The organism is Embleya sp. NPDC020886, assembly GCF_044333915.1.
Taxonomy (GTDB): Bacteria; Actinomycetota; Actinomycetes; order Streptomycetales; family Streptomycetaceae; genus Embleya.
Genome location: NZ_JBIRRX010000014.1, coordinates 55,448 through 108,611, shown reverse-complemented (window position 1 = coordinate 108,611; position 53,164 = coordinate 55,448). Strand labels below are relative to the sequence as shown.

Genomic DNA, 53,164 nt, shown 5'->3' with positions numbered 1-53,164 from the left:
TGCGGTGGGCGGCGGGCGGGACACGCCCCCGCCCTGCGGGGCGTGGGGGGCGCGCGGGGGGTGGGGGGGGGCGGGGCGGCGGGGGGGGGGGCGGGGGGGGGGGGCGCCCCCCCCCCGCCGGGTCTCCGAGGTCAGGGGACGATGCGCTCGACCGCGGCCGGGCCCAGTTCGGCCAGTCGGCGGCGGGCCTCCTCGATGTTCTTCTCGGTCAGATCCTTGCCCTCCGCGAGTACCAGGTCCTCGGGGTCGACGGGCGTTTCGGCGCCACTGCGCAGGTCCATCCGCGGCCGGTCGCCATCGGGGATCTCGTTCACGGGAATGCGCTCGTCACTCATCTCGCCGTCCTTGGCTCGGGGGTGGGATCGATGCCGGGCGTTCGGCCCTGCGGCACCGCTCCCGACTACCCGTTGCACCACGAGTGGGAACCCGGGAACCCCGCGCCAAACTTTTTATACATCCGTCCTAGACATGTGTCTTATACGCTCGTACAGTTCCTGTCATGACCTCCACCACAGCCAAGGCCGGCCGCAAGGAATGGATCGCACTGACGGTCCTGCTCCTCCCGCTCCTGCTCGTGTCGATGGACATGGGCGTGCTGTACTTCGCGCTTCCGTTCATCAGCGAGGATCTGGAGCCCAGCGCCCCGCAGCAGCTCTGGATGATGGACATCTACGGTTTCCTGCTCGCGGGCCTGCTGATCACGATGGGCGCGCTCGGCGACCGGATCGGTCGGCGCCGGTTGTTGCTGATCGGCGCGGCGGCCTTCGGGGCCGGCTCGGTGGCCGCGGCCTTCGCGAACAGCGCCGAGACGCTGATCGCCGCCCGGGCGCTGCTCGGGGTGGCCGGTGCCACGCTGATGCCCTCGACCCTGGCGCTGATCCGCAACATGTTCCACGACCCGGCCCAGCGGCGGACCGCGATCGGAGTGTGGACCGCCGCGCTGACTGCGGGCGCCACGCTGGGCCCGGTGGCCGGCGGTCTGCTGCTGGACCACTTCTGGTGGGGTTCGGCGTTCCTGCTCAACGTGCCCGCGATGGTGCTGCTGCTCGCGGTCGGTCCGTCTCTGCTCCCGGAGTTCAAGGACGCCGCCGCCGGTCGGCTGGACCTGATCAGCGCCGGGCTCTCGCTGGTCGCGGTGCTCGGCGTGATCTACGGGATCAAGGAGATCGCGGCCGAGGGCTTCGCGCCGCGCTACCTGGTCGTCATCGTGGTCGGCCTGGTCATGGGTCACCTCTTCGTCCGCCGCCAGCGCACCATCGCCGACCCGCTGCTCGACCTCGAACTGTTCCGCGATCGGGCCTACAGCGCCTCGATCGCGGTCAACGTGATCGCGAGCATCGCGATGCTGGGCTCCGCGCTGTTCAACACGCAGTACATGCAACTCGTGCTCGGCATGCGGCCGTTGGAGGCGGCGCTGTGGTCGCTGACGGTGATGCCCGGGATCATGGTCGCGCTCACCGTGTCCGGCATCCTGGCCAAGCGGGTGCGGCCCGGCTTCCTGATCGGCGCGGGGCTGCTGCTCGCGGTGGCCGGCTTCCTGGTGATGAGTTCGGCCCGACCGGACTCGCCGCTGGTGCTGGTGCTGGTCGGCGCGGGTCTGGTCGCCGCCGGGGTGCTGATCGCCACCACGCTGACCGCCGAGATGATCCTGACCGCCGCGCCGCCGGAGCGGGCCGGGGCGGCGGGGGCCACTTCGGAGACCGGCAGCGAACTGGGCGGGGCGCTGGGCATCGCGATCCTGGGCAGCATCGCGGACGCGGTGTACGGGCGGGACATGCGGAACGCGACCCTCGACGGGGTGCCGGCCGACGCGGCGGACGCCGCGAACGACACGCTGGCGGCGGCGAGCGCGACCGCCGGGCGCATCTCGGGTCGGGCCGGCGACCAACTCCTGGACACCGCGCGGGACGCCTTCACGCACGGCATGCAGTACGCCACCCTGGGCGGCGCGGTCCTGCTCGCGCTGGCCGCGATCGTGGCCACCGCGCTGCTGCGCGGGGTGCCGGTCGCCGCCGAGACGCAGGCGCAGGCGAAGGTGGAGTCGGAGTCGCACGCGCCGGCCGGGACGGTCGCGTCGGTCGCGTCGGTCGTGGGTGGGCCGGTGCCCACCCACTGATCACCCGTCCATCCACACCGCCCGTGGTGGAGGCGGGCGACACCGAACACCCGAAGGCGACCCCGTGTGGGGTCGCCTTTGTGGTGAATACGGGAAATACCGAACGGTCACGGCATATGGCGTGTGGTCAAAGGGGTAAACGCGCCCGATCAGGTCGAATCGGCATTGATTCTCACCATTTCGAGCAGCGAGCCACACCGAAAGCAGTTGCCCACAGGTTTTCCACAGGATGTGGATCTTCCTTGTGGAAGATCAGCGCGCTGCCCGGCTCCGGCTGTGGATAAACGTCTCCAGTTCGAGGTTTTCGGTGTCCGAAAAGACCCGGTCGGGAATGGTCATCGCCTGGGTGGGGCCGAACTCGAAGATCCACTGGGTATCCACCCGGCGCACTTTGCGGAAGGTGTCCCACGGGGTCGCGCTGCGGCTGCCGCCGAGCGTGGTCACGAACTCCTCGTCGGTGAGCGTGACCTCGCACGGCACGCCGTGCATGTGCCTGTTCTGCCGGGCGGCCTGGATCGGCGCCCAGAACCGCAGCGCGAGCATGGCCAGGCCGAAACCGACGAACGCGAGCGGCCACAACACGGTCGTACCGGTCAGCAGTGCCTTCGTCACCAGGACGACGCCCAGCACCGAGAGCACCGCCCCGGCCCCGAACAGACCCCGGAAGAGGCCGCGTCGAAAGGCGAGCACGCCCTCCGCGATATCGGCCTCGGTCGGGACGTAGGTGGTCGAGATATGCACCCGGCCATGGTCGCACGCGGGTCGGGCCGGGCCGGCTACGGCTACGACTCGCGGGGTTCCGTGGGCGCCGCCTCGGGCGGCGGTGGTTGCGGGGTGTCGCCGGGGCGGGCGTACCACGCGGGTGGGCCCAGGGGCCCGGCCTGCGCGGGCGGCTCGCTCCACGGGCCGCCGGCCGTGTGCCCGGGCGGCTGCCACGGCACGGGCGCGCCGTACGCCGGCACGGGCCCCCACGCGGGGTGCGCGGCCGGATGTCGAGCCGGCGGCAGCCACCCGGGCGGCGGGGCGAACGGGCCGGTGCCCGGCGGTGGCCCCCAGCCGGTCGGCGCCCCGTACGGCGCGGCCCCGTACGGCGCCGCGCCCGGCGGGCCGAACGGCGGCATGCCCGGCGCCCACCCGGGCGGCGGCTTGATGTAGCGCCACCTCGGCGACGGCATCGTGTGGTCGATCACCCGTCCCAGGATCGGCTTCGCCGCCCACACCCGATCCAGCAGCTCGCGCTCCTGTTCCGGGTACTCCGGGGCCGGTCCCTTGCGCGAGCGGCCGGCGCGCCGGCGCAGCTCGGCGAGCAGTGTGGCGTCCGCCTGATACGCGCGCAGTCGCGCCGCCCCGGTCGGGCCGAGCATGGCCTTCGCGGTGCGCAGCGCCCGCGAGCGGTCGGCCATCGAGGACAGCAGCAGCGGCTCGTGCGGGCGGAACCAACCCGCCGCGACATAGCCCGGCAACTCGTCCTCGACCGCGCGCAACTGGTCGCGTCGCACGATCACCACGTACCAGACCAGCCCGCCCAGGATCGGCATCATGACCAGGAAGTACACCCCGAGGAAGGCCAGTCCCTGGGTGGCCGAGCCGTTCCAGGCCGCGTGCAGGCCGACCGCGCACACGTAGCCGCCGAGCGGAAGCAGGATCCGCGCCGGTCGGGAGCGGGCCGCCAGCGAGAGGCCGAAGCCCAGCCCGATCATCGAGGTGAACAGCGGATGGGCGAACGGCGACATGATGCCGCGCGCGATGAAGGTGCCCCACGTGGTGCCCAGACCGTCGCCGCTGTCCTCGCTCGCGGCGAACTCCCGGCCGAAGTACAGGATGTTCTCGGTGAACGCGAAGCCGGCGGCGCTGATCGCCGCCGGAATCAGGCCGTCCAGGACGCCGCGGAGCCGGCGCCGGATGGTCAGGAACAGGAGCAGGACCGCGAGTCCCTTGACGCACTCCTCCACCACGGGCGCCACGATGGTCAGCCCGAGCAGCTCGGCGTCCTCTTCACCCTTGAGGTCCATCAGCTTGTCGAAGGACCAACTGTTCGCGAGCAGCGCCACCAGCGCACCGGCACACGAACCCCACGCGAACGCGAAGAGCAGGCTCTTCCACGGCAACGGCCGGACCCGGCCCAGCCACACGATCGCGCTCACCACCAGCGGCGCGGGCACCAGCGCCATCAACGCCCCGACGAGCAGCCCCTGGACGCCGATGGTGTCGCCGAGCATGACCGCGACGGTGACCGCGCAGGCGAGCAGCGCGGTGCCCAGTACGGTTATTCGCGCGGTCTGGTTCGCCGCGAGGGTGCGCAGCCGCGACTTCTCGACCGGCCCGGGCCGGTACAGGGCGAACTCGTACGCGGCCCGGTCCGGAGGGACGGGACCGGCCGGCGAGTCGGGTCCTTGCGATGCGTCCATTGGGGTGACGATAACGCCGCGCGGTGGCGCGGTGCCCCTTCCTCGGGTCGGCTGCCCGGCTCAGCGGCGCCGGAAGAGCAGATCCGCCACCTCGTGGCCCTTGTCCAGTCCCTGCTGTTCGAAGCGGGTGACCGGCCGCCAACTCGGGCGGGGCGCGTAGCCGTCCGCGGTGTTGACCAGTTCGGGCTCGGCGCGGAGCACTTCGAGCATCCATTCCGCGTAGTGCGCCCAGTCGGTCGCGCAGTGCAGGATTCCGCCCGGCGCCAGGCGGGACGCGGCCAGCGCGGCGAAGGCGGGCTGAATCAGCCGGCGCTTGTGGTGTCGGGTCTTGGGCCACGGGTCGGAGAAGAAGACCCGGATGCCCGCGAGGCAGGCCGGCGGCAACATGTCCCGAAGCAATTCGATCGCGTCGCCGTTGGCCACCCGTATGTTCGTCAGCCCGCGGCGCTCGGCGTCGTGCAGCAGGCTGCCCTGCCCCGGGGTGTGCACGTCGATGGCGAGCACGTTGGTGCCCGGATCGGCCTCGGCCATCGCCGCCGTCGCCTCGCCCATGCCGAAGCCGATCTCCAGCACCACCGGGCGGTCGTCCCCGAACAACTCGCCGAGGTCGAGCCGTCGGTCCGCGACGTCGAAGCCCCACCGCTCCCACAGCCGATCCAGCGCGTCGCGTTGGGCCAGGGTGACCCGGCCCCGGCGCGGGGTGAAGCTGCGCACGGTCGCGAGATGGGTGATCGGGCGATCGGTGATCGGGACGCCGGTGGCGGTCGAGGCGCCGGGAAGAGGGGACATAAGACAAGGATTTTACGGCGAATCCCGGGGGCGGCCGATCGTCGGGGGAACCCCTGGCATCGGCGGCGGCGGGCCCGGGGCCGCGGGCGGCGTCGATCCGACCGGTACCGGCGGTGCTCCGGGCGGGGCCGGCGCCGTACCCGGACGCAGTCGGAACACCGCCCAGAACAGCACCGACGCGACCAGGAACGCGCCGAACAACCACGCCGCGCGCAGCAACATCCCCCGGGTGGCGCCGGTGGTCACCCCGGTCGGGTCGAGCAGCGTGAGCAGGAACAGGAACACCGCGACCGCGTACACCGCCGCCCAGCCCCACCTGCTCCACCGCCACAGCAGGTGACCGTCCAGGAAGCGGATCGGCAACAGGCCGAAGACCAGGCCGATCACTGCGGCGACATAGGTCTGGGTGAGGACGTTCTCGGCCAGCACCCAGCCGAAGGCCGGCGTGTCGTCGCCGGCCAGCACGTGTTCGACCGGGATCCGCCACACCCAGGCGCTCGCGCCCAACCCGGCCAGCGCCCACGCGCCCAGCGCGGTGGCCCGCCCCTCCTCGTGCGCGGACATCCGGCGCAGGCCGGCGTGGGTGAAGGCGAGGAACAGTCCGTAGATGTAGCCCGGCACCAGGTGCGCGAGCCGGGACCCGGTGCCCAGCAGCAGCGCGACCACCAGGGCGCCGGGAACCAGGTGCGGGAAGGCGCGGATCCGCGAGACGTGCCGGCGGTACGCCTCGGACACCCCCGCGTAGGCGAGCACGGTGAGCGGGACCGCGATCAGCAGGGACAGCGCGAGCGCGGACGTGCCCGCGTCCAGGGCCACGTTCGGTTCGACCGCGACCGTGCCCAGCGCGGACAGCAGCACGAAGGCGAGCACCTGGAGCCGCGGCGCGCGGGGCAGCGAGCGCGGGCGGGCCGCGCCCGGGCGCAACCGGCGACGGATGCGCAGGCGGTTCTCCTCCACGGTCTTGTTGAACAGTTCGGCGGCGAAGCCCACCAGCGGGAGGGCGAGCACGGCCCCGACGCCGGCGCCGGCCAGTGGCGCGGGGTGGTCGAGCAGGTCGCCGGGGGAGGGCAGGTCGAGCGCGGAGTCGGCGCGGTCGGCGGGTCGGCTCGCCAGGGCGGATGCCGGGTGTCGGGTGGGCAACACGGTGAACGCGAGCCGCACGCTGCCGTCCAGGCGCTCGTCGACACACGCCGCGCTCAGTTCGGCCCGCCCCTCGGGCAGCCCGGCGGGCATGGTCAGCTCGGCGTCGATCCGGCCGTCCGGGCCGACCGGCACCCGGGCCACCTCGCGGTCGCCGCGGCGGATCGCCAGGTCGGCCGGTCCGCCGCCGGTCCGACCGGCGCAGCCGGTGAAGCCGGATCCGGTCGCGCGGATCCGGTCACCGCCGCCGGCCTGTGCGGTGGACAGGGCGAACGTGGCCGGCGGGAGCGTGAGTTCGGCGTCGAGCACGACGTCGGCGTCGACCACGCCGAACTCGGCGTCGTCGGACAGGCAGGACACGGTGAGCCGGTGTGTGCCGCGACTGGGTGTCTGGGGGACGTGTACGCGCAGCGGCTGATACCGGACCAGCGCCTTCGGTCCGTTCGGCTCGGCCGGGGCGTAGAACGAGGTGACGAAGCGGCCGTCCCACAGGAGCGCGCCGTTGTGCGTCGCGGTGGCCGGCCCGCAGCGCAGGTCGGTCCAGACGGTGACCATGGAGTCGGGGGCCGCCGCGGCCGGTTCGAGCACCAGCCGCCGACTCGCCAGGTTCGCCGGCTGCGGCCCGGGGGCCGGGAAGCCGTCCGGGTTGCCCTGCTCGGTCGACGTGTAGTCGAACGTGGTTTCGGCCATCGCCTTCGGGATCGGCTCCCTGCCCCGGTTCGTGCACACCGTGCGGAAACCCTGGACGCCGACGTAGACGGGCGGATCCAGGGTGAAGCGCACGGTGAAGCCCTGCTCTCGCGCGGGATCGATCGGTACGTCCGCCGCGATCAATCGGTCGGCGCCCATCACGTTCGTGCGCAGCCGCGCGTCGTACCCGATCACGTCGACCCGGCCGGTGGGACAGCCGGTGTGACCGGTGCCCCGGAGCGTGACCACGTCGCCGGCACGCAGCGGCCCGCTCGGCGAGACCACCAGCCGGGCGCCCGGGGTGTCGGCGCGTGCGGGCGCGACCGCGCCGAGCAGCGCGCACACCACGAGTACGGCGCCCACGAGCAGGACGCGCGGTACGGCGGATCGCGGTACGGCGGTATTCACGGCCACGTGCAGTCCCCCGATCGGCCGGCCCGCGCCCATGATCGCGCGCCGACTCAGCGGCCGGCCAGGGCCCCCAGTCGTTCGGCGACCCGGGTGGCGATCTCGTCGCCGATCGGCAGGGACGCGGTGGCGGCGGGCGAGGGCGCGTTCAGGACGTGGATCGTGCGTGGGCCGCCGGTGATCAGGAAGTCGTCGACCAGTTCGCCGTTGGGGCGGACCGCCTGCGCGCGCACTCCCGCCGGCGCCCGGACCAGGTCGTTCGCGGTGACCTCGGGAAGCAGCCGCTGCACCTCGCGCACCATCGCGGGCTTGGCCACCGAGCGCAACAACTCGCCCGCGCCGTACCGCCAGTGCCGACGCGCGATGTGCCACATGCCCGGATAGGCCAGGGTCGCGGCCAACTCGCGCGGCGCGATCCGCGACCACGAGTAGCCCTCGCGACGCAGCGCCAGGACCGCGTTCGGGCCCACGTGCACGTCACCGTGGATGCCCCGGGTCAGATGTACGCCCAGGAACGGGAAGGCCGGATCCGGCACCGGGTAGACCAGCCCGTGCACCAGCCCGCGTCGCGAGGGCACCAGCTCGTGGTACTCACCGCGGAAGGGCACGATCCGCACCGGCGGCGGGTCGCCCGCCAGCTCGGCGATCCGGTCGCTGTACAACCCCGCGCAGTTGACCAGCACCCGCCCGCGCAACTCGCCGAGCCGGGTCTGTACGACCACCTCGTCCGCGTGCACGGCGAGGTCGACCACCCCCGCCCCGGTGCGCAACGCGACGCCGCGCTCGTGCAACAGGTCGACCAGGGTCCGGCACACGTCGGTGTAGTCGACGATGCCGGTGGAGGCGACGTGCAGTCCGCCGACGGACAACACGTGCGGCTCGCGCTCGCGAACCTGCTCGGTGGTCAGCTCGGTGACCGGCACGCCGTTCGCCAGCCCCCGCTCGAACAGGGTGCGCAGACGCGGGAGTTCGTGCACGCTGGTGGCGACCACGAGCTTCCCGGGGACGTCGTGCGCGATGTCGTGGCGGGCGCAGAAGTCCGTCATCCGGCGGGCGCCCTCGACGGCGAAGCGGGCCTTGAGGCTGCCCGGCCGGTAGTACAGCCCGGAGTGGATCACCCCCGAGTTGCGGCCGGTCTGGTGCGCGGCCCAGGAGGTCTCCTTCTCGACCACGGCCACGGTGCGTCCGGGGTCGCGCTCGGTGAGCGCGTACGCGGTGGCCAGGCCGACGATGCCACCACCGACCACCACCACGTCGTAGGTCAACGTCATGAGCCCACCTCCACCCTGCCGACCCTAGCGGCGCGGGCACGGGCGGGGGAGTCGGGCGGCCCGATGGTGTGCGCCGTCACCGGCCGCGGCGCCACCGTGCCGGGGACCACCACGCGGTGGACGGGGCCGGGGCGGGCTCCGGGGTCGGGTCCGCAGGGGTCGGTACGGGCTCGGGCAGCGGCGCGGCCGGCTCGGGCACCGGGGCCGGCTCGGGTGTCGGATCGGGCGTCGGCTCGGCGGGTGGGGCCGCCAGGGCGGCCGGGCTCGGCCACGGGGCGCCGCCGTGGATCGGCTTGTCGGGGGTGAAGGCGACCGGCAGGGCGGCGAGGGCGCGGATCCACGGGGAGGCGCGCCAGGTGAGCGCCTCCTGGGGGACGGCCAGATGCAGATCGGGCAGCCGGTCGAGAAGCGTGTCCACGGCGGTCTTGGCGATCAGCCGTGCGTGGTCCTGGGCGGGACACGCGTGCGGGCCGCCACCCCAGGCCAAGTGCGCCCGGTTGCCGGTCAGTTCGGTATCGGGCGTGCGCACCGCGGGGTCGGCGTTGGCAGCCGCGATGCCCAGCAGCAGGAAGTCGCCGCCGCGGATCAGCGTGCCGCCGAGCAGGGTGTCCCGGGTGGCCCAGCGGCCGGCCGCGTTCTGCATCGGCGGGTCCTGCCACAATACCTCGTCGAGTGCCTCGTCGGTGGTGCGCCGGCCGCCGGTGAGGGACGCGTGCAGGGTGTGATCGGTCAGCAGGATGCGCAGCGAGTTGCCGATCCAGTTGGCGGTGGGCTCGGTCGGGGTGATCACGAGCAGGTCCTCGATCACCTCGGCGTCGGTCAGCCCGGAGGGGTGCGCGAGCATCCAGGACGTGACGTCCGCGCCCGGGGTGATGCGCTTGGTCGCGACCAGGTCGGTCATCATCCGGTGCAGGACGGCCTGATGCGCGAGCGCGTCCGGACCGCCGTCGAACATCCCGTTGATCGTCCGGACCAGGTGCGGCCCGTCCGGCGCGGGCATGCCGACGATCCGGCCCATCGCCAACAGCGGCAGCCGCTGTGCGTACTCGGTGAGCAGGTCGGCCTCGCCTCGGGCCACGAACGTGTCGATCAGCGAGTCGGCCATGTGCTCGATCTCGCCGCGCAGGGCCCGCCGATCGACGCGACCCAGGCTGTGCGCGACGGCCGCGCTGCGCCGCCGATGCTCGGGGCCGTCGGCACACAGGATGGACGGGCGGTACTCGACCATCGGCGACAACGGCCAGTCGGCCGGGACCCGGCCCTTGATCCGGTCGAGCCACAACCGCGAGTCGTGCGAGAACCGGTCCGGATCACGGAGTACGGCCAGCAGTTCGGCATAGCCCAGGACCAGCCACGCACGCACGCCGCCGTCCAGGACGACCGGCGCCACCGGGCCGTGCCGTTCGCGCAGCTCGCGGTACAACCCGGCCGGGTCGGACTCGAAGCGTGGGCCGGACAGGGCCACGAACGGGCAGCCGGATCTCTCGGTCATCTCAGGACACATCCCGCTCTGCCGCTGCCACGGCTGCCGCCGGCGCATATCGGCCCGCCCCCGGTGGGCGACCCGCCCCTACTACGGCCCGGAACCATATCGTGCTCGCGGCCGGCTGCCACCGGTTCGAATCGGACACGAACGGCCTTTTGCCATACGGGAATCGATCTTCGACCCGCGGCTGCGGGGTTCGGTGCCCGCAGCCGGTCGGGCCGGCCTTCGCGGTAATTGGTCGTGGGTGTGCTCGCGATGGCGTACAGTTGTGTTCACCGACGCGGGGTGGAGCAGCTCGGTAGCTCGCTGGGCTCATAACCCAGAGGTCGCAGGTTCAAATCCTGTCCCCGCTACTTGGATCACAGGCCCGGCATGAAAATGTCGGGCCTGTGGCGTTTCCCGGGATCGTGCGTCGAGCCGAAAAGGGCGGCACTCGCGCCCGCGGGGTGTGCGGGTGTGCGGCTCAGACGGTGATTCCGCCGACCAGCCTGGCGCGTTCGGTGAAGTCCTTGACCGCGCGCACGTCGGCGTACGGCTTGAGGCCGATCATCAGGTCGTTGAGGTAGGCCGCGTTGCGCGACGAGTGCACCCGGTCGGCGATCTCCAGCGCCTGCCGGCCGGTCGCGCAGGCCGCCTCGATCTCGCCCGCGCGCAACTCGGCCTGCGCCCCCACGGCCAGCCGCAGCCCGTGCGAGCGCTGGTACGCCTCGCCGCGCAGGCCCGCGAGCGCCTGCACGGTGAAGTAGCGGGTGCGCTCGGGCACGCCCAGGTCGCGGTAACACTCGGCGCCGTCCGCGCACAGCCGGTCCCACGTGAAGAAGTCGATCCACTCCGGATCGGGATCGCCCGTCCGGGCCCGCTCCAGGTGGGCCTCGGCCGCGTTGAGCGCGCGCCCGCACCCCGGCGCGTCGCCCGCGCGGGCCTGGGCGCGGGCCTCGACCAGGTGCAGGAAGCCGGTCACCCGGGAGGTCGCGATGCCCTTGTTGCGCTCGATGGCGGCCTGGGCCAGGTCGACCGCGATGTCGGGGTTGCCGCGATAGGTGGCCTGCAGGCTCATCGAGGCGAGCACGTAGCCGCCGAGCGGTACGTCCGCCGCCGCGCGGGCCAGCCGCAGGGCCTGGATGTAGTAGCGCTGGGCGACCTCGTGTTGGCCGGTGTCGAAGGCCATCCACCCGGCCAGCCGGGAGAGTTCGGCGGTGGCGCCGAACAGCCTGCGCCCCACGTCGTCGTGGTAGCTGCCGCGCAGCAGCGGAGTCGCGTCGCAGCGCAGACACTCCGGCACCATCGACGCCCGCCAGTCGCCGCCGCCGTACTTGCTGTCCCAGCGTCGGGCCTCCTCGGCCGCCTCGCGCAGCTTGGTCACATCGCTGTGTCCCACGTGCGACCCGGTGCCGCGATGCTCGGCGCGGGCGTCCGCGGGGGTGATCAGCCAGCGGGCCATCGGGGTGCCGTAGGCGGTGACGGCGAACGTCCCGGCGAGCAACTCGCGTCGATTCACGTGGTCGTGCCTCCACAGGTCGGTGGCGGTGCGAACTGCCTCCCCGACATCGCGTGGGAAGGCCAGACCGAGATCGGGATCCACCGGCCGGCTGTCGTCCAGGCCGATCTCCTCCAGCGGCACCGGGCGACCGAGGCGCTCCGCGAGCACGGCCGCGATCAGGTGCGGCACGGGGCCCTGCGGAGTCATCCCCTTGCCCACCCAGCGGGCCACGGAGGTCTTGTCGTAGCGGAGGGAGAGACCGCGCCGGGCGCCCAGGTCGTTGACCCGGCGGGCGAGCCCGGCATTGCTGACCCCGGCGACACCCAGCAACTCGCCGAGCCGGCCGTTGGGTCCGCGCTCGCGCGGGGGCCGGGGGCGGGGGTCGGCGGACTCCTGGTGCGGGAGTTCGGTGGTGGTGTGGAGGGTGTCGAGGCGTTCGGGGGGCGCCTGCTCGGCGCCGGCCGGGGAATCGCCGAAGGAGCCGTCGGACCCGGCGCCGACGCCTCCGCTCACCACCCCCGGATCCGGGACCTCCCGGTCTCCGTCATCGGGACTCGAACGCCCCGACTGATCCTGCTTGGGACTGCCGCGCATAGTTTGCCCCCAAAGGCAACCCTCCGTCCGCCTCAGCGTAACCGGACCGGCCGGCTCGGGTAAGGGAGATATTCGCCAATCCCGGGAGTGAAGCGACGCGAATTTACGGGTTGTTCCCGGGCGCGTCGCCTGCGGGACAACCCTTGGCCAAGCGATCACCAAGGACGGGCCGCAATCATTGACAGAACGTACTTGACGTCGCGTCAGTACCCAGGCACGGTCAAAAGGCACCATGCGCCGGGTGCGTGTCCCCGTGCGCCGTCGGATGCGCTCTACTCAGGCTTGCCTAACCTTGGTTCCATGGAAGTGTCGGATCACGTACGGCCGGTATCCATGGTGGTTTGCGCGGGGCCATAACCCGGAGGGGGTCGAGATGCGCTGGTTCGCAGGGACGTCCGAGAGTCGGAGCGTGACCCGGCCGACCGGGGCCAGGACGTTGTGGGACGGCTCCGATCCGCTGTGGCTGGTGGGGAATTGGCCTGCGGACGAGGTCCGGGTGGTCAGCCGGGGCGGGATGCGGATGGCGGTGCTGGGCGTGTGCGGCGCCACCGACGCCGAGCTGGAGGTCGGGCTCGCCATCGCCCGCGGCGGCGCGTTGCGACACCTGACCGGGTGGGCCGGCAGCTACCACGTGGTGCTGCGTACCGGCGTGCGGACCGTGGTGCTCGGCGATCTCGCGGGTGTGCGCCAGGTGTTCCACGCCGAGCCGGCCGACGGCGTGGTCTACGCCTCGCACGCGCTCCCGCTCGCCGACCTGACCCGGGCCGGCCTGGACACCGAGGCGTTCGCGGCCCGCCTGGCCTGCCCCGACGTGCCCGAACTGGTCGCCGGCCGCTCGATGTTCGCGGGCGTGAGCCGGCTCGAACCCGGACACGCGCTGGACGTGGGGCACGGGACGGCCCGGGTGCGGCTCTACGAACAGCACCGCTCCCCGCTCGACTTCCCCGGCGCGGCCGACGCGCTTGGTCGGGCGCTGTCCGACGCGGTCGGCCGCCGAGTGGCCGGATCCAAGCGCCCCGGCGCGGATCTGTCCGGCGGCCGGGACTCGGCGGTGCTCGCACTGCTGGGCGCCCGTTCGGTGGCGATGGCCAAATCGCGCGACCTGATCGCGGTCACCTGGGCCGAACCCTGCGCCCCCGGCGACCCGGAGTCCGCGGCCGACATCGTGGCCCGCTCGGCGCGCCTGCGCCACCTGATCGTCCCGGGCGACGTCGACCACCTGCCGTACACCGGCCTGGAGGACGTGCTCACCGGTGCGGTGATGCCCGACGAACCGGGCTTCTCACTGATCGGGATGGCCCGAACCACCCGCACGTTCAACGCCATTCGCGACGCCGGCATCGACATGCACATCACCGGCTACGGCGGTGACGCGGTGCTGGGCACCCCGCTCGCCTACCTCGCCGACCTGGCCATGGACCGTCGCCGGATGACCACCGCCCGGCACGCCCGCACCTGGGCGCGCAACCTGGGCCTGCGCGGCCACGACCTGGCGGGCACCGCGAACCGGGTCGCCCGTACCACCTTCCCCCAGGCACTCGACCAGCTCGCGGAGGTCTTCGCGGGTTCCGGTCGGGTGGACGCGGGTCCGGCCGCCGCGATCGCGTGGTGCACCGCGGCCCCCACGGCGGTCTGGACGACGCCGGACATGCGCCGCCGTCTCGCCGTGTCGCTGCGCCGCCTCGCGGGCGAGTCGGTGGTCTCCGCCGGATCCGTTGTCGCCGCGGACCCGGCGGTCCATGGCCGTCCGGGGGACCGCGCCGCATGGGTCGCGGTCCGCCGGGCGGCGGAACGCCAACGCGCCTGCCAGCAACTCGCCGAGCGCATCGGAGTACGGGTCCAGGCGCCCTATCTGGACACCGCCGTGGTGCGCGCCGGGCTGGCCCTGCCGGCCTGGGCCCGCGATCGGGACGACGGGCCCAGGGCGCTGCTCACCGCGGCCGTCCAGGGGCTGATCCCGCGGCACACCCTGGGCACGGTGCACCGGGCCGACTACACCGAGGCCGAGCGACGCGGGCTGCGCTTGAACGCCCGGGTGCTGCGCGACCTGTTCGCCGACCCACTGTTGGCCGAACTGGGCGTGCTGGACCCGGTCGAGGTGCGCCGCACCCTCGACCACGCGATCGGCGGCGCGAACCTGGACAAGGGCGAGCCGGCCACCCCCCGCCCCGACCTGCCGCTGGGCGCGCTGGCCGACATCGTCTCGGCCGAACTGTGGCTGCGCGGCGTCTGGGAGGGCCGAGTGATGCGCTGGGACGCGACGCCGAGTTCGGCCCCGGGCGTACGCATCGCGGCCGTCGCGTAGGCGCCGCACCCGTACCTGCACCCGGACCCGGACCGACAAGCCGATCCGGGCAAGCCCCGCGGCCACGGGGCCTGCCCGGCGCGCCGGTCGATCCCCCTCATACGTGCGCCCACGCCCGGCCGACCGGCCGGCCGTGGGCGCACAAGACTTTGCGGGTGGCCGGGCGGCCGGGCCGCCGGGCCGGATGAGCCCGGTCGCCCGTGCGCCCCGACCCGCATGCCGCCCCGCCGCCGCGTCGCCGGTGCGCCGGGCCGCTCGTCACCCCTGTGCGCCCGGGCCCGCTCCCCGAGTGGCTCCTGCGGGGCCGCCCGCTCCGTGCCTCCGTGCCGGCCGTTCCGTCGTCGTGCCCTTGCTCCGCTTTCGGTGCGCACCTAGCATGCGAGCGTGACACCTACCGACCGGTAGGAATGTCCGATCCGGCATGATCCAGCGTGACACCGCAGGGGGAGTACACACATGAGGGACCGGCACCTCGAACCCGAGCACCTCGCCTTTCGCGAATCCGCGCGCGAGTTCTTCCAGCGTGAGGTGGTCCCGTTCCACGACCAGTGGGAGAAGGACGGCATCGTCGACCGCTCGGTCTGGCTCAAGGCCGGCAAGCAGGGGCTGTTGGGCACCGACGTGGACGAGCGCTACGGCGGCGGCGGGGTGGGCGATTTCCGCTACCTCGCGACGTTGTCCGAGGAACTGATCCGGGTGGCCGCGTCGGGGGTGGGCTTCGGGCTGCACAACGAGGTGGTCGCGCCGTACCTCAACGACCTGGCCACCGACGAGCAGAAGCAGCGTTGGTTGCCCGGCTTCTGCTCCGGCGAGATCATCACCGCGATCGCGATGACCGAACCCGGCGCGGGCAGCGACCTCCAGGGCGTGCGGACCACCGCGATCCGGGAGGGCGACCACTACCTGCTCAACGGCGCGAAGACCTTCATCACCAACGGCATCAACGCCGACCTGGTGATCGTGGTCGCCAAGACCGACCCCGAGGCCAAGGGCAGCAAGGGCATCAGCCTGATCGTGGTCGAGCGGGGCATGCCGGGCTTCGAGCGGGGGCGCAACCTGGACAAGATCGGGATGAAGGCGCAGGACACCGCCGAACTGTTCTTCTCCGACGTCCGGGTGCCGCTGAACAACCTGCTCGGTGAGGAGAATCGCGGCTTCTACCACCTGATGAACAACCTGCCGCAGGAACGCCTGGGCATCGCGAGCGCGGCGGTCGCCGGTGCCGAGACGGTCTTCGCGCACACGCTCGAATACGTCAAGACGCGGACGGCGTTCGGCCGCCCGATCGGCTCGTTCCAGAACACCAGGTTCGAACTGGCGGAGATGGACACCGAGTTGGACATCGCGCGGACCTACGTCGACGACTGCATCATGAAGCACGTCGCCGGCGAGCTGGACGCGGTCGCCGCCTCGAAGGCCAAGTGGTGGACCACCGACCTGCAAAAGCGGGTGGTCGACCGCTGTCTGCAACTGCACGGCGGATACGGCTACATGCTCGAATACCCGGTGGCCAAGGCGTTCGTCGACACCCGGGTGCAATCGATCTACGGGGGGACGAACGAGATCATGAAGGAAATCATCGGCCGTTCCCTCGGCATCTGAAGCGGAGCACGAACATGACGGATGGTCCGATGGCCGAGGCGCTGCGGCCCGAAGCGATCACGGCGTGGCTGGCCGAACGGGCCGCGGTGCGCCCGCCGCTGGGCTTCGACCTCGTGCTCGGCGGGCGGTCGAATCTCACCTACCTGGTCTCGGACGCCGACGCGCGCCGCTGGGTGCTGCGCCGGCCCCCGCTGGGGCACGTGCTCGCGACCGCGCACGACATGGGGCGTGAGCACCGGATCCTGGCCGCGCTGGGCTCCGGGCGGACCGAGGTGCCGGTGCCGGCGGTGGTCGGTCTGTGCAGCGACGAGACGGTCAACGGCGCGCCGTTCTTCGTGATGGACTTCGTCGACGGGCAGGTGATCCGCTCCGCCGAGGACGCCGCCACCCTGCTCACACCGCAGGCCCGGCGGCGGGCCGGGGAGCAACTCGCGGACGTGCTCGCGGCGATCCACGCCGTGGACGTGGACGCGGTGGGGCTGGGCGAACTCGGCCGGCGCGAGGACTACATCGGGCGCCAGTTGCGCCGCTGGCACCGCCAGTGGGAGGCCACCCGGGTGCCCGGGATCGAGGCGATCGACGACGTGCACGACGCGCTCGCGGCATCCGTCCCCGCCCAGCAGGGCGCCACGATCGTGCACGGCGACTTCCGCCTGGACAACGTCATCCTGGGCCCGGACGGCACCGTGCGCGCGGTGCTGGACTGGGAACTGTGCACGCTCGGCGACCCGCTCGCCGACGTGGGCACCACGCTGATGTACTGGGTCGAGGCGGGCGAGGACGGCACACTGCTGCCCGCCGACGGCACCGCGAGCGAGGGCTTCATCGACCGGGCCGCGTTCGCCGCGCGCTACGCGGCGGCCACCGGTCGGGACCTGTCGCACATCCGCTGGTATCAGGCGTTCGCGTGCTGGCGGCTCGCCTGCATCCTGGCCGGCGTGCTCGATCGATACTCCGCCGGCGCGATGGGCGAGCAGGACGCGGCCGGGCCGTTCACCGTCGACGGGCTGCGCGCGTTGGCCACTCGCGCGCAGGAGATCCTCGCGCACGCCTGACCGCCGTCCGGGTGGCGTTCGCGCGCGGAGGTGAGCGCGCGACATTCGGGTGGTATGGGGCCCTCCACATCCGGATTCGGTGACGAGGAGGGCCCATGGCCGACGCTGAGCCGAAGGGCGTCGTGGTCGGCGTGGACGGGTCGGAGCCGGCCCGGCGGGCGTTGGACTGGGCGATGACCGAGGCCGAGCTGCGCGGGTTGCCGCTCTACGTGGTGACCGCGCAGCCCGCGACCCCCGGTTATGTGGTGCTCGCGCCCGGCCCGCACTACCAGGAGGACCTCGAACGGGTGCTCGCCGAATTGCGGATCCGGACCGAGACCACGGTGGCCGAGGTGAACGGCGAACGCGAACGGCCGTTCGGCGGACAGGCCGTGGTCCAGGTGTACTCGGGCACGGCGACCGAGGTGTTGCTCGGGATGTCCGAGCGGCACGAGATGGTCGTGGTGGGTTCGCGTGGCTCGGGCGGTTTCTCCCGCCTGCTGCTCGGCTCGGTCAGCACGGCGGTGGTGCACCACGCGGCCTGTCCGGTGCTCGTGGTGCGTAGTTGATCGGTTTGTCGGATCTCGACCGAGACCTGCTCGACCGATACTGCCTCACTCGGGCCTGCCTCAACCGAGACTGCCTCAACCGAGACTGCCTCAACCGAGACTGCCTCAACTGAGAAAAAGGGTGTCCAACTCGTCCTGCGTGAACGGCTTCCCGGGCAGCGGGGACGAGTGTCCCGCGTGCAGGCCGTCGAGCAGGATTTCCAGATAGCGACCGGCGATGGTCAGTCGTTGTGGGTGTGGAAGCCCCGACGGGGGCAGCAGACACGACATCATCAGCGATATGTCGGCGTCCGAGACGTCCGCTCGGAGCAGCCCGCAGGACTTGGCCTGATCGACCAACATGCCCACCGCGTCGTTGAGTTCGGCGCGCGAGGAACTCATCTCCTCGGTCACCGGGACCCGCCCGCTCAGCGCGGGGAACAGTCGGCCGGCACCCGAGCCGACCGCGCGGCGTAAGTATCTGGCGAGCGCGGACCACGCGTCCGGTTCCTCGTCCAACGCGTTGACCGCCTCGGCGGTCAGTCGGTTGGTCTCGGCGATCATGATGCGTTGGACCAGTGCCTCCTTGCCGGTGAAGCGGCGGTAGATGGTGCCCACCCCCACGCCGGCACGGCGGGCTATCTCCTCCATCGGAGCGTCGTAGCCCAGCTCGCCGAACACCTCGCGGGCCGCCCGGAGCACCTGCTCCAGATTGCGTCGGGCGTCGGTGCGCAACTGCGGCGACGGCTCGGCCGGCCTGCTTCGTTGCGGCTTGCGAGCCGGTGGAATCGTCGTTGTGTGTCGACCTCCGACGCCGTCGCTGCCGGTGTCCTGCGTCTTCGTGGTACGCGTACGCGAAGCGCCGCTCATAGCGTCTCCCCCGGAAGGCAAGTGTGTCGATTCCCCCACCAGACCCCGCTTTGCCCAGGGCGTCGAGACTACCCGAACCGACCCCACCCCAGAAGCGGAATCCGACAGCACGGTTGTGAAGATATCGCTGACCGCTGACCTCTCGTCACCACCCGTACGGGGCACACAAACCCGACGAACACCTGTCTGTGGCCCTCGGAAAGGGGCAGAGTGGAACGCATGACGACCTCGACTCGGCCCGAGCGCATCCTGATCGTCGGCGGTGGCTACGTCGGCCTGTACACGGCCCTTCGCCTGCAACGGAAACTCAAGGCGGGAGAGGCGACGGTGACCGTCGTCGAACCGCAGTCGTACATGACGTACCAGCCGTTCCTCCCGGAGGCCGCGGCCGGCGCCATCTCGCCGCGCCACGTGGTCGTCCCGCTGCGCTCGGTGCTGCCCAAGTGCCGCATCGTCACCGGCACCGTGGAACACGTGAACCACGCGAAGAAGACCGCGACCATCGAACTGCTCGGCGGCGAGACCTACGACGCCTCCTACGACCTGCTCGTGGTCGCGCCCGGCTCGGTCGCGCGAACCCTGCCGATCCCGGGGCTCGCCGAGTGGGGCATCGGCTTCAAGACCGTCGAGGAGGCCATCGCGCTGCGCAACCACGTGCTCGAACAGATGGACACCGCCTCCTCGACCCGGGACCCCTCGATCCGCGACCACGCGTTGACCTTCGTCTTCGTCGGCGGCGGCTACGCGGGAGTGGAGGCACTCGCCGAGCTGGAGGACATGGCCCGCTACGCGTGCCGGTACTACCACAACATCACCCCGGCGGACATGCGCTGGATCCTGGTCGAGGCATCGCCGCGGATCCTGCCCGAGGTGGGCGAGGACATGGGCCGGTACACGGTCGCCGAGCTGCGTCGACGGGGCATCGACGTACGCCTGAACACTCGGCTGGAGTCGGCCCGCGACCGGCACGTGGTGCTCTCGGACGGCACCGAGGTCGACGCGAGCACGCTGGTGTGGACGGCGGGCGTCAAGCCCAGCCCGATGTTGATCGCCACCGATCTGCCGCTGGACGACAAGGGTCGGCTCAAGGCGCGCGCGACGCTCGAGGTGGAGGGGGTCCCGGGGGTATGGACGGCGGGCGACTGCGCGGCGGTGCCCGATCTGACCAAGCCGGGCGAGGAGTTCACCGGTCCCAGCGCGCAACACGCGGTGCGCCAGGCGCGGGTGCTCGCGGACAACATCATCGCGACGCTGCGCCGGCAACCGCAGCAGCAGTATCGGCACAAGCACGTGGGCTCGGTGGCCTCGCTCGGCCTGCACAAGGGCGTCGCGCAGGTCTACGGGATCAAGACCAAGGGTCTGCCGGCCTGGTTCATGCACCGCACGTATCACCTCAGCCGCGTGCCCACGCTGAACCGCAAGATGCGCATCATGGCGGAATGGACACTGGCCCTGATGTTCCGGCGCGAGATCGTCTCGCTGGGTTCGATCGAACACCCGCGTGCCGAGTTCGAGTACGCCACCCGAGGCGACCGCAAGCCCACCAGGTAGGGACGATCGACCGGCGGGCTCGTAGGCTGAAGCGTCGCCCGAGGGTCGAGCGACTCGCGACCGGGTCCCGTACATTGCCACAGCGCACTCCTGTGGTACCCCGAACGGGGGCCCGGCCTCGGGGTGTGATTCCCTCACGGCCGACTTTCGCTCACACTGGTGATGTCACCTGCGGTAAACCTCCATGCGCTTTGCGTGAACGAACTCTCTAGGAAGCGAGCGGTTGAACATCACTCGGTGGGGCGCCCGGCTGGCCGGTGACCGGCGCCGCTCGGTGCCGGCGGCACGCAGCCAGGAATCGAACGACACCTTCCCGTTGCGCGACGTGCTGGCCCACGCGCCCGCGTTGATCGCGGTCACCCGAGGGTCGAACCACGAGCTGTGTTACGTCAACGACGCCTACCGGGCGGTCTTCGGCGCGCGCAGAGCGGGTGTGCCGGCCCGGGACGCGCTGCCCGAACTCGCCGAGCACGGGCTGCTGACGCTGATGGATCAGGTCTATCGGACCGGGCGCGGGCGGACCGTGCGGGCCCGGCGGGTCGACCATCGCGGCGAGACGTACCCGGGCATGCCGGAGAGCGAGCGCAGGCACGGCTACTACACGTTCGTCTGCACGCCGGTCCGTCCCGAGGCGGCCGGCCGCGGCGGCGACACCCGGGGCGTGCTGGTCTTCGCGGTCGACGTCACCGACCAGGTCCAGGCCACCGACCGACTGCGGGAGAGCGAGCGGCGGCACCGGCAGGCCGCGGTCACCCTGCAACGCAGCCTGCTGCCACAGCGGTTGGAGAACCCCGACGACCTGATCGTGGCCGCCAAGTATCTGCCCGGCGGCACCGACGCGGCGGTCGGCGGCGACTGGTACGACGTGATCACCCTGGGCGCGGGCCGCACCGCGCTGGTGATCGGCGACGTGATGGGCCGGGGGGTGCGCGCCGCCGCGGTGATGGGCCAACTGCGTACGGCGGTGCGGGCGTACGCGCGGCTGGACCTGCCACCACACGAGATCCTGCAACTGCTCGACGAGACCGCGATGGAGATCGACGCGACCCAGATCGCCACCTGCGCCTATGCGGTCTACGACCCGGGCGAGGGCGTGCTGACCTACTCGACGGCGGGCCATCTGCCGCCGTTGGTTCGCGACGGCGAGGACGTGATCCACAAGCTGGACGACGCGAACGGGCCGCCGCTGGGCACCGGTGCGAGCTGGCCGCACACCTCCGGGCGGATCACCCTCGATCCGGGCTCGACCGTGGTGCTGTACACGGACGGCCTGGTCGAGCGCCGCGGCGAGGACCTGGACGAGGGCATCGACACGCTGGGCGCCGCGTTGTTGTCGTCGGTGGGCGAACCCGAGGCGGTCCGCGACCACCTGATCGCGCACATGCAGTTGCCCGAGGAACACGACGACGACATGGCGATGCTGGTGCTGCAACTGCCGCGCCGCGAGGGGGCCCAGGCGCGGCTGTTCCGGACCGCGTCGCTGGACCTGCTGGGCGGCAGCGAGGTGGCCGCGCGCGGGCGGGCGTTCACGTCGGGGGTGCTGGCGAGTTGGCAGGTCGGCGAGGAACTGCGCGAGATGGGCGTGCTCGCGGTGAGCGAGTTCGTGGCGAACGCGCTCACGCATGGGGCGGCGCCGATGCGGTTGCGCCTTCGGCGCACCGATCGGCGGTTGATCGTCGAGGTTTCCGACGCGGACGATCACGTGCCTCGGCGGCGGCGGGCTGCGGCGGACGACGAGAGTGGGCGGGGGGTGGCGATCGTGGCGACGATCGCGAAGTCGTGGGGGAGTCGGCTCACGGATGAAGGCAAGACGGTCTGGTGCGAGTTCCCGTTGGGTTGACCGGGGGTTTTGGCCTCATGCGCCGGCCGGGCTGGTTCGCCTCAAGCGCCGGCGAGGCTGATTTGGCCTCATGCGCCGGCCGGGCTGATTCGCCTCAAACGCCGGCGAGGCTGGGTGGCCTCAAGCTCCGGCCGGGCTGGTTCGCCTCAAGCGCCGGCGGGGCTGAGTGGCCTCAAGCGCCGGCCGGGCTGAGGGGGGTGCCGGCCGGGCCGGGTTGGGTTTATGCGCCGGCTGGGGTGAGGGGCTTGGGGATGGGGTGGGGGGTGGATTCGGCTATGAGGAGGCCGTTTTGGGTGGGGTTGAGGGTGTGGCGCATGCGTAGGGCCAGGAGGGTGATCAGGAGGGAGCAGGCCATCAGGGCGGCCAGGTAGGGGCCGTAGAGGCCGGCGCCGACCATGACGCCGGCGAAGGCCGGGCCCGCGGCCATGGCGAGTTGCTTCACCAGGGACTGGGCCGCGTTGTACTGGCCGAGCAGGTGTGCGGGGGCCAGGTCCGCGACCATCGGGCCCAGGGTCGGTGCGAGCAACGACTCGCCCACGCCGAGGAGCGCGAACGTGGCGATGATGGTGACCGCCGCCGCGACCTTGTCGTCGTGTACCAGGCCGGAGATCGCTGTCACGATCCAGGCGAGCAGCCAGACCAGGCCGGTCGCCGCGATCACCGTGCTGCGCCGGCGGCGCTGGGTGATCCGCAGGACGGTGAGCTGACCCAGCACGATCACCGCGGTGTTGGCCGCGAGGGCGACACCCAGCATGCTCGGCGAGATCCGGCTGACCTCGGTCGCGAACGCGGCCAGGCCCGACTCGAACTGGCCGTAGCAGGTGAAGAAAATGACCGCGCTGACCACACACAGCCGGACCATCGCACGGTTCTTCAGCAGATGCCGAAAGCCCATGCCGCGCACCGTCCCGGCCGGCGCGGCCGGCAGCGCAGGCAGTCGGACCGTGCCGCACACCGCGCCGAGCACCAGGAACATCACGGTCTCGACGGCGAACAGCAGGGTGAAGCTGGCCGGCCGCGACGGGTCGACGATCATGCCGCCGATCAACCCGCCGATGCCCAGGCCCAGGTTGTTGAAGGTGAACTGGAGCGCGAACGCGCGAGCGCGGGTGAGCGACGTCGTACACCGCACGATCATCGTCGCCAGCGCGGGCTGGATCGCGGCCACACCGGCGCCGAGCAGCGCCGCGCCCAGCATGACCAGCGCCTCGCCGCGGGCCAGGCCCAGGGTCAGCGCGCCGAGTGCGGCCACCACCGAACCGATCGCGACCACCGGGCGAGGGCCGCGCCGGTCGATCGCCGGACCGATCATCGGGAGGGCACACAGCGCGGCGATCGCGAGCACGCTGAACATCAGGCCGGCCTGACCGGCCGACAGGTGTCGCACCCGCGTCACGTACACGAACAGGAACGGCACCGTGAATCCGCTGCCGAACGCACTGAGCGCGTTCCCGAGTTGGATCCGACGCAGAGCGCCTTGGGTCGCCATCACACACCTCCCGACTACCGGTCGCGCGGGCCGGCTGCTCCGGCTCGCGGGGGATCGGTCGACAGGCCCGGCTCGGGCATCCGAAGGCGCGCGAAAGCGGCCGACCCGCCCCGGGGCGGCCTCGGGGCATGCCCGAGTCCGGCGAGGGGGTCGCCTGTATCCGCGTCGAGGCGGGCGGGCCGGGGGCGGCCGGGCGCATGCCCGGGCCCACGCCGGCGTCGCTGCCGTGCCTGATCCGATGAGTCCGAGTCCTCAAGCCTGAAGACTTCAGAGCTAAACTATACGGATCTATAGCGTTGCCGTCCAATGCTTATCCGGCGTCGGCGCGCAAGGCGACGATCGAGCGGGTCGGAGATGGGATACTGCCCGGCATGACAGAGGGGGCCGAGCCGCCAACGGCGGACGAAGGCGACATCGAGGAATACCTCGCCGTCTTCCAGCGCGAATTCCCCGAGGTGGATCCGCAGGTCGAGACGATCGTCGCGGCGCTGTCCAAACTCAACCGCCGGATGAGCGTCGCGTACAGCCGCCAACTCACCGCTCTGGGCATCACCAACGCCGAGTGGGAGGTGCTCAAGGCCCTGGTGCTGGTCGGGCGCCCCTACCGGCTCAGCCCCGGTGACCTGGCCCGCCGACTGGGCCTGACGCCCGCCGCGATGACGCACCGGCTGGACCGCATGGTCGCCGAGGACCTGGTCACCCGGACCCGGGACGAGCAGAACCGGGTGCGGGTGATCGTCGAGTTGACCGGCACCGGTCGCGATGTCTGGCTGCGGGTGGTCCGCGAGGCCGCGGTCTTCGAGGCCGCCCTGCTCCAGGACCTGGGTCCGGCCGAGCGGCACGCGCTCGCGGCCGGTCTGCGCGGCATGCTGGCACGGGTCGAGGAATCCCAGCCGGACGCGGGCGGGCGCCTGGACACGGAGTGATCCGGCGGGCCCGAGCGCTGCCACGTTCGGGTGCACGCCACGGCGGGACACCTGAAGAAAAGAGACCGGATACATGCGACTGCGCATTCCGAGGCAACGGACCGACATCGAGCGGCTGGACCGACCGCTGCCCGCGGGCCTGTCCAGGCCGGCTCCGCGCGTCCTGCGCGCGCCGCGACCGAGGTCCCCGCGCCCGGCCGAGGATCCGCTGCTCGAGTACCGCATGGTGGTCACCCGCACGCTGATCCGTCACCGACCGGTCGCCTCCGGCGGGTGCGACTGCGGCGTGCCCGCGCCGTGCCCCGTGCGGGCACACGCGGCCCGCCTGCTGGAATGGGTCTGACCGCTCCGGCCGGGCCCGGGACGTGTCCTCGATCCCCCGCCGGGATCGAAGACACGCCCTAGGGTGTAGCCCATGCACCACGCCTGGTCCATCTGCCCGCCGCCCCGCCACTGAGCGGGGCGTCCCCGGGTCCGATCCGGTAGTCCCGGGTCGCGGCCCCTGCTCGGCCTGGCCCGAACCGGTGCCGCCCCGCTCCGACGTTGCCCTGTAGGCGTCGAAGTCGGAGCATTCCCATGTCTGTTCGTACCTTCCTGCACGCTGCCCGGAATACCCGATCCGGGCTCGATCTGTTCGTCCTCGCCGGAGTCCTGTGGGGGACCGGCGGCATCGCCGGTTCGTTGTTGGCCACCCGAGCCGGGTTGCATCCGGTGGCCGTCGCGGCCTATCGGCTGCTTCTCGGCGGTGTGTTCATCACCGCCTACGCACTCGCCTCGGGGCGGCTGCGGGTACGTCGCCCGAGCCGGGCCGAACTCGGCCGGATCGCGGGCCTCGGCGCGCTGTTCACGGTGTTCCAGGCCGCCTACTTCGCGGCCGTGTTCGCCACGTCGGTGAGCCTGGCCACGCTCACCACCATGGTCGCGGTGCACATCATGGTCACCATCGGCTCCGCCGTGCTGGAGCGCCGCCGACCCGGACGGATCGCGATCGCGAGCCTGACCGCGGCCGCCCTGGGCCTGGCCCTGCTGCTCGGCTCACCCGTCGGCGGCGACCGCGGCGCACTCGTCGGCATCGGATTCGCGCTGGTGGCCGCCGGCGGGTTCGCGGTGTTGACGCTGGACACCCGGCCGGACCTGCCCGGGCTCGACCGGGTCACCGCCACCGGGCTCGGATTCCTGTTCGGCGGCGGCCTGTTGCTGCCGGCGGGGCTGGTGGTCGGGATGGCCGTGCCGATGCGCGCCGACACCCTGGGTGCGGTGCTCTTCCTCGGCGTGGTGCCCACCGCGGGGGCGTACGTCGCCTACTTCACCGCGCTCGGCCGGACGCACGTGGGCGGCGGCATCGTCGCGGTGCTGCTCGAACCGCTGACCGCGACCGTGCTCGCCGCCTTCCTCCAAGGCGAACGACTGGGCCCGGAGCGGCTGTTCGGCGGCGCCCTGGTGCTCGCCGCGATCGCCGTGCAACACCGCGCGGTCGGCCCGACCACGCGCGGCTGAATCCTGCGGCCCCGTCGACCCTTCGGGCGGAAACCGTCCCGAATCACCCGTCCCGTCCCCGATTCTCGGCTAACGTGCGGCGACATGCGGCACACGGCCGGGAGACGAAGGAGTTGCGCATGAGCGTGTCCGAGGGGATCTCCGACGGGGCCGCGTACGCGCCGTTCGACCCGACCGCGTTGCCCGCCACCGGGGGTTACTACAAGAAGCTCCCACCCACGCCGTGCACCTACGACACGGTCCCCTTACCGACCGAGGCGGTCGACGGCCACCCGATCGTCTGCAAGAACCGTGCCTGCAAGTACTACCGCAAATCCGACAAGGTCGAATACAAGTCCGGCCCCCGCGCCTACCGCTGCGAAGAATGCATGACCTGGACGGACTGACCCCGCCCCGCCCACCCCCAAGCAACCCGACGCCGCCCCGCCTCGACCCCACCCGGCACCCGAGGCCACCGACGAACGCAGCCCCGCCTTCGGCCCGTCCGGCACCCGAGGCCACCGTAAGCAACCGAACGCCTACCCGCCTTCGGTCCGCCCGGCATCCGAGACCTCCGCAAGCACCTTCAGCCCGGCCGGCGTTCGAGGCCACCCCACGGAACCGAACGCCCCCGCGAGCCAAATCCCCCACAGGGCCATGCGGCCACGAACATGGTGGGTCGGGCCGATCGCCGGGTCACCGTACGGCCACGCGGCGACCAGGCCCGGCCACGATCAAGGGGCGCCCTCGGCAGAGACACGCATGCGCATCATTCCCCGTCCGGGAGCCGCTGATTCCGTTTCGGGGCAACTGAATTCGCCGATTCCGCGCCGGCCGCCCGCGCCGCGGCCTTCGCGCTCGCCCGGCGCAACCACCACCAGAACACCCGACCCACCGCGACCAGCACGAGCAGCACCACGACGCCGAACGACCACCAGAACGCGGTGGGGGAGGGCAACTGCCCCGGCGGGGTGTCCGGCCACGCGTGCGGCAGATCGTCGGGATCGCCCAGCAGCGAGCGCATCGCCAGCGCCGAGTTCTTGTAACCGACCTCGTCCGGCCAGTCCTTGCCGCTCGCCAGCGCGGCCAGCCCCGTGGACAGCCAGATCACCGCGGTGCCGGCGACCAACAGCAGCAGGCCCGCGATCAGCAGGCCGTCCGGGACGCCCTGCGCGGGCGCCCGACCCGGCGTCGGCTCACGTGGGTGCGGCGGGTGTCCGTAGGACCCCATCTAGGCCGCCGGATCGTCGGCCAACGCCGCCTCGGCACGCACTCGTTCCTCCACCGCGTCCTCGGTCATCGCGCGGTCGGTGTAGACCATCGGCCGTTCGGTGTCGGTGATCAGATGCTTGACCACCTGCACGTTGCCGTTGACGTCCCAGACCGCGATGCCCGGGGTCAGGGTCGGGATGATCTCCACCGCCCACCTGGGCAGACCGAGCACCTTCCCGGTCGCGCGCGCCTCGTCCGCCTTCTGCATGTACACGGTTCTGGTCGAGGCCATCTTCAGGATCGCGGACGCCTCCTTGGCCGCCGCACCGTCCACCACGTCGGAGAGGTGGTGCACCACCGCGACGAAGGACAGACCCAGTCGCCGGCCGAACTTGAGCAGGCGCTGGAACAACTGGGCCACGAACGGGCTGTTGATGATGTGCCACGCCTCTTCGACCAGGAAGATGCGCTTGACCCGGTCCGGCCGGATCCAGGTGTGCTCCAGCCACACGCCGACGATCGCCATCAGGATCGGCATCGCGATCGAGTTCCGGTCGATGTGCGACAGGTCGAAGATGATCAGCGGCGAGTCCAGGTCGATGCCGTCCGTGGTCGGCCCCTCGAACATGCCCTTGAGGTCGCCGTCGGTGAGGCGGTCCAGGACCAGCGCGACGTCCAGACCCCAGACCCGCACGTCCTTGACGTCCAGGCTGAGCAGTTCGCACGACTCCGGGGTCGGATTGCGCAGTGCCTCGACGATGTCCGGAAGGATCGGCTGCCGCCCGTGCACGGTGCGCATCACGTGCGTGTGCGCGGCCTTGAGCGCGTATCCGGCCCGCTCCTGCAACGTGTGGCCCATCGCCACCTCGATGATGGTGCGCAGCAGCGCCAGTTGCCCGGTGACCGCGATCGCCGGGTCGAGCGGGTTGAGCCGCACCGCCTCCCCGGAGAAGTCGTTGGGGTCCAGCCGGACCGGCTTGACCCCCAGCGCCTCGGCGATCAGGTTCCACTCGCCGACGCCGTCCTCGCCCTGTGCGTCCAGGACCACCACCTGGCGGTCGCGAAAGCGCAATTGGCGCAGTACGTACGTCTTCTCCAGCGCCGACTTGCCGTTCCCGGACTCGCCCAGGACCAGCCAGTGCGGCGCGGGCAGTTGCTGACCGTAGAGTTGGAACGGGTCGTAGATGTAGCCCTTGCCGGAGTAGACCTCGCGGCCGATGATCACGCCCGAGTCGCCCAGCCCGGGTGCGGCCGTGGGCAGGTAGACCGCCTGGGCCTGGCCGGTGGACGTGCGCACCGGCAACCGCTGGGTCTCGCCCCGGCCGAAGATGATGCCGGAGAATCCTTGGGTCAACGCGGACATCACACCCGACACGTGATCACCCCATCAGTCCCGTCCGCGGCGACACCGCCGACGCTCACTTTCGAATCCCCGTCGCGAACGGCAGCGTGTTGACGAACGCGCGGTGCTGCTCGCGGTCGCACCACTCCAGTTTGAGGAAACACTTGCCCGCCGACGCGCGGATGGTGCGCTTGTCCCGGGAGAGTTGGTCGGGATTGCGCGAGGACACCGTGATGTAGCCGACGATGTTCACCCCGGCCGCGCCGCCCGCCAGGTCCTCGCCGCGCTGGTCGACCCGGCCGGTGTGGGCCATGTCGCGCGGGTCGACCACCCGGTTCATCTTGGCCGCGCGGGCCGCGTCCGCGTCGTCGTTGGTCTTCTCGGTGAGCATGCGCTCGATCGCGATATCGGTGGGCTCCAGGTCCATGGTGACCGCGACGGTGCGGATCACGTCCGGGGTGTGCACCAGGAGCGGGGCCAGGAAGTTGACGCCGACCGGGGTCAGCGGCCACTCCTTGATCCACGCGGTGGCGTGGCACCACGGCTCGGCCGAGTCCGACTCGCGGGTCTTGGCCTCCAGGTAGTTCGGGTGCGTCGCGTCCAACTCGGCGGGCCACGCGTAACGCGCCTGCATGCCCTCGAACGCGTCGATCTGGTGCTCGGGGTCGTACATCGAGTGGATCAGCGAGGCCAGCCGCGCCTCGTTCAGCGGCTGCCGGACCCGGATGTCCGCCTCGGTCAACCGGGCACACACATCGGTGAGTTCACGCGCCATCACCACGCCGATGCCCTTGTCGCCCTTGCCCATCACATTGGCCTCGGCGGCCAGTTCGCGGGTGTAGTGCATGCACGCGATCAGGTAGGCGCGGTGTTGCTCGGACGACGTGGACACCATCGACTGGAGCTGCTCGTACGAGTCCTGCACCCACATCGGCGCCTGGTGGTCGCCGCGTCGGGCCACGTCCTTGGCGTGCGCGTCCGGGTCGGCCGGCAGCGTGCGGGCCAGCACCTGGAGCCGGGTGACGAAGCCGTCGCCGTTGGCCACGTGCTTGAGCAGCGTGCCGAACCGCTCGACCAGCGCCTCCTGGTCCTCCGAGTCGCGCAGCCCCACGCCGGGGCCCTCGATCTCGATCGCGGCGGTGACCGTACGCCGTTCCAGGTGCATCAGCACGGTCAGATCGTCCGGTCCGAACGGCACGCTCGCCCAGGCCACCCGACCGACCCCGGGCGGTGCGCCGACCGCGACGCCCTGCCCGGTCAGCTTGGTGCCCGCCTCGGTGACGGCCGACCGATACGTGGCGCCGCGCTTGAGGGTGCGCTTGTAGGTGCGGTTGATCTCCCACCAGCGGTAGAACGTGCGCTTCTTGTACGGCATGTACACGGCGGCGAACGCGAGCACCGGGAAGCCGACCAGACCGGCGATGCGCAGTGGCAGGATCGGTACCAACAGGCCCCAGAGCAGCGCGAGTCCACCGGCGGCGATGATCAGGAAGATCTCGCCGGGCTCGCGGTTCTTGCCGATCACCGCCGAGGGTTTGGCCTTGCCGATCAAGAAGGTGCGGCGTCGGGCGACCGGTTGCGTAGTCATTACTCTTTACCGTTCCTCGCGTGAGGCGTTGCCGCGGGATTGGCCGGAGGCGGTGGTGCCGGTGTCGGGGCGCCGCCCGATCCTCCGCCCCTGGTGCCATGGGCCGCAATGCCCGACGATACGGCGTTCGCGGTCACCGGGGCAGATCCGGAACCGGTCGATCCCCGTGAGGCGTGTGCCTGGATGCCCTGCTTCATGTACGTGGCCGGACCGTTGACCATCGAGGCGGGACCGGCCGACTGCATCGCCTTGCGACTGCTGTGCAGCGCGGCCATGTCGTCGCCGATGCTGGGCACGAATCGGTAGATGAGCACGCTGGCGAAGATGGACAGGAACAGGATCGCCAGGCCGGAGAGCACCGAGGAGAACGCGTCGTCCTTGCCGCCGGACGTGACCGCCGTGGCCAGCCCGAGCACGATCACGACCACGGGCTTGGCGAGCAGCACCGCGATCATGATCCCGGCCCAGCGGCGCACGTGGTGCCACATCGCCTTGTCCACCAGCCCCGAGTACACCGCGGTGCCCAGGATCGCGCCGACGTACAACATCGCCGCGCGGACCAGGAGTTCGACCCACAGGACGGCCGCGGCGGCCATCGAGAGCAGCGACACGAAGATCAGCATCACCGGCCCGCCGCCGAGATCGCTCGCGGGATCGAGCGCCTTGGAGAAGCCGCCGAGGAACTTGTTGGTGTCCTGTTGGGTGCCGGTCGCGATGGCCGCGGTGATCGCGTCGGTCATCGAGACTGCCAAGTAGAGGATCAACGGGGTGAACGCGGACGCGATCACCGCGAGCCACAGATAGCCGATCGCCTCGCTGACCGCGGTGCCGATCGGGACCCCGCGCACGGCGCGCTTGGCGACGGCCAGGATCCACAGGATCAGGGTCAGGAAGGTGGACGCGGCGAACACCACGGCGTACTGGCGCAGGAATCCGGGGTTGGTGAAGTCCACCTGGGTGGTGTCGTTGACCGCGCCGGCCAGCTTGTCGATGATCCAGGTCGCGGCGTCGGCGCAGCCCTTGGCGATCGAGCCGAGCGGGTCGGTGACCGTGCCCAGCGTGCCGCCGCCCGGGGCGCCGGGACCGCCGTTGTTGCAGATGTCCTTGGCCGGGCCGGTGAGCAGTTCGCACTCCGGCTTGTTGGCGGGTGCGGTCGCGCCGGGCGTCGCCCCGGGTGTGGCGCCCGGTGTGGCGCCGGGTGTGGGCTCGGCCCAGGCGCGCGTGGCGCCGAGCACGACGACGGCCGCGGTTGCGGTCAGCGTCCCGCCCAGGGTCGGGAATCGGTTGCGAAGGCTGCGGCGTCCCCGGTCAGCGTGCATGGCGCAATTCCCCGAACTCCCCGTCGGCCTTGGCGATGTCTTTGGCGCTGGACGGATCCTGCAATCCGGAGACCGGAGTCGGGCCCTCCTTCTGGCTGAACTCGACCAGCTTCCAGTCGCCGGACACCCACGACATCTTCATCGTGGTGGTGTTCCACGCCTCGGCCACCGGCTTGGTGGAGTCGGGCCCGGCGAGGCCCACCACGCCCACGCTCCAGACCTCCACCGTCGCCGAAGCAGGGGTGAAGACAACGGACTTGGTGCCCATCGGCACGGCCCGACAAACGAAGGTCAGGCCCTTGGGCGGGTTTCCGTCGGGCTGAAGGCCGAATGTCGCGGTCTGCGCGCGGAACACCTGGTCGACGCGCGCGAGCAGACCGTCGCGGATCGCCGGGTCGGTGATCGCGGCGATGATCGCGGCCCGGGGCTGGGCCCGGAACATCCGGTCCGAGCCGTACGCGACGACGAAGTTGGCCGCCGCCGACTGGGCGCCCTCCGCGGTCTGCGGGTAGCCGACCGGCACGCCGGACTCGGTGCGGTCGGGCAACTGCGCGGCGGACAGCGGCGGTCCGCCGGGGTTCGACGAGTCGGCCGGGGAGGTCTGCCCGGTGTCCTTGGCGGTCGAGCCGCCGTCCTGGTCGGAGCGGTTCGCGGCGAACAGCAGGGACACGATGACCACGGCGATCACCACGACGACGCCGATCCCGGACAGTATGGGGTTGCGCCTGGGCTGCGGACTCTCCGGTGAGGAGGTGGGTCTGGGCAGCCGGGTACGCGTGGCGGGTTCCTCGTCGTTCATGGCCTGTCCCCCCTCACCGCGGCAGGCCGGAAGATACGGACGACCTGCGCGCACAACACAGTCCCCGGGGGCGGAGTACCGCCGGGTTCGGTTGCAGCCGGAACGATCTTCCCAGACGGGAACTCATTCCGGTGGCGCCGTACCGATGTGTGAACACAGGCTCGATTGTCCGGTAAAGGGACCCGAATTGCTGCTTTGCCTCGAATGCGGAATGGGGCATTCCGTTTTCGGGGCGCACGGCGCACCGAAGTGCGCCGCGCCCGGGACAAAACACCACGGGATTCGCCACCTTGAGGACGGCAGGGTGCGAATCGGTCTAGATCGCCATCCCGTACACAATCGTGAACAGCGTCCCGAGCGATCCGATGATGAAGACGCCGGTCAGACCGGCGATGATGAGGCCCTTGCCCTGCTCCGCGCTGAACGTGTCGCGCATCGCGGTGGCTCCTATGCGTTGCTTCGCAGCGCCCCAGATCGCAATGGCCAGGCATAGCAGCAGGGCCACGGCCATGATCACCTCGACCATGATCCGGGCTTCGCCGCCCAGCCTTGCGAACGGGCCCCAGTTCGGAGCTATGCCGCCGATGATCGTATTGATGTCGCCGTTGCCGCCGTTGCCTTCGCCAAGAAACACGTTGTTCACCGCCCCCGAGGTCGGGCTTTTGGTTGCCTCCGGTCGCATTCGACCGGAGGAGTGGGTCGTTCGTTTATTGTGCTGTGGGGAAGCCGATCGGGCTACCACCTCGGCAAGTGTGTCTGCTCACTGTGTGTATCACGGGTGATTGCGCTGAGCAATCTCGGCGCGCACAATGTGCTCGGAGTGTCCGTCGCGGCCCGTCCCGGCCGCGGAGAATCGGGGGTGCCTGCGATGCGCAAAGCCTGGGTGGCCGGTGGCATCGCATTCGCGGTCCCCTTCGGTCTCGTCGGTCTTCTCACTGTAGGCGTCGGTGCGATGCAATCCGCGTCCGGCAGCCAGACCGGGGCCGGCGGCTCGATGACGCTCGCGCCCGGCACGGTGCCCGCCGCGTACGCGGCGGCGATCGACAAGTGGGGCCGGCTGTGCCCGGAGATCTCGCCGCCGCTGCTGGCCGCGCAGCTCTACCAGGAGAGCGGCTTCGACCCGAACGCGGTGAGCAACGTGGGGGCCCAGGGCATCGCCCAGTTCATGCCCACCACGTGGCCGGAATGGGCCACCGACGGCAACGGGGACGGCAAGTCCAGTCCGTGGGATCCCGCCGACGCCATCCCGGCCGCCGCGCGCTACGACTGCTCGTTGGCCAAATATGTCGCCTCGGTGCCCGGGGACCGGACCAACAACATGCTCGCCGCGTACAACGCGGGGGCGTACCGGGTGATGCAGTACAAGGGCATCCCGCCGTACACCCAGACCCAGGACTACGTGAAGTCCATCCGCTCGCTGGAGCAGAGCTTCGGCGTGGTGCAGACCCCGCTGCAGCCGATGGCGCTCGCGGCCGGTGCGGTCAACTGGGCGCAGACCAAGCTCGGTACGCCCTACCTGTGGGGCGGCGAGGGCACCGCGGCCGACGGCGGCCGGTTCGACTGCTCGGGGCTGACCCAGGCCGCCTACGACACCGTGGGCATCAAGCTGCCCCGGGTGGCCAACGACCAGTGGAACGCCGGTCGGCATCCCTCCCGCGACCAACTGCTCCCGGGCGACCTGGTGTTCTTCGCCACCGACCTGGGCGACCCGCGCAGCATCCACCACGTCGGGATGTACGTCGGCAACGGCCAGATGATCCACGCGCCCTACACCGGCACGGTGATCAAGTTCGGCCCGATCGACAAGCCGGACTACATCGGCGCCACCCGGGTCACTCCCGAGGGCGCCAAGTCGCTGCCGGACCGCCGCCCCGGTTCGACGAACAACGACTCGGGCGCGGGCAGTCCGGCCGCCGACCCCGGTGGGTCCGGTGGGTCCGGGGCCGCAGGCGGGAAGGTGCCGGCCCGCCTGCCCGCCGCGGCCGAGCCGCGCACCGCGGGGTCGGGCGGCGCACGGGCGCGCTGAGCGCGGGGGCGATCCGGCGCACGGGTCGCGCGGCCACGCCGGCCGTGCGCGGTGCGTCGGATGTGCCGGGTGCGGGTCGCGGTCGCCGACCGGCGATGATGAGGCGGTCCGCCCGCGACGGCACAGCAGAAAGGCCCCGGCCGAGATGGCGATGATCCCCGGCACCGGCAGGTTCACCGCGGTGGTCGGCGTGCTGGCGCTCGGCTTCGCGCTCGCGGTGGTGAAGGTGACCGGGCCCTACGGGTCGCCCCCGTATCACGCGCCGACCTCGCCGATCGGGATCGAGACCCTGGCGCCGCGGTCCGGCCCGACCGGCGCGGTGATGCAGGTGGTCGCGCATCAGGACGACGACCTCTACTTCATGAACCCCGACGTCGATCGGGCGGTGCGCGCCGGCACGGACAGCGTGACGGTCTTTCTCACCGCCGGCGAGGCGGACGGACGCAATGGGCCGGGTGGACGCCCGGATCCGTCGGCGTACGCGGCCGCGCGCAACAACGGCTCGCGCGCCGCGTACGCGTTCATGGCGCTGGGGGATCGTGCGGCGCGCTGGGAGCGGCACAGCGTGCGGCTGCGCGACGGCGCGCACGCCGAACTCGACCACTTGGTGGACGCCCCGAACATCAAGCTGGTGTTCCTCAACACCCGCAAGGAGGAGGGCATCGGCGCGCACGGGCGGCTGCGCACGTTGTGGAACGGCACGGAACGCGAACTCGACACGCTGGCCGCCCGGGACGAACCGGCCGGCGGGCCGTACGCGTACACCCGGGACGGTCTGATCGACTCGCTCGCGGATCTGATGCGGGCCCAGACGCCGACCGTGGTGCGCACGCTCGACCCGGACCCCGATCGACAACGGCACGACCGGGCACACCCGGCGCACGCGGACAACGGCGGCGTCTCGGACCACCAGGACCACACCGCCGCCGCGCGGTTCACCTGGGAGGCGCTGCGCCGGTACAACGACACGCGGCCGGCCGCGAACGCGGCGGCGATCGCCTACCGGGGCTACTACAACGAGCGCTGGCCGCACAATCTCGCGCCCGAGGCCCGCGAGCGCAAGGACGGGATCACCCGGGTGTACGGCTGGACCGACCGGGTGCGGTACTGCCCGGGACGGGTGGACTGCGGCGATCTCAAGGTGCGCGACACCGCCGCGCGCAGCAACTGGCCGCAGAGCACCACGTATCGCTTCCCGGACGCCGGTCCCCGGCCGGTGCTCGGCGCGGACGGCCGGCTGACCGCGTGGGCGGTGCTCGGCGGCCGGATCACCCGCTGGACCCAGGACGGCGTCGGCGCCGCGACCTGGTCCCCGGCGCGGTCGATGCCCGGTCCCGGCGACGGCGAACTCGCCCCGGGGCCGGCTGCGGTGCGCACGGCGGACGGTCGGATCGCGGTGTTCGCGCTGCGGATCGGCGGCGCCCGGCGTGCCGATCGGGACCGGTTCGAGATCGTCACCGCGACCGAGGCGACGCCCGGCGGCACATTGGGCCCATGGCGGGCCCTGGGCAGCCCCGACGACGGCGAACGCGGCCCGGGCGCACCGGTGGTCCAGGCCGACGGCACGGGTGGGCTGCACGTGTTCGTGCGCAATCGGGACAAGGGGATCAGCACCCGTTTCCGGCCGGCCGGCAGCGAGGCGTGGTCCCCCTGGCGGGACCTGGGCGGCGGCGAGATCGTCGAGGGGTTGAGTGCGGTGACCCGCCCGGACGGTGGGGTGAGCGTCTTCGGCACGGCCCGCGAGGGCATCCGCCACTGGGACGTGGTCGGCGACCGGTCGGGCCCGCCCGGCACGATCGCGGCCGAGCGGCCGGTGGGCCCGCCCGCGGCGTCGGTGGGCGCCGACGGTCGGATCGGCGTCGCCTACCGGCGGGCCGGCGCCGCGGAGATCGCGAGTGTGCTCGAAGTCGGGCCCGGCACCTGGTCGCCGGGTGCCTCGCGCGGCGCGGGCGCGGGCTACGAGGCGCTGTACCCGCTGCCCCGGCCGGACGGCACCACGGACCTGGGCACCCGGGACGACCGCGGCCGCCCGGTCCTGGTCGGGCCGGCCGGCGCGGCGCTCGTGCTCGACGAGCCCGCGGTCGCGGTCGGTCCCACCCTCGCGTCGGACGGCGCCGGAGCGCCGGTCGCCCTGTGGCTCGGGCCGGACGGCACGTTGCGCACCGCCCGGCCGTCCTGACCGCGCCCCCGGCATTCGGCCGGGCCGACCGGGTGCCGCCCGTCCCGACACGCGAACGGCGGGCGCTCCCCGAGGGGAACGCCCGCCGTTCGGCGCGGGAGAGCGGTGGATCAGACGTTGACGCCGTGGCTGCGAAGCCACGTCATCGGGTTGACCGCGGAGCCGTAGTTCGGCGTGGTGCGGACCTCGAAGTGCAGGTGCGGGCCGGTCACGTTGCCGGTCGCGCCGGAGAGCGCGATCTTCTGGCCGGTCTGCACCTTCATCCCGGCCTTGACCGAGATCGAGGAAAGGTGCGCGTACTGGGTGTACTTGCCGTCCGCGTGCCGGATGACGACCTCGTTGCCGTACGCGCCGCCCCAACCGGCCGACACGACGGTGCCCGAGGTGACCGCGCGCACCGTGGTGCCGGTCGAGACCGCGAAGTCCTGGCCGGTGTGGCTGCCGCTGGACCAACGCGAGCCACCGGAGCCGAAGCTCGCGGTGAGCGTGGCGCCGGAGACCGGGGAGACGTACGAGCCGGAAGCCTTCTCGGTGCTCGCCGAGGCGGGCTTGGAGTCGGTCTTGGCGGCCTCGGTCTTGACCGAGGTCTTCGGCGTGGCCGGCTTGGCGGTCTCCGTCTTCGGCGTCTCCGTCTTCGGCGTCTCCGCCTTCGGCGTCTCCGCCTTCGGGGTCTCGGCCTTCGGGGCCTGCGGCTTCTGCACCTCGATCTTCGGCGCGGCCTTGCCGTCGACCGCGAGCTTTTGGCCCGGGAAGATCAGGTCGGGGTTGTCGCCCACGACGCTCTTGTTGGCCTCGTACAACTTCGGCCAACCGCCGGGCACATGCGCGGCGCCGGCGATCTTGGAGAGCGTGTCGCCGGCGACCACGACGTAGGACGACGTGGCGGCGGAGTCCGCCTTGGCGACCGGTTCGGTCTTGGGCGTCTCGGTCTTCGGCGTCTCGGTCTTGGGCGCCTCGGTCTTGACCTCGATCTTGGGCGCGGCGACCGTCTTCTTCGGCGTCTCGGCCTTGGGAGACTCGGTCTTGGGCGTCGACTTCGGCGCGGTCTTGCCGGCCGAGGAGCCGGTGTCCACGTCGGGGGTCGCGCCGCCTCGGGTCAGGCCCGCCTTGACCGAGCACACCGGCCAGGCACCGGGGCCCTGGCTCTTGAGCACCTTCTCGGCGATCGCGATCTGCTGGCCCTTGGTCGCCTGGTCGGCCCGCGCGGCGTACTGCGTGCCGCCGAACTCGTTCCAGGTGCTCTGGGTGAACTGCAGGCCGCCGTAGAAGCCGTTGCCGGTGTTGATCTGCCAGTTGCCCGTGCTCTCGCACTGGGCGACCTTGTCCCAGGTGCTCACGGAGGCGGCCTGGGCCGTGCCCGCGCCGATGATCGGCATGGCGACGCCGACTCCGGCGACACCCGCCGCGGCGATCAGACGCGTGGTCCTACTGGTGCTGCGACGGCGATGACGCCCGGTTCCGGACAGCATGGCTGGATCCTCTCCCACGCCTACGAGGTGAGCTGTCGGATTCGGGCCGGAGATCGATAGCCCGGCCACATCCCGAAGGACGTGGCTTCACCCCAAGCCGTTCGCGGCGTCCGATCGTTTCGATCGGGGCCGTTCGCGGCGGTTCACCTGTGGTTCCCCCGCTCCTGTCGTGTGGTGCTCGTCAGCCTCCCGAACGGCCGGCGACAGGATTCGGCGTACCGGCGATCGGGGTCCGTGTGGGATACGGACGGATCGAACGCTAAGCAGGCCCGGACGTAGATCACAAGTCCGTGTCGGATAGACGTCGAATATCCGATTTGCGGTTGAGCGCAATGTAGATGATCCCTTACGGAAAGGACCGTAGTTGGCGTTCCGTGCCGGATCCGATGGAAATGCGTGACAGTGGCCCCGGGTCGCCGTCCATACCGAACGCCCGGAATCGATCACCTACGCCCCGCTCGTCACATCGGCATCGCGGGTAGCGTCGCGCGAACGCGCCTTTGCCCACCGCTGCGAACGCCCGCACCCGCGGCGGGCGTGATTCGCCCCACAGGTCAAATGCCGCATATCCGATTCGTCCCGGGCCACTTCCCGCCCACCGCACGGTCCCGGGCGATCCTCACCGGCGACCGAGGTGCGTCGCGCCGGCGGCCGACGGCCCCGGCGCGACGCCACCCGCCCCGCGGCTCAGCCGCGGGGCGTCCGCCAACCGGCCCACGCGCTGCGCACCATGTCCGACGTGTCGTGCCGGGCCTTCCAGCCCAACTCGGTGGTGATCAGGTCGGCGCTCGCCACCACCCGGGCCGGGTCGCCCGCACGCCGCGGCCGCACCTCCGGAGCCAAGTCGCGCAAACCGGTGACCTCGCCGATGAGTTCCACCATCTCGCGCACCGACGTGCCCTCGCCGCGACCCACGTTCAGCACCAGGCGCGCGTCCGGATCGCCAGCGAGCCGACGGGTGGCGGCCACGTGCGCCTCGGCCAGGTCCACCACGTGGATGAAGTCGCGCACGCAGGTGCCGTCCGGGGTGTCGTAGTCGTCCCCGAAGATCATCGGCGCCTGATCCGCCGTCAACTTCTCCAGCACCATCGGCACCAGGTTGAACACGCCCTTGTCCGCGAGCTCCGGCGCGCCCGCGCCCGCGACGTTGAAGTAGCGCAACGAGGCGTACGAGATCTTGTGCGCGCGCGCCGTGGCCTTGATCATCCACTCGCCGACGAGCTTGCTCTCGCCGTACGGGTTGATCGGCACGCACGGGGTGTCCTCGTCGACGAGGTCGACGTCGGGCATGCCGTAGACGGCGGCGCTGGAGGAGAACACGATCCGGGTGACCTCGGCCTCGACCATGGCCGCCAGCAGGGTGCGCAGACCCTCGACGTTCTCCTCGTAGTAGTAGAGGGGGCGCGCGACCGATTCGGGCACCTGCTTGCGGCCCGCGATGTGCACCACACCGTCCACGGCGTGCGCCCGGAAGACCTCGTCGAGCAGTGCCCGATCCAGCACCGAGCCGACCACCAGTGGCACCTTCTCCGGGACCAACTCGCGGGTGCCCGAGGACAGGTCGTCGACCACGACCACGTCCTCGCCGACCGCGAGCAGCGCCCGCACGACATGTGTCCCGATGTATCCGGCGCCGCCGGTGACAAGCCACTTCATGACTTCAGCGTAACCGCCGAGCCGTTCGCCCCGGCTCAGGCCGGGCCGGGGCGACGCGGGCCGGTCCGCTTCACGACACCGGCGTCGAGTCCGACTCGGTGACGCGGTGCTGCGGTTCGGTTCCGGGGATCATCACCTTGCGCGAGACCACGAACGTCACCGGGATCGCGGCGGCGGCGGCGACGAGCGGCGCGATCCGCTCGTCCATCGACGCCCACGACACCAGCGCGTAGACGCCCACCGTGGTGATCACGAAGTTCGTCACGTTGGTCAGCGGGAACAGCAGGAACTTCTTCCACGTGGGCCGCACCTTGTAGGTGAAGTACGTGTTCATGAAGAACGAGCCGATCATGCTCAGGATGAAGGCGGTGACGTGGGCCGCCAGATACGGCACCACATGACGCAACCCGAGGTAGAGCAGGTAGTAGGTGCCGGTGTTCACCACACCCACGAGCGCGAAGCGAATGGCCTGACGCAGCATCAGCGGCCGACCCCTCGGGGCGCGGCGTTCGCCGAGGTCTCCCGGATGGCGGCGGCCATCTGCGGCGCGGGCACCCGCGTCTCCGTGCTCTCGCGGACCAGGTAGTGCGGGCGGTTCTTGGTCTCGTAGTAGATACGGCCGATGTACTCGCCGATCAGACCGAGCATCGTCATCTGGAGCCCGCCCAGACCGGTCACCGCCGCGATGATGGTGATGTAACCGGGCGTCTGGATGCCCTGGAAGATCGCGATGCCGATCAGAATCATGGTGTACGCGAGCGACAGCGCGGACAACACGAGGCCGAAGTAGATGGCCACCCGCAACGGCCGGTTGTTGAACGAGATCAAACCGTCCAGGCCGTAATTGAGGAGCTTGCCGAAACTCCACTTGGTCTGTCCGAGTTCGCGGGTGACATTCTTGTATTCGAAGAGAACCGAGTCGTATCCGATCCACGAATACAGGCCCTTGGAAAACCTGTTGTATTCGCGCATCGACAGCAGCGCATTCAGTGCCTGCCGCGACAACAATCGGAAGTCGCCGACACCGTCGACGAGTTCGACGTCGACCCACTTGTTGACGAGCTTGTAGTACGAGCTGCTGAGGAAACTGCGGAACCGCTTGTCGCCCTCACGGCTGCGCCGCGCGATCACCTGATCGTGGCCCTTGAGGTGGAGATCCAGCATGCGCGGGATCAACTCCGGCGGATGCTGGAGGTCCGCGTCCATGATCACCACGGCGTCGCCGGTGGCCTGCTCCAGGCCGGCCAACATGGCGGCCTCCTTGCCGAAGTTGCGGCTGAAGGAGGTGTACTTGGCGGCCGGGTCCTTGGCCGCCAGCTCGCGCAGGATCCGCAGCGTTCCGTCGGAGCTGCCGTCGTCGACGTAGCAGATCTCGACGTCGGCCCCGATGTCCTTGAGCTCCGCGCGGATCGTCTCGTGGAAGGTGGACAGTACGGCTTCTTCGTTGAAGCACGGCACCACGAGAGACAAGAGCATCGACTTCACCGGTTTCTCGTCTGAAGACAGGACCAGGCCCAAGGCCACAGCCGCGTTGGCAGGCGTTCTGTCCGACCCGCGTCGCCGAAGAGGTTCCACAGACCTGGTCGAAGACGGTCGGCAGCCCGAGCGCCGATCATTCTTGCACGAAAAGCCTGTCCCGAATCACTGCGCCGACCCGGATCCACAGCCCGAAGAGCGACCGCGCGGGCCTCGGACGGGGCTCCTGGAAGGTTCGTTGGGAGGGACGCGGCCGGCTCCGCAGCGGTTCCACGGCCGGCCCCGGCGCTCGGCATCGTCGACGACGGGTGCGACCGTCGACCCGGTCGCACCCGAGAGCACTCGACGGGTCAGGTCTTGGAGCCGGACCGGCGGCGGAATCGGGCGGTGGCCACGGCCGCCGCACCGCGCGGGCCGTCCGCGACCCGCACCCCAAGCGAGTGGTTGGCCGTGCGGTAGGGCTGCACGAGCAGCAGGGCCCGACGCAGGTCCGGGACCATGTGCCGGGTCAGCCCCGAGCCACCGGCGGCGCGAACTCGCACATGGGTGGCCGACCCGTCCCAAAAGCTCACCTGCGCCCAGATGTCCCACGTCGCGAACGCGCCGAGGCCGCGCAGCGCGCCGCCGTCCAGCACCGCGCGCCCGTGCAGGAACCCGTCCTCGGCGGTGGCGGTCACGGTCGCGGGCCGGGACCGATTGGTGGTGCCGAGTCGATCGCGCAGTTCGATCTCGACGTGCGCGATCCCGGAGGCGCTGATCCGGCCGTACAGATCGGCGATCCGCAGGTCCAGCGCGAGCCGGGCCCCGGTGACCGACACCGACGCCTCGACGTCGATCGGCAGCCCGGCGGTGGGCACCGAGCGGAAACCGCTGAGCGGGACCGCCGGGCGCTCGTCGTCCCAGGTCGGGGTCTCGGGTCCGCCGAAGTACGGCGGCACCAGCCGCGGCGGATCCGCGGCCAGCTCGGCGAGCCGGGCGGCGGCGGTCGGCCGCTCCCGGGTGCGCACCACGTCGGCGGCCCAGCGCGCGGACGGCGTCGCGTCCACGAAGGCCCGCACGCCGAACGTGGACAGATGTTGCCGGGCGATCTCCCACCACTCGTTGCGGTACTCCTCCTCCTGCCGGTGCAGGTCGCGCAGGTAGAGCGAGAGATCGTGCTCCAGGAACTTGCGCTCGGCCGCGTCCACCAGGTGCTCGTCACCGGTGTCGCGCATGATCTCGACGACATCGGCGTGCGCCCGGACCCGGTCCTGCCAGTTGCGGATGCGGTCGCGACGCAGCGAGATGGACGGCTTGGAGGTGCGGCGCCGCACGTTCCAGGTGTAGACGGGCGCGTCGATCACCGCGAAGCGACGGGCCGCCGCGTAGACCTTCGCGGTGAACGGGAAGTCCTCGTAGTGGGCCGCGCCGTCGGGGAACTGGATGTGATTCTCGGTCAGGAACGAGCGGCGGTAGAGCTTGTTCACCGCGAGGGTGTCCCACAACGATTCCGGGCGTTCGGCGATCGAGTACACGCCCGGCTTCGCGAACAGGTGCGGATGCCAGGCCACATCGCGTTCCTCGGGCAACTCGCGGCGCACGCACCGCCCGGCCACGAAGTCCACGTCGTTGTCGACCGCGGCCCGATACATCGCCTCGACCGCGCCGGGCGGGAGCACGTCGTCGCTGTCGAGGTAACAGATCCAGCCGGACTGCGCGAAGGCGGTGCCGTCGTTGCGCGGCTCGCCGCAACCACCGCTGTTGGTGGTACGCCGCACCACCCGGACCCGATCGCGCGGCCAGCGGGACAACACCTGGCCGGTCTCGTCCGTCGACGCGTCGTCCACCACCACGATCTCCGAGACCACATCACCCTGGGCCAGGGCCGACTCGATGGCGGCCGGCAGGTGAGTCGCGTCGTTGTACGTGATGACGACGACGCTCACCCCGTCAGTGCGAGTCATCTCTTCACCCATTCTCGTTGCGGCGGCGCCGACCGGTGCGGCGGCAATCAGCCTATGCTCCGGCACTTCGGCTTCGGGTACCCGATGGCGCCCACGGTGAAAAGCTCCGTCCACCGGCGATTCCACATGGGTGGTTCGCGGGTCGGTCGGTGTCGCGCGCCCGGGCCTTTCCGTGCGCACGACACCGACCGCGCCGCTAGTTGCCGATCGGCAGCCAAGTGCCGAACGGTGCGGCGGCGACGGGGTCCTGCTGCCTGGTGACCAGCATGCGCCCGTCCTGGCCCAGGGCCAGCAACACGGTGCGACCGGTCGAGTCCGTCGCGGCCAGCGGGGTGTACGGAACGTAGCGACCGTCGTCGTTCCAGCGCAGCGGCAGCGCGTCCCGGTCCGGCGCGGCCACCGCGCTGCTCACCCCGCCGCCGTTGTTGCGCACGACCAGGGCCACCTTGCCGTCGGCGCGCGGTGTCACCGCGACCGTCCCGGTGCCGCCCGGCACACCGAGGTCGCGCGGCTCGGCCGCCCACCCGCCCTCGGGCGCGGTCTGGCGCAGCGCGATCACCGCCCCGTCGGGCGACCTGCGGACGTAGACGCCGATCCGGCCGTCGGCCTCGATCACCGCGGTCGGGGCGGAGGAGACCGCCGGACCCCGGAACCTCGGGTCGGCCACGAGCGCCGTGTTGGGCTTGGGCTGGGCCCAGCGCGCCATGCCGGCCCTGGTCGACGCGAAGACCTCGATCCGGCCGGCGCGGGTGGTCACGGTGGCCAGGCCGTCCTGGAGGTCGGCGCCGCCCAGGTTGGCCCACGGGCCCCAGGTGCCGTTGGCCAGTTCGGTGCTGCTGCTCAAACCGCGGCCGCCGTTGCGTACGAACACCGACATGCGACCGTCCTGGTTCACCGCCACGGCGGGCACCCCGACGTTGCGGGCGAGCTGCGGGTCGGCCGCGTCCGGGTTGCCGATCACCGACCACGGGCCGAACTTGCCGCCCGGCTCGGTCTGCGTCGCGGTCACGATCTCGCGCTTCTGGGTCGGCGCGGTGGGGCCGAAGGTGGTCCGCAGACCCACCAGCCGCAGCTTGCCGTCGGGTGTCTTGGCCACGCTCAGCGTGGGCGCCAGCCAGCCGCCGCCGACATAGGCCGGGCTGCCCCAGGTGCCGCTGCCCGCCTTCTTCTCGGTCCACTGGCTGACCTGCCCGTCCAGCACCGCGAACGCGGTCAGCCGGCCGTCCGGCAGGGTGCCCGCCCAGGTCGGCGTGACCGGGTAGCGCGCGTAGGTGGTCTGCGGCCACAGCGACTTCTCGGCGGTCGTGCCCACGTTCCGGTCCCCACACCCGAATTCGAGCGAACAGCGGTCGGGGTTGCCGCCGCCGTAGATGTCCAGGATCGACTTCTTGCGCTTGAACTCGTCGGCGGCCAGGTTGCTCGGCCAGAAGGCGTTGCCGTAGCCGCGGAAGCTGGTGACCACGATGCGGCGCGAGTTGCCCGGGCCCTGATAGTCGGCCAGGGACGCCTGGGCGAAGAGCGCCGCGGCGGTGTGGTCCGGGTGGTCCACGTAACCCTTGCCGGGTTCGGGCGAGTAGACGTGCGGCTCGGGATCCGGGTCCAGGGTGCGGACACTGGTCGGCGCGAACTGGGCGTACAGGTCGGTGAGCGTGCCGACCAGGGCGTCCTTCGTATAGGCGTAGGTGTTCTTGACCGGGCCGCCGGCCGGGATCAGCGTGGGCATGCTCGGGATCGAGCCCTCCCACAGTTGCCGCAGACCGACCTGCTTCTCCTTCGCGACATGCCCGCCGCCGTCGAGCATGTTCAGGAACACCAGGCGCACGCGCGGCTTGGCCACGAGCGTGTCCACCTCGGCGAGGCCGACCCGGGTCTTCAGGGTCGAGCGCTCCCACTTGGCGTTGCGGTTGCCCGCCGCCATCTCCGCGTACGCCTGGCGCAGGCCGTTCTGCCGGGCCGTCGCGTACTGCGAGCGGTCCAACGACTTCTGCTTCGAACCCGACGGCGCCCGCCAGCCGTCGGCCTCGCCGGCGGTCAGATAGATGGTCGTGGACGCGCTGCCGTGGTCTATCGACTTCTCGATCTCCGGGTTGATGAAGTACAGGTCGTCATCGGGATGAGCCACCACCTGCACGTACGCACCCGGGAAGTCCGGCGAGTAGACCTCGGGGAAGGGCGCGGCCGCAGCGTCCTTCGACGGGGTCGACGATCCGGGCGAACGGACCAGGAACACGATGCCGATCAGGACGGCCAGGGCTATCGGGACCAACGTCCATCCGCGGCTCAGACGACGTGGGAGAGACACGTACCGGCGCCTTCCAGTGGGGGTAGAGACCGCAGGCGGATCGGCGTGCGGAGCAGGTATGGAGATCGAGGCATGGTTATATGACCAGATTCGAAATCTGCGTTCGTGGTTCCACAGGGTCCGAAGGTCCAGCGCCTGGCGGCGATGGCTAGTCTGGCACGAGCCGAGCCGTGGCCCGCTTCGCCGCAGCCGGCGCAGCGGCCCCCGTCGAATCGGCCGGGCCCCCGGACCGCCCGTATCCTGGGCCCGCTCTCGATCATCGTAGTTCGCCTCGGAAGGGTCGCTGGTGCGCCGTCTCGGTCTATCCCCGTCGGGAACCCACGTCCCAACCGCCACGTTGATTCGGGCCGGGGCTCTGACGGGGGCGGCGGTCGCCGGGATCCTGTTGTCGGTCGGCGCGTTCCTGGGACTCTTCGTGCGGCCCAGCTCGGACGACTGGTGCGTCCTGTGGAAGGCCCGGGACATGGGCACCTGGGGCCTGATGGACGACTTCTGGAACACCCAGAACGGCCGCGTCTCCAACGCCTTCGTCTCCGGCCTGGTCTACGGCGACGGTCTCGCCGGCGTCAAGGTGCTGCCACTGCTGCTGTTGGTGTTCCTGGCAGCGGGTCTGTTCCTGCTCTACCGCACCCTGTGGGCGCGGCTCGGCTGGGAGGCGCCCGCGTCGGTGTACCTGCTGCTCGCGCTGATCACCACGTGCGCGGTCTTCCTGTCCATGCCGATCCCGTACCAGGCCCTGCTGTGGGCGCCGGCCACCATCTCGCACACCCTGCCGTTCGTGATCGGTGTCTGGAGCCTGTTCTGGTGCCTGACCGCCACGACGCCCAAGCGCCGGCAGGTGGCCGTGATCGGGATCGGGGTCGTCGGTCTGTTCATCGGCATGCTCAGTGAGCCGTTCACCGTCGTCTCGCTGGCCATGTGTGGTGTGGCCGCGCTGGTGGCACTGCCCGCCGCGATCCGCCGCAAGGAACGCTTCGCACTGCTGTGGAACGTGTCCGCCCTGGTCGGTCTCGTGGTCGGGCTGGGTCTGCTCTACACCTCCCCCGGGGCCAAGCTGCGCCGGGCCGCCACCGGCACGGGGGAGTCGGCGCTCGACCCGAAGGTGCTCAAGTCCGGGTATCACGAGTGGCTCAAGGTGCTGGACACGATCACCTCGACGTGGACGTATCTGGCCGTGGTCGCGATCGGCGTCCTGCTGGGCCTGGTGACGCGACGGCTGGTCGCGGACGGGCCCCTGCTGCCGGGGCCGACCTGGCTCAAGGCCGTGGTCCTGGTGCTGCCGGCGCCGATGTTCCTGGTGATCAGCTTCGGCGTCACCCTGTCGCTGCGCCTGGGCTACGGCCCCGGCGGGTGGTCCTACAGCCGTACGTGGCTCAACTTCCTCGGCCCCACCCTGGTCGTGCTCGGCCTGTGGGGCGTGTGCCTGGGCGTGGCGCTGCGGGCGTTGGCGGCCCGACGGGGCAACGCCGGACGCGCCGGCCTGGCGGTGATCGCCCTGGCGGCGGCGGTCTTCAGCGCCGTGTCCCTGGTCGAGTGGGCCGGGGTCATGCGGGACCTGACCAGGACCACGGTCACCCGGGCACAACAGTGGGACGCCGAGGACGCGCGCACTCGGGCCCAGGTGCGGGGCGGGGCGACGGTGGTGACCTACGATCCGCATCGGATCGGTGGCCTGGCCGAAGCCTTCATGGTGCCTCGGGCCAAGGACTGGGCCGCGGGATGCGTGGCCCGCTACTACCGGGTGGACGAGGTCGTGCGGCCCCGGAAGTGACTCCGGGACCGCACGAGCGGGCGTCGATCCGTCAGCGGTCGATCTCGTCGAAGAGGTCTTCCCAGCGGTCCAGCACCGCTTCCAGGGCATAGGGCCGCACGTGTTCGCGTGCGGCCTTGCCGTAGGTGCAGCGCAGTTCGGGATCCGCGATCAGCCGTTCGAGCGCCCTGGCCAGCGCCGGCATGTCCCCGGACGGGACGAGCACGCCGGTCACACCGTCGTCGACGAGTTCGCGCACACCGGCCGAGAGGTCGAAGCTGACCACCGGCACCCCGCACGCGGCGGCCTCGGCCAGCGCCATCGGGCGCCCCTCCTTCTCGCTGCTGAGGGCGACGATGTCGACCTCGCGCAGCGCCCGGCTCATGTCCGAGACCCGGCCGCGGAAGATCACCCGATCGGCGATGCCCAGCTCGACGGCGGTTTCCCGCAGGTAGTCCTCCTGCGGCCCGTCGCCCATCAGATGCAGTTCCCAGTCCTGGTGCGCATCACGGGTGGCCTCGGCGAAGGCCCACAGCAGCCGCTCCAGGCGCTTGATGCCCTCCAGCCGGCCGACCGCGGCCACCCGCCGGGTCCCCGCCGGTGCCACCGCGTCCGGGTAGAACGACAGCGGGTTCGGCATCACGCCCGCGTTGGGCAGCCGTAGCCGGGTGAACTCGTCGGCGTCGCCCTGGCTGAGGAACAGTGCCTTGCTCATCAGCGGGTAGTGCCGCAGGATCAGGTCCTTGTTCTCCGAGGTGCGGGCCTGGAGGAAGGACTCGTGGTACTGGCCGATGCCCTTGAGCTGCGGCCAGTGCAGCGGCAGGACCCAGTCCGCGGCCCACGGCGAGCCGAAGACGACGAAGCCCTCGGGTACGGCGTCGAAGCGTGCCTGGAGCTTGGCCCGGGCCTCGGTGCGCGCCGCCTTGTTGCGCCGGGCGCTCAGGTTCCGGGTCGGGCTGAGCCGCTCGGTCAGCGACTTGGCGTGCCAGGCCGCCGCCGGAGTGTCCGGATAGAGCGTGGTGTGCTCGTAGGTGGGCTCGTCGTGATAGCGGAAGGGCTCCGGGGCGGTACGGATGCCGACCACCTCGACGCGATGTCCGCGGCCGCCCAGACCCTGTGCCAGGGTGTGGATGACCCGCTGGGACCCTCCGAGCGAGTCGACGTCGATACCCACGAAGAAGACGTGGCGTGTCCGGGTGGTCCTCACTGCTGTTCCTCACCGAAGAAGGCGTCCACGACGGTCCGACTGGCATGACCGGTCTCATAAGAACAGAACATCGTGTGGAATTTCTCGTAACGCTCCGCGTATTCCTCGACCACAGGGTCGAGATCACGCAATACGTCGACCAGCTCCGACGTCTCGCGGAGCATCGGGCCCGGAGCGATCTCCTCCAGGTCGTAGTACGTGCCCCGCTCGCCGTGCTTGTAGTTCTCGTAGTCGTCGACGAAGAGCAGGATCGGGCGGCGCAGGTTGGCGTAGTCGAACATCAGCGACGAGTAGTCGGTGAGGAGCGCGTCCGAGGCCAACAGCAGGTCGTTGACATCCGGGAAATTGGAACCGTTGCGCACCACGTGCGCCAGTTCCGCCGGGACGGTGAATCGGTCGTAGTAGTGCGCGCGCACCACGATGATCCAGTCGTCGTCCAGGTTGTCGACCAGTTCGCGCAGGTCGACGCGGATGGAGGAGCCGGTGTTGCGTCCGCCGTCGCGGAAGGTGGGCGCGTACAACAGCACCCGCGCGCCGTCCGGGACGCCGAGCCGGTTCCGGGCCTCCTGGGCCCGCTCCAACTGCTCCGGTTCCTCCCAGCGCACCAGCACGTCGTTCCGGGGGTATCCGGTGCGCAGCAGGTCGCCGGTGTACTTGTTGGCCGGCACGAAGGTGCGCTCGAACTCCTCGCTGGGCGAGACCAACAGGTCCCAGCGATCCACCATCGCCTGGTGCTTGGACTGCGCGTCGTCCGCCGCGTTGCGCAGCGAGGGGACGTCGAAGCCCATCGTCTTCATGGTCTGGCCGTGCCAGGTCTGCAGGTAGTGCGTCTCGGGCCGCTTGGCGTAGATCGACGGGAGATTGTGGCTGTCGACCCAGAACTGCGCGCGCGCCATCGTGTGCACGTACTGCCAGCTTCCGCGCCGCACGAGCTTGACGCCCTCGGGGAAGGTCGAGGTGTCGCCCGCGTACGACCACACCACGTCGACCGGGCGCCCCTGGCGCACCAGCTCCTCGTGGATGTAGCGCGGGTTGTCCAAGTAGCCCTTGCCCTCGACCGATTCGAAGAGCACGAGCCCCTTGCGCACGGGCAGCCGCGTCAGCGCCCGGTAGATCGTGGCCTTGTTCTCGTGGCTGTTGAGCTTCTTGCGCGCGGCCTTGACCTTGCGCTTGATCCGACGCTGGATCGGACCCAGCCGCTTGACCTCCTTGAAGGCCCCCGTCCGGTCCCAGGTGATCTGGAAGCGCCCCGCACCGGCCGGCTCGCACTCGATCCGGACCGAATGCCGCTCGATCCGGCGGTAGGTGATCCGGCGGGCGAGCGGCGTGAACCCGAGCTGCCCGAGCAGGATGTTCGTGTTCGTCAGGTCGCCCTGGCGAAGGGTGACGGTGGGGTGGCGCCGGCCCACGAAACCGTTGATGCCCAGCGGCACATCGGCCAGTTCGAGGGTGACCTCGCCGGCGAACTCGCCGGGACCGTCCGGGAGCAACCGGAACGGAGTGCGCATGATGCGCCCGGTGGTCCCGAGATTCACCCGGGCTTCCACCGGTTCATCGCCCAGGAGCAGGCCCGGGTCGTAGGTGCGCAGGCGCAGGACGAGAGCCGTGCCCTCGGTGCGGAACGATTCGACCTCGTGCCGGAGAATCGCGGTCTCGAAGACCTGGTTCTCGTAGTGGCGTTCCGTCACGTCCAGGTTTTCCCGGGCCTCGGCCGTCTCCGGCACGACGCGACCCCAGTACGCGCGGTCGTCCGCCCGGGTCACATAGCGGGGGGCGACCTTGGGGCGACCCAGGATGCGGGCCTGCTCGACGGTCTCCTCCAGGCGCCCGGCCCGCAGCAGGTACAGGCAGATCCGCTCGTCGGGCGGCAGCAGCGCGTACGCCTCGTCGTTGAGCGTGGCCAGGTAGGGCACCGTGGCCTCGGCGAACCCGGCCACCCACTCCTTGGGCCGATGCGGGAGGTCGCCCAGGTAGAGCCGGAAATCGTGGCGCAGGAACTTGTGGTCCTTGGCGGTCTTCAGCGCCCGGCTCTGCCCGGCCTGCACGAAGAACTCGTCCACCAGCCGGGCCACCGTCATCCGGTCGACGACGTTCTGCATCTTGTGTCGACTGCTGGAGATCGAGAGCTTCTCGTTGGCCGCGGCCAGGTACCAGCGATAGACGACCCAGGGGACCACGACGAAGCTCTTGGCGAGGGAGAACGCCTGCGCGGAGAAGAGCTGGTCCTCGTAGTGGATTCCCACCGGGAAACGAAGGCCGTGCTCTTCGATGAATTCCCGGCGATACATCTTGTTCGTGGAGAGGTGGTCGAAGAGCATCTCGGGCTTTTCCTGGAGCCCGTGCACCACCTCTTCCTCGAGGAAGAGATCGGGATACCAGAGGGCGGTCCGCCCGGTCGCCTCGAAGTAACGTTCGACATCGCCGGTCGCGAAATCCGCGCCGCTCTTCTCCAGGGTGAGCAGCAGGCTCTTGCACGCGTGCGGAGGCAGTTCGTCGTCGCTGTCCAAAAACATCACGTACGGCGCGCGGGAAACCTCGATGCCCCGGTTGCGCGGCGCGCTGCAGCCACCACTGTTGTGCTCCAGGCGGACGTAGCGCACGCGCGGGTCGGCCGCCTCGAGCTCCCGGGCCACATCCGGTGTCGTGTCCGTGGAGCAGTCGTCCGCAATGATCACCTCCAGGCTGTTCAACGTCTGCGCGAGCACGGAACGCACTGCGCGGGGCAGCCGTTCTGCGTCGTTGTAAACGATGACGACCACGCTCACGTCTGGCGTGGAGGGTGATGACATTGCGGCTGCCTCCGGGTTGTGCGAACGACTCGAGCTGTGCCTTGAGGGCGCTTCGTCGACCGACCGGTGCGGTGGTCGATCGTGACGAAGTGGGGGGAAGTACCTGAAAAATGTACGCACGAGTTGCCTGGATCCTAGCCAACGGGCGGATCACCGGGCGAATGTCGCCCACCGGCGGGTGGCGCTGCGCCTCGTGGTGGAGACGCGTCGAACTCGCATTCCGGTTCCATCGGCGCGGCCGCTTTTCCCGGGCCCGGCGCCGGCGCCGGCGGGCGAGCCTGCCAGGATGGAGCGGGGCGGATCGGACGGTATCGAGGCTCCCCGTGATCGGCTAGCCTGTCTCGTTGTTTCGACCGGGGCTGCGCCCCGTCGACCTCTTTGACATCAAAGTTGCTCCGGCGACCGCTCGTAAGGAGTGATGGCGCCTGTCCACGGCACTGGTCATCACGGCGTCAACATCGTTGCCCTCCCCGGCCGGAATCGATCCGGCCGCGCTGCTCGCCGAACTCGCCGCGCTGACCCGGGCGGTGCCCGACGTGCAGGTCGTGCCCGCGGCCGGGCTCGACCCGCGGATCGCGGCCGACACCGACCGCATCGCGCTGGTCGATCAGCGCTTCGTCGGGCATCGGCACGCACTGCGACTGGCGATCGCGGACACCCGCTTCCCGGCCACGCACGTGCCCGGCGTGCTCGTCGTCGAGGGCGACGCGCGGGCCGAGGCCGGCCGCGTACTCGCCGAACTCGGCCGACTGCCCGCCGACATCAGCGTGCCGGACGCGATCGCCGAACGCATGATCGCGGACGGCCGCGTGTCGGTACGGGTCGTGCCGCTGGGCGACCTGGTCGCCGCCGTCCCGCACGGGCCCGTCGAACGCGAGCAGGCCCTGGCCGCGGTGGCGGCCGTGGACGAGGAACGCATCCGGCTGAACTCGGCGGTCAAGGCCCGCGACGGCTTCTTCACCACCTTCGCGGTGAGCACCTGGTCGCGCTACCTCGCGCGTTGGTGCGCCGGCCGGGGGCTGACGCCCAACCAGGTCACCGTCGCCTCGCTGTTCGTCGCGCTGGCCGCCGCGGCCGGTGCCGCCACCGGCACCCGCGCCGGCTACATCGGTGCCGCGCTCGGCCTGTACCTGTCCTTCGTGTTGGACTGCACCGACGGCCAACTCGCCCGCTACGCGGTGAGTTACTCGCGGATCGGCTCCTGGCTGGACGCCACCTTCGACCGGGCCAAGGAGTACGCGGTCTACGCGGGCCTGGCCATGGGCGCGGCCCGGCACGACGACGACGTGTGGACTCTCGCGCTGGTCGCCATGGTCGTGATGACCACCCGACACATCGTCGACTTCGCCTTCAACGAGACCCGGCGCGGCATCGGCGGCGGGGACGACGACAGCGCCGACGGCGGCGCCGGCGCCAAGCTCTCCGGCAAGTTGAACTCGGTCGGCTGGACCGTGTGGGCCCGGCGGATGATCATCCTGCCGATCGGCGAGCGCTGGGCGCTGATCGCCGTGCTCACCGCGACCACCACGCCGCGGATCACCTTCGTCGTGCTGATCGTCGGCTGCGTGCTGGCCGCCTGCTACACCTCGCTGGGCCGGATCCTGCGCTCGCTGCCGCGCCGCGCCGCGTTCGTCCCGCAGGTGGGCGAACACCTCGCCGCGCTCGCCGACAGCGGCCCGCTCGCCGAGGCGGTGGCCCGACTGCGACTGCGCGTGCCCGCCCCCGCCGCCGCGCTGCTGGGTACCGCGGCGCTGCTCGCCGTCCTGCTCGCGGGCGGTGCAGGCGAGTGGTGGGGCCTGGCCGGTGCCGGGGTGTACGCCCTGTGCGCCGGGGTGGCGATCGGCCGACCGCTGGTGCGTCGGCTCGACTGGGTGGTGCCGCCGGTGTTCCGCGCCGCGGAGTACGCCGCGATCACCATCCTCGCCGCCAAGGTGGCGCCCACCGCGGTGGGCGCGGCATTCGGCCTGGTCGCGGCCACGGCCTACCATCACTACGACACGGTGTACCGCCTGCGTGGCGGCTACGGGGCCCCGCCCCGGGCACTGGTGTGGCTGGTCCTGGGTCACGAGGGGCGTGTGCTCCTG

The 53,164-nt window shown here is 71.2% G+C and carries 39 protein-coding genes, 1 tRNA gene and 1 riboswitch (1 of these 41 only partly in view); of the genes, 16 read left to right on the top strand and 24 right to left on the bottom strand.

The features are described from left to right. Positions 1-131: 131 nt before the first annotated feature. Positions 132-335, bottom strand: a complete 204-nt coding sequence (locus ACH4U8_RS35955; RefSeq protein WP_360311989.1) for a hypothetical protein — start codon at positions 333-335, stop codon at positions 132-134. 164 nt (positions 336-499) lie between these two features. Here ACH4U8_RS35955 and ACH4U8_RS35950 point away from each other — a divergent pair, with 164 nt between their 5' ends. Then, complete coding sequence (locus ACH4U8_RS35950) at positions 500-2,116, top strand: MFS transporter (protein ID WP_395782521.1); 1,617 nt, start codon at positions 500-502, stop codon at positions 2,114-2,116. Positions 2,117-2,368: 252 nt separating this feature from the next. Here ACH4U8_RS35950 and ACH4U8_RS35945 read toward each other — a convergent pair whose 3' ends face one another. From ACH4U8_RS35945 to ACH4U8_RS35920, 6 genes are all read right to left on the bottom strand, one after another. Beyond that, a complete protein-coding gene (locus ACH4U8_RS35945; RefSeq protein WP_360311985.1) occupies positions 2,369-2,857 on the bottom strand; it encodes a YcxB family protein in 489 nt (162 codons plus the stop codon). A 41-nt stretch (positions 2,858-2,898) separates the two neighbouring features. Continuing rightward, on the bottom strand, positions 2,899-4,524 hold the full coding sequence (locus ACH4U8_RS35940) for a PrsW family intramembrane metalloprotease (protein WP_395782520.1): 1,626 nt from the start codon (positions 4,522-4,524) through the stop codon (positions 2,899-2,901). Positions 4,525-4,584: 60 nt separating this feature from the next. Further along, a complete protein-coding gene (gene trmB / locus ACH4U8_RS35935; protein ID WP_360311981.1) occupies positions 4,585-5,313 on the bottom strand; it encodes a tRNA (guanosine(46)-N7)-methyltransferase TrmB in 729 nt (242 codons plus the stop codon). A gap of 12 nt (positions 5,314-5,325) precedes the next feature. Beyond that, on the bottom strand, positions 5,326-7,557 hold the full coding sequence (locus ACH4U8_RS35930; protein WP_395782519.1) for an FGLLP motif-containing membrane protein: 2,232 nt from the start codon (positions 7,555-7,557) through the stop codon (positions 5,326-5,328). Positions 7,558-7,604: 47 nt separating this feature from the next. Next, positions 7,605-8,822 (bottom strand): L-2-hydroxyglutarate oxidase, encoded by a 1,218-nt coding sequence (lhgO, locus tag ACH4U8_RS35925; protein WP_360311977.1) that lies wholly within the window; start codon positions 8,820-8,822, stop codon positions 7,605-7,607. 76 nt (positions 8,823-8,898) lie between these two features. Beyond that, a complete protein-coding gene (locus tag ACH4U8_RS35920; protein WP_395782518.1) occupies positions 8,899-10,314 on the bottom strand; it encodes a cytochrome P450 in 1,416 nt (471 codons plus the stop codon). 273 nt (positions 10,315-10,587) lie between these two features. Between ACH4U8_RS35920 and ACH4U8_RS35915 the strand changes: the two genes are divergently transcribed. Next, positions 10,588-10,661 (top strand) — tRNA-Met (locus ACH4U8_RS35915). 110 nt (positions 10,662-10,771) lie between these two features. Here ACH4U8_RS35915 and ACH4U8_RS35910 read toward each other — a convergent pair. Continuing rightward, positions 10,772-12,118: an MFS transporter gene (locus ACH4U8_RS35910; protein ID WP_360312193.1), complete on the bottom strand. Its 1,347-nt coding sequence runs from the start codon at positions 12,116-12,118 to the stop codon at positions 10,772-10,774. A gap of 673 nt (positions 12,119-12,791) precedes the next feature. Between ACH4U8_RS35910 and ACH4U8_RS35905 the strand changes: the two genes are divergently transcribed. From ACH4U8_RS35905 to ACH4U8_RS35890, 4 genes are all read left to right on the top strand, one after another. Continuing rightward, complete coding sequence (locus ACH4U8_RS35905) at positions 12,792-14,687, top strand: asparagine synthase-related protein (protein WP_395782517.1); 1,896 nt, start codon at positions 12,792-12,794, stop codon at positions 14,685-14,687. 456 nt (positions 14,688-15,143) lie between these two features. Continuing rightward, on the top strand, positions 15,144-16,289 hold the full coding sequence (locus ACH4U8_RS35900; protein WP_360311971.1) for an acyl-CoA dehydrogenase family protein: 1,146 nt from the start codon (positions 15,144-15,146) through the stop codon (positions 16,287-16,289). Positions 16,290-16,303: 14 nt separating this feature from the next. Then, a complete protein-coding gene (locus ACH4U8_RS35895) occupies positions 16,304-17,344 on the top strand; it encodes a phosphotransferase family protein (RefSeq protein WP_395782516.1) in 1,041 nt (346 codons plus the stop codon). A 95-nt stretch (positions 17,345-17,439) separates the two neighbouring features. Continuing rightward, positions 17,440-17,892: a universal stress protein gene (locus ACH4U8_RS35890; protein WP_360311967.1), complete on the top strand. Its 453-nt coding sequence runs from the start codon at positions 17,440-17,442 to the stop codon at positions 17,890-17,892. A 105-nt stretch (positions 17,893-17,997) separates the two neighbouring features. Here ACH4U8_RS35890 and ACH4U8_RS35885 read toward each other — a convergent pair whose 3' ends face one another. Beyond that, a complete protein-coding gene (locus ACH4U8_RS35885) occupies positions 17,998-18,741 on the bottom strand; it encodes a TetR/AcrR family transcriptional regulator (protein WP_395782515.1) in 744 nt (247 codons plus the stop codon). Between the two features lie 219 nt (positions 18,742-18,960). Between ACH4U8_RS35885 and ACH4U8_RS35880 the strand changes: the two genes are divergently transcribed. Next, complete coding sequence (locus ACH4U8_RS35880) at positions 18,961-20,292, top strand: NAD(P)/FAD-dependent oxidoreductase (RefSeq protein ID WP_360311963.1); 1,332 nt, start codon at positions 18,961-18,963, stop codon at positions 20,290-20,292. Positions 20,293-20,515: 223 nt separating this feature from the next. Continuing rightward, positions 20,516-22,132 carry a SpoIIE family protein phosphatase gene (locus tag ACH4U8_RS35875; protein ID WP_360311961.1) on the top strand — a complete coding sequence of 539 codons (1,617 nt, stop codon included), beginning with the start codon at positions 20,516-20,518 and terminating at the stop codon, positions 22,130-22,132. Between the two features lie 220 nt (positions 22,133-22,352). Here the strand turns inward: ACH4U8_RS35875 and ACH4U8_RS35870 are convergent, their stop codons facing one another. Further along, a complete protein-coding gene (locus tag ACH4U8_RS35870; protein WP_360311959.1) occupies positions 22,353-23,621 on the bottom strand; it encodes an MFS transporter in 1,269 nt (422 codons plus the stop codon). Between the two features lie 371 nt (positions 23,622-23,992). Here ACH4U8_RS35870 and ACH4U8_RS35865 point away from each other — a divergent pair, with 371 nt between their 5' ends. The 4 genes from ACH4U8_RS35865 to ACH4U8_RS35850 all read left to right on the top strand — a co-directional run bounded on the left by ACH4U8_RS35865 (position 23,993) and on the right by ACH4U8_RS35850 (position 26,430). Further along, positions 23,993-24,547 (top strand): MarR family transcriptional regulator, encoded by a 555-nt coding sequence (locus ACH4U8_RS35865; protein WP_360311957.1) that lies wholly within the window; start codon positions 23,993-23,995, stop codon positions 24,545-24,547. A gap of 73 nt (positions 24,548-24,620) precedes the next feature. Further along, a complete protein-coding gene (locus ACH4U8_RS35860; protein ID WP_360311955.1) occupies positions 24,621-24,890 on the top strand; it encodes a hypothetical protein in 270 nt (89 codons plus the stop codon). A gap of 233 nt (positions 24,891-25,123) precedes the next feature. Then, on the top strand, positions 25,124-26,044 hold the full coding sequence (locus tag ACH4U8_RS35855) for a DMT family transporter (protein ID WP_395782514.1): 921 nt from the start codon (positions 25,124-25,126) through the stop codon (positions 26,042-26,044). 119 nt (positions 26,045-26,163) lie between these two features. Then, positions 26,164-26,430, top strand: coding sequence for a hypothetical protein (locus ACH4U8_RS35850; protein WP_360311951.1), 267 nt, complete (start codon positions 26,164-26,166; stop codon positions 26,428-26,430). A gap of 362 nt (positions 26,431-26,792) precedes the next feature. On the opposite strand, the gene ACH4U8_RS35845 is transcribed toward ACH4U8_RS35850, so the two are convergent. From ACH4U8_RS35845 to ACH4U8_RS35820, 6 genes are all read right to left on the bottom strand, one after another. After that, on the bottom strand, positions 26,793-27,254 hold the full coding sequence (locus ACH4U8_RS35845; protein WP_395782513.1) for a hypothetical protein: 462 nt from the start codon (positions 27,252-27,254) through the stop codon (positions 26,793-26,795). Then, the gene (locus tag ACH4U8_RS35840) at positions 27,255-28,598 is read right to left on the bottom strand and encodes an ATP-binding protein (RefSeq protein WP_379990038.1); all 1,344 of its coding nucleotides are present in this window, start codon (positions 28,596-28,598) and stop codon (positions 27,255-27,257) included. A gap of 55 nt (positions 28,599-28,653) precedes the next feature. Then, positions 28,654-30,165, bottom strand: coding sequence for an SCO6880 family protein (locus ACH4U8_RS35835; protein WP_360311945.1), 1,512 nt, complete (start codon positions 30,163-30,165; stop codon positions 28,654-28,656). Beyond that, positions 30,165-31,484 carry a hypothetical protein gene (locus tag ACH4U8_RS35830; protein ID WP_395782512.1) on the bottom strand — a complete coding sequence of 440 codons (1,320 nt, stop codon included), beginning with the start codon at positions 31,482-31,484 and terminating at the stop codon, positions 30,165-30,167. The genes ACH4U8_RS35835 and ACH4U8_RS35830 overlap by 1 nt, the downstream gene beginning before the upstream one ends. After that, complete coding sequence (locus ACH4U8_RS35825; protein ID WP_395782511.1) at positions 31,474-32,283, bottom strand: hypothetical protein; 810 nt, start codon at positions 32,281-32,283, stop codon at positions 31,474-31,476. The genes ACH4U8_RS35830 and ACH4U8_RS35825 overlap by 11 nt, the downstream gene beginning before the upstream one ends. 316 nt (positions 32,284-32,599) lie before the next feature. Continuing rightward, entirely contained in the window at positions 32,600-32,926 is a 327-nt protein-coding gene (locus ACH4U8_RS35820; RefSeq protein WP_360311939.1) for a hypothetical protein, read from the bottom strand. Between the two features lie 225 nt (positions 32,927-33,151). Between ACH4U8_RS35820 and ACH4U8_RS35815 the strand changes: the two genes are divergently transcribed. Then, the gene (locus ACH4U8_RS35815) at positions 33,152-34,309 is read left to right on the top strand and encodes a bifunctional lytic transglycosylase/C40 family peptidase (protein WP_360311937.1); all 1,158 of its coding nucleotides are present in this window, start codon (positions 33,152-33,154) and stop codon (positions 34,307-34,309) included. Positions 34,310-34,454: 145 nt separating this feature from the next. Next, positions 34,455-36,488, top strand: coding sequence for a PIG-L family deacetylase (locus ACH4U8_RS35810; RefSeq protein WP_395782510.1), 2,034 nt, complete (start codon positions 34,455-34,457; stop codon positions 36,486-36,488). A gap of 110 nt (positions 36,489-36,598) precedes the next feature. Here ACH4U8_RS35810 and ACH4U8_RS35805 read toward each other — a convergent pair whose 3' ends face one another. The 6 genes from ACH4U8_RS35805 to ACH4U8_RS35780 all read right to left on the bottom strand — a co-directional run bounded on the left by ACH4U8_RS35805 (position 36,599) and on the right by ACH4U8_RS35780 (position 45,334). Next, positions 36,599-37,957 carry a transglycosylase family protein gene (locus tag ACH4U8_RS35805; protein ID WP_395782509.1) on the bottom strand — a complete coding sequence of 453 codons (1,359 nt, stop codon included), beginning with the start codon at positions 37,955-37,957 and terminating at the stop codon, positions 36,599-36,601. Between the two features lie 4 nt (positions 37,958-37,961). Next, positions 37,962-38,183, bottom strand: a riboswitch (cyclic di-AMP (ydaO/yuaA leader). Positions 38,184-38,644: 461 nt separating this feature from the next. After that, positions 38,645-39,613 carry a UDP-glucose 4-epimerase GalE gene (gene galE, locus ACH4U8_RS35800; protein WP_395782508.1) on the bottom strand — a complete coding sequence of 323 codons (969 nt, stop codon included), beginning with the start codon at positions 39,611-39,613 and terminating at the stop codon, positions 38,645-38,647. Positions 39,614-39,683: 70 nt separating this feature from the next. Next, positions 39,684-40,094: a GtrA family protein gene (locus tag ACH4U8_RS35795; protein WP_360319240.1), complete on the bottom strand. Its 411-nt coding sequence runs from the start codon at positions 40,092-40,094 to the stop codon at positions 39,684-39,686. Beyond that, positions 40,094-41,089, bottom strand: coding sequence for a glycosyltransferase family 2 protein (locus ACH4U8_RS35790; RefSeq protein ID WP_360319242.1), 996 nt, complete (start codon positions 41,087-41,089; stop codon positions 40,094-40,096). Before ACH4U8_RS35790 ends, ACH4U8_RS35795 begins: the two co-directional genes overlap by 1 nt. A gap of 350 nt (positions 41,090-41,439) precedes the next feature. Then, positions 41,440-43,032 carry a glycosyltransferase family 2 protein gene (locus ACH4U8_RS35785; protein WP_360319244.1) on the bottom strand — a complete coding sequence of 531 codons (1,593 nt, stop codon included), beginning with the start codon at positions 43,030-43,032 and terminating at the stop codon, positions 41,440-41,442. Positions 43,033-43,228: 196 nt separating this feature from the next. After that, the gene (locus ACH4U8_RS35780; protein WP_395782507.1) at positions 43,229-45,334 is read right to left on the bottom strand and encodes a PIG-L family deacetylase; all 2,106 of its coding nucleotides are present in this window, start codon (positions 45,332-45,334) and stop codon (positions 43,229-43,231) included. Positions 45,335-45,671: 337 nt separating this feature from the next. Here ACH4U8_RS35780 and ACH4U8_RS35775 point away from each other — a divergent pair, with 337 nt between their 5' ends. Continuing rightward, on the top strand, positions 45,672-47,105 hold the full coding sequence (locus tag ACH4U8_RS35775) for a DUF6056 family protein (RefSeq protein ID WP_360319248.1): 1,434 nt from the start codon (positions 45,672-45,674) through the stop codon (positions 47,103-47,105). Positions 47,106-47,136: 31 nt separating this feature from the next. On the opposite strand, the gene ACH4U8_RS35770 is transcribed toward ACH4U8_RS35775, so the two are convergent. Both ACH4U8_RS35770 and ACH4U8_RS35765 read right to left on the bottom strand, forming a co-directional pair. After that, positions 47,137-48,291, bottom strand: coding sequence for a glycosyltransferase (locus ACH4U8_RS35770; protein ID WP_360319250.1), 1,155 nt, complete (start codon positions 48,289-48,291; stop codon positions 47,137-47,139). Next, entirely contained in the window at positions 48,288-51,056 is a 2,769-nt protein-coding gene (locus ACH4U8_RS35765; protein ID WP_360319252.1) for a CDP-glycerol glycerophosphotransferase family protein, read from the bottom strand. Before ACH4U8_RS35765 ends, ACH4U8_RS35770 begins: the two co-directional genes overlap by 4 nt. 503 nt (positions 51,057-51,559) lie before the next feature. Here ACH4U8_RS35765 and ACH4U8_RS35760 point away from each other — a divergent pair. After that, positions 51,560-53,164: the 5' portion of a DUF5941 domain-containing protein gene (locus ACH4U8_RS35760; protein ID WP_379988307.1), read on the top strand. It continues 237 nt past the right edge of the window; 1,605 of the gene's 1,842 nt are visible here — the first part of the coding sequence; it begins with the start codon at positions 51,560-51,562; the stop codon falls past the right edge of the window.

Coding starts and splice junctions, on each gene's coding strand:
- ACH4U8_RS35955 (WP_360311989.1), bottom strand. CDS start 335: ATGAGTGACGAGCGCATTCCCGTGAACGAGATCCCCGATGGCGACCGG.
- ACH4U8_RS35950 (WP_395782521.1), top strand. CDS start 500: ATGACCTCCACCACAGCCAAGGCCGGCCGCAAGGAATGGATCGCACTG.
- ACH4U8_RS35940 (WP_395782520.1), bottom strand. CDS start 4,524: ATGGACGCATCGCAAGGACCCGACTCGCCGGCCGGTCCCGTCCCTCCG.
- trmB (WP_360311981.1), bottom strand. CDS start 5,313: ATGTCCCCTCTTCCCGGCGCCTCGACCGCCACCGGCGTCCCGATCACC.
- lhgO (WP_360311977.1), bottom strand. CDS start 8,822: ATGACGTTGACCTACGACGTGGTGGTGGTCGGTGGTGGCATCGTCGGC.
- ACH4U8_RS35920 (WP_395782518.1), bottom strand. CDS start 10,314: ATGACCGAGAGATCCGGCTGCCCGTTCGTGGCCCTGTCCGGCCCACGC.
- ACH4U8_RS35900 (WP_360311971.1), top strand. CDS start 15,144: ATGAGGGACCGGCACCTCGAACCCGAGCACCTCGCCTTTCGCGAATCC.
- ACH4U8_RS35895 (WP_395782516.1), top strand. CDS start 16,304: ATGACGGATGGTCCGATGGCCGAGGCGCTGCGGCCCGAAGCGATCACG.
- ACH4U8_RS35890 (WP_360311967.1), top strand. CDS start 17,440: ATGGCCGACGCTGAGCCGAAGGGCGTCGTGGTCGGCGTGGACGGGTCG.
- ACH4U8_RS35885 (WP_395782515.1), bottom strand. CDS start 18,741: ATGAGCGGCGCTTCGCGTACGCGTACCACGAAGACGCAGGACACCGGC.
- ACH4U8_RS35880 (WP_360311963.1), top strand. CDS start 18,961: ATGACGACCTCGACTCGGCCCGAGCGCATCCTGATCGTCGGCGGTGGC.
- ACH4U8_RS35870 (WP_360311959.1), bottom strand. CDS start 23,621: ATGGCGACCCAAGGCGCTCTGCGTCGGATCCAACTCGGGAACGCGCTC.
- ACH4U8_RS35865 (WP_360311957.1), top strand. CDS start 23,993: ATGACAGAGGGGGCCGAGCCGCCAACGGCGGACGAAGGCGACATCGAG.
- ACH4U8_RS35860 (WP_360311955.1), top strand. CDS start 24,621: ATGCGACTGCGCATTCCGAGGCAACGGACCGACATCGAGCGGCTGGAC.
- ACH4U8_RS35855 (WP_395782514.1), top strand. CDS start 25,124: ATGTCTGTTCGTACCTTCCTGCACGCTGCCCGGAATACCCGATCCGGG.
- ACH4U8_RS35850 (WP_360311951.1), top strand. CDS start 26,164: ATGAGCGTGTCCGAGGGGATCTCCGACGGGGCCGCGTACGCGCCGTTC.
- ACH4U8_RS35845 (WP_395782513.1), bottom strand. CDS start 27,254: ATGGGGTCCTACGGACACCCGCCGCACCCACGTGAGCCGACGCCGGGT.
- ACH4U8_RS35840 (WP_379990038.1), bottom strand. CDS start 28,598: ATGTCCGCGTTGACCCAAGGATTCTCCGGCATCATCTTCGGCCGGGGC.
- ACH4U8_RS35835 (WP_360311945.1), bottom strand. CDS start 30,165: ATGACTACGCAACCGGTCGCCCGACGCCGCACCTTCTTGATCGGCAAG.
- ACH4U8_RS35830 (WP_395782512.1), bottom strand. CDS start 31,484: ATGCACGCTGACCGGGGACGCCGCAGCCTTCGCAACCGATTCCCGACC.
- ACH4U8_RS35825 (WP_395782511.1), bottom strand. CDS start 32,283: ATGAACGACGAGGAACCCGCCACGCGTACCCGGCTGCCCAGACCCACC.
- ACH4U8_RS35815 (WP_360311937.1), top strand. CDS start 33,152: ATGCGCAAAGCCTGGGTGGCCGGTGGCATCGCATTCGCGGTCCCCTTC.
- ACH4U8_RS35810 (WP_395782510.1), top strand. CDS start 34,455: ATGGCGATGATCCCCGGCACCGGCAGGTTCACCGCGGTGGTCGGCGTG.
- ACH4U8_RS35805 (WP_395782509.1), bottom strand. CDS start 37,957: ATGCTGTCCGGAACCGGGCGTCATCGCCGTCGCAGCACCAGTAGGACC.
- galE (WP_395782508.1), bottom strand. CDS start 39,613: ATGAAGTGGCTTGTCACCGGCGGCGCCGGATACATCGGGACACATGTC.
- ACH4U8_RS35795 (WP_360319240.1), bottom strand. CDS start 40,094: ATGCTGCGTCAGGCCATTCGCTTCGCGCTCGTGGGTGTGGTGAACACC.
- ACH4U8_RS35790 (WP_360319242.1), bottom strand. CDS start 41,089: ATGCTCTTGTCTCTCGTGGTGCCGTGCTTCAACGAAGAAGCCGTACTG.
- ACH4U8_RS35785 (WP_360319244.1), bottom strand. CDS start 43,032: ATGACTCGCACTGACGGGGTGAGCGTCGTCGTCATCACGTACAACGAC.